The following is a 57,671-nucleotide window of genomic DNA, read 5'->3' on the forward strand; positions in this document are numbered from 1 at the left end:
CATGCAAACATTAATGCAGAAACGATAACACCAACCGCTACGGCAACAGCAAGGTCAGTAAGAACAGTAACAACGGTCACAAGAACAATAACGAAGAAGTCTTGCTTCGGTACGCGGCGTGCTAGCTTAAATGTTGCCCATTCGAATGTACCAATGACAACCATGAACATCACACCAACCAGAGCAGCGAGTGGGATCATTTCAATTAGCGAAGAAGCGAATAAGATAAACATCAATAGAGCGATAGCCGCAACGATACCAGATAGACGGCCGCGACCACCTGAGTTTACGTTGATCATCGACTGACCAATCATCGCACAACCACCCATTGCGCCAAACACAGAACACGTCATGTTTGCCATACCTTGACCGATACATTCGCGGTTAGATTGACCACGAGTATTCGTCATCTCATCTAAAACTGTCAGTGTTAGTAGAGATTCAATTAGACCAATGGCCGCGAGAATGATCGCGTATGGAAGAATGATTTGTAGTGTCTCTAGTGTAAATGGTACCGCAGGAATAGAGAAGGTTGGTAGTGAACCTGCGAGTGTTGCAGCTTCATCACCAGACATTGTACGCAGGAAGTCAACAACAGTGCGAGTTTCCAGATCCAAGCCAACCACTAAAGCCGTCACCGTTACGATCGCAACAAGTGAAGAGGGTACAGCTGTTGTGATTTTTGGTAGAAAGTGAATGATTGCCATAGTCAGCGCAACCAAACCAAGCATTAGCAGCATCTGGTCTTGTGGTAGCCAAGTAAGCATGCCGTTGATGTCTGGCGCTTTAAACTGACCCAACTGAGCTAGGAAGATAACAATAGCCAGACCGTTCACAAAACCGATCATCACAGGGTGAGGTACGATACGGATGAACTTACCCAATTTAAACATACCAGCGGCAATTTGAAGAATACCAGCGAGCATGATGGCTGCGAATAGGTACTGGACACCGTGAGTCGCGACAAGCGAAACCATTACGACTGCCATGGCACCTGTTGCACCAGAGATCATGCCAGGACGACCACCGAAAATGGAAGTAATAAGACCAACGATGAATGCAGCGTAAAGACCGACCATCGGATCTACGCCTGCGACGAACGCAAATGCGACAGCTTCAGGAACCAATGCTAGCGCAACGGTTAAGCCTGATAGCACATCATTTTTTACGGAGTGCTTAGAAAATTGGGGAAATTCGAACATGTTTGTTTTTAAGTTCTCTTTGCAATGAGTTAAACCCGACACATATTCGTATTTGCACAAGCCACTGGAAGGTTGAATTTTAATCAAACATTGCAGTGTAAACCGTAGTATTAAAAGAGCAGCATCAGAATGGTGTCGAAAACTTGAGTCGGCGCATGCTACCGAAAAGTGTGATTAAGTTCAAGAATGATACGAATAATGGCGTACAAATGTGATCACGAATTGGTATTTATATGAACAATTTTTTGGGCAAATATGAAGATAAAAAAGGCTACCAGATGGTAGCCTTTAATTTATTTATGCCGTTAAGCAGTTGAACGTAATGATTTAGCCTAGTTAAAGTTAGGCTTTGTCATCTCTGCCGATGCACGGTTTTTAGCCACTTGGCTACCAGCACCTTTAGCTTGGTAACGTTCGGTTTTGAACGGTGCTGCTGCAACCGTGATTTCGCGTAGCTCTTGAGGGCCAGGTGCTTTCGTCATCGGTGCGCTAGCGTTTAGCTTAGCCGCAACTTTAATGGCTTCGACTTTAGGCTCTGGTTTATCTACTGGCGCTTCGGCCGCAATCTCTTTTTCTGCTTCAACGATAGGCTCTTCAGTAGGTGCCGTTTCTACAATGGCATCAACCGGTTCAGCATGTTCAGTTACAGGAGTTTCAACGATAGGCTCTACCGAGGCTGTTTCTATTACTGCTGATTCAGCTTTTTCTGTGATTACTGTTTCCACAGCAGGTGCTTCCACAACGGGTGCTTCTACTACTGGAGCTTCCACTTTCGCTTCAACGGTTTCTTGAACCTTGTGTTCAACAACTGGCGCATCTGTTACGACAGGCTGCTCGCGACGAATAATCACTTTACCCATTGCCATTTCTGGACAAGCAAAGCCACCTTGGATTGCAGGTACTGCTGCTACAGCTTCTTCCTTAACTCGCTCTTCCTTCTTAGGTGCTGGTTTCGGAATGTAACGTGGCATTACTTTACCCATAGCCATTTCAGGAGAAGCGACACCTCCCTTACGTAGGCGGAATGGGTTAGGGCGGCGATCACGGCCACGGCGACGACGCTGGCCGCTTGCACGCAGGTGACGTGGTGAACGACGATTACGACGTTGCTTAGACTCTGCTTGCTTGTTGTCTTGCTGTGCCTCTACCGCTGCTTCTGTTGGCTTTTCAACTTTAGCTTCAACCGTTTCTTGAGTCTTAACCGCTGTTTCTTCGGCTTTCTTCTCAATAGCTTCTTGGTCCTTAACGCGTACAGACTTGTTCAATTTGCGACGTTGGCGGCGCTCTTTCACTTTTTCTGCTTTCGCATTTTGCTGCTTCGGTTTGCTCTCTTCTGGTTTTGTTTCAGTACGAGCTTCCGCTGCTAGCTGCAGACCTTTTTCCGCTACTTTTGCGTTTGCTTTCTGCTCTTGGGCTTTATCTGCCTGTTGAGCTTTAGGTTTACGCTTTTGGTTACGGTTTTGCGGTTTATTTGTTTGTTGTTGAGCTTCGTTTTGCTCATTAGCCTGCTCATCACGAGGCTTACGACGACGTCGGTTATCGCGATTGTCGCGGTTATCACGATTATCACGCTGGTTGTTATTGCGACGACGATCGTTGCGATCACGTTTGTTACGTCGATTATCGCGATTTGGTTTTTTCTCTTCCTGAGGTTTCTGTTCTTCTTTTGTTTCTTCAGAACCACCGAATAGGAAGCTACCAAGTGCTTTAAACAGACGGCTGAACAATCCAGGTTTCTCTTCTTGTTCAACGTTTTGTTCTTTCTTCTTCGCCTCAGGAGCTGGTTTAGCTGCTGGTGCAGGTGCGGTTTGAGACGGAGCAGCAAAGCCTTTAAGAACTGGCTCTTCAATTCGTTTTGGTTTTACGTCAACTTCCGCTGGCTCTTTACCTTCTGCTTCTTTCATTGCTTCCAGTTTCTTAGGAAGTAAGTAAGAAATCAGATCGAACTCTTCGCCTTCACGAACACGGATAACTTCAAAGTGCGGTGTTTCCATATCAGAGTTAGGAACAACCGTAATTTTCACTTCTTGAATGCGTTCGATATGGTTTACTGAACGACGTTTTTCGTTCAATAAGTAAGAGGCGATTGGCACAGGTACGACTGCAAGTACTTGTGCTGTGTTGTCTTTTAGCGCTTCCTCTTCAATTAAACGAAGTACAGAAAGTGCTAGAGATTCGTTGTCGCGAACGACACCAGTTCCGCTACAGCGAGGACAGATGTGATGGCTTGCTTCTGCAAGAGAAGGGCTCAAGCGCTGGCGTGACATCTCCAACAAACCAAAGCGAGAAATACGACCGATTTGTACACGAGCGCGATCAAGACGAACGGCTTCACGTAGACGGTTTTCTACTTCTCGTTGGTGACGAACTGGGGTCATATCGATAAAGTCGATAACCACTAAGCCACCCAAGTCACGTAGACGTAATTGGCGAGCAATTTCGTCGGCTGCTTCTAGGTTCGTGTTTAGAGCTGTTTCTTCAATATCGCCGCCCTTGGTTGCACGAGCAGAGTTGATATCGATAGACGTTAGTGCTTCAGTCGGGTCAATAACAATAGAACCACCAGATGGCAGACGCACTTCACGTTGGAAAGCCGATTCAATTTGGCTTTCGATTTGGTAGTGGCTGAATAGTGGAACTTCGCCTTCATATTTCTTAACGCGGTTAAGGAAATCAGGGCGCACCAATTGAATGTGCTCTTTTGCACGTTCGTAGATGGTGTTGCTATCAATTAAGATTTCGCCAATATCACGACGCAAATAGTCACGGATTGCACGAACGATAACGTTACTTTCTTGGTGGATTAAGAATGGAGCAGGGTTAGAGTCCGCTGCACCTTTGATTGCACCCCAGTGGTTAAGTAGTACATTCAAATCCCACTCAAGCTCTTCAGCACTCTTGCCAACGCCAGCAGTACGTACGATTAGGCCCATGCCCTGAGGCAGTTCCAAAGTACTTAATGCGGCTTTTAGTTGAGTACGCTCGTCACCTTCGATTCGACGAGAAATACCGCCAGCACGAGGGTTGTTAGGCATCAGAACAAGGTAACTACCAGCAAGAGAAATGAAAGTAGTAAGAGCTGCGCCCTTGCTTCCACGTTCTTCTTTTTCCACTTGAACGATAACTTCTTGGCCTTCCGTTAGCACTTCTTTGATGCTTGGACGACCTTGGTAGGTGTAACCTTCAGGGAAATATTCGCGGGCAATTTCTTTGAGAGGGAGGAAACCGTGACGCTCGGCGCCGTAATCAACAAATGCGGCTTCTAAGCTTGGTTCGATACGTGTGATACGTCCTTTGTAGATATTCGCTTTTTTAGATTCATGACCTGGACTCTCGATATCAAGATCGAAAAGTCGCTGGCCATCAACCAGAGCGACACGCAACTCTTCTTTTTGAGTTGCGTTAATTAACATTCTTTTCATTGAAAATTCTCGTTGTCTTTTCTTTTATATCTTTCTTGTCGACTTGCCACTGTTTTTTCGCTCTTTCACGGTGCCTGATCCCATGGCTTGTATTTTGCAGCCTCCCGGCTGGAAGGGGATGCTCTCGGGCACTTCAGTCATCACAAGCCTCTTGTGGTTTCTGTTGGAAACGTAGACTTGTGACCCGCTATTTGGGCGGTAGGTACTCAACGTGAATATGCGAGGAGTAGGGTGGCAAGAGTGTTGAATTCGATGTGTCTCACGCCAATGCTGCACTCGACCTTCAACGATCTACTCACATTGCTTGAGGATAAATGATTGGTAATGAATAAAATGTAACCAAACCTTCCTTAGCAGCTGTGAACTATAGCAGTGCGCGTGGCTATCAGCAATCTGCTTTCACGCAAACGATAGAAAATTTGCCGCTAAACTCAAAATTTCTAATTTATAACAGGTTGTTTCATAAGCAATTGAGATGTGCAAACTGTTCAGGACAGAAAACAAATTGAGAACTTGATTGAGAGTTTTAATAATTTAAACAAAAGCTTGGCGAAATTTAGACCAGTATGTGCCACCGAGTGTTTCTTTTACGACAAGAATAATGTGAAGTCGCACGAAATTGAGTTTACAATACCGCCCATGAACGAAATAAGAACAAAAGTCCAGTTCGTCGACATTGACGAAGATATGGCGGGTCAGCGCATTGATAATTTTTTGCGCAACCAATTAAAAGACATTCCTAAAAGCATGATTTACCGAATTGTGCGTAAGGGCGAAGTGCGCGTAAATAAAAAGCGTATAAAAGCAGAGTACAAGTTAAAAGCAGGCGATCTCGTTCGTATTCCACCGGTGACCGTCGAGAAAAAAGATGATGATGTCGCACCAAGTACGAAACTTAACAAAGTCGCTGAGTTGGAAAATATGATTATCTTCGAAGATGATCATATGTTGATTCTAAACAAACCATCTGGCACCGCGGTGCATGGTGGCAGTGGTTTAAAGTTTGGTGCGATTGAAGCGCTTAGGGCTCTGCGTCCTCAAGCTCGCTTTCTTGAACTTGTGCATCGTATTGACCGTGATACTTCAGGGATTTTGCTGGTTGCGAAGAAGCGTTCTGCACTTCGTCACTTGCAAGCCCAGTTTCGTGAAAAGACAGTAAAGAAGTTTTACTTAGCTCTTGTCATGGGGCAATGGAAAAGCAGTTGTAAGGTTGTGAACGCGCCACTGCTCAAAAACGAAGTGAATAGTATTGTTCGTGTTAACCCTAATGGTAAGCCGTCAGAAACGCGTTTTAAGATTTTGGAAAAGTTCGAACAAGCTACATTGATTCAGGCGAGTCCGATTACTGGTCGAACTCACCAAATACGAGTTCATACGCAATACACTGGTCACCCAATCGCTTGGGATGATCGCTACGGTGATCGTCGCTTTGATGCTTACACAGGTCAAGTTGGTTTAGATCGTTTGTTCCTACACGCGGCAAACATCAAGTTCCAACACCCATCAAATGATGAGTGGATGGAAATCAACGCACCGATGGAACCGAAACTAGAAAAAGTGTTGGCGGGTTTAAGAAACGCGTAACCATGTTTTCCTCGCGGATGCAAAAGGGAGCCTGTGGCTCCCTTTTATCGTATTTGGGTTAAAGGACATCGAGTCCTTGAGCATGCAACATATCAATCAAATCAATCAATGGTAGTCCGACAAGTGTGTTCGGGTCTTTACCGACTAATTTCGTAAACAAGCAAATTCCCATGCCTTCGCTTTTAAAGCTGCCTGCGCAGTAAAAAGGTTCTTCCCTGTCGACGTAGCGTTCGATTTGTTCAAGCGTTAAATCTCTAAAGTGCACCTCGAAAGAATCAAAGCCGACTTCTGTATGGTTTGTCACGGTGTTATGTACCGCAAGACCAGTATAGAAAGTGATGACTTTTCCACTTTGAGCCAAAAGTTGATTTATCGCGTTATCTCTATTTAAAGGCTTGCCAACGATTTCACCATTAATGACACAAACTTGGTCACTGCCGATAACTAAACTTGCTTTATCCGTCTGGCAAGATATTGCTTTCTCTTGGGCCAGTCTCTGCACAAGTTCAGTTGGCGTTTCTTGGTCAAAAGGTGTTTCATCGCAATCAGGTGGTAAACAAACGAATGGTAGTGAGAGCTTTTCAAGCAGTTGTTTACGAAAAGGGGAAGTTGAGGCTAAAACCAGTTGGTAATTTTTCATTTTGAATTACAATTCGTGGGAGCATTTCCAATAGGATAATCGATCAAAAATGATTCTGGCTAATGCTCTGTATGTTAAGCGTAAAAAAGTACAACTTTTTTGCCTTTTTCTTTGACTAATTTTGATTTGGAAGATAATATTCGCGCCCTATGCAAAAGGTAAAAATACCGCGAACGGTTGACCCAGCTAAAGCTGCACAGAAACGATTGGATTACGATGGCATCATCCAAGCTAGTCTTTTCAAGCGCTTAGTGGAAACAACTGAAGGCGTAAAACGCGACGCAGAAGTCTCATTGTCATTTGGGATGGATGAACAGCGACTCGTTGTTATCTCTGGTAAAGCTAACATCGAAGTCGATTTAGAGTGTCAGCGTTGTAATGAGGTATTCGCACATGAGTGCGAAGTTGAATTCCTTTCTACTCCTTACTACGGTGAGAAAACAGAACAGGAAGCACCAGAAATTTATGATTTGGTAGATCTAAATGAATATGGTGAATTAGACCTCATACAACTTGTTGAAGACGAGTTCATCTTAGCATTACCTCAAATTGCGATGCACGATGAAGCGGATTGTAGCGTTGATTCAAATAACATGGTTTTTGGTGAGATTCCTGAAGAAATTGAGGAAGAAAAACCGAATCCATTCGACGTTTTGAAAAGTCTGAAAAAGTAATAGGTGTGGTAGCCGATTCTTCTTCAGGTTTTTAACCCAATAGTATAGGAGTAGGGTCAATGGCCGTACAGAAAAACCGTAAAACTCGTTCTAAGCGCGGTATGCGTCGTTCACACGATGCGCTAACTACAGCTGCTCTATCTGTAGACGCGACTTCTGGTGAAACTCACCTACGCCACAACGTAACTGCTGAAGGTTACTACCGTGGTCAAAAGGTTATCAACAAGTAAGGTTGAACCTTTGCAAAGTATTACCGTTGCACTTGATGCAATGGGCGGGGATTTCGGTCCACGCGTAACAGTGCCTGCCGCCGTGCAGGCACTGTCTCATTTCCCAGAGCTAAAAGTGATTCTTATTGGTGATCAATCTCTGATCACGTCTCAATTATCTCAACTCGGTACCTCGACCAGTTCCCGCTTGACTATTCTTCACAGCGAGAAAGTTATCTCGAACTCAGAAAAACCTTCATTGGCGTTACGTAATAGCCAAAATAGTTCTATGCGTATAGCTATCGATTTGGTTTCTGAGCAGAAAGCGGATGCTTGTGTTAGTGGTGGCAACACCGGTGCATTAATGGCACTATCGCGTTTCATTCTTAAGTTACTTCCTGGCATTGAACGTCCTGCTTTAGTTTCCGCTTTACCGACGATTACCGGAAAGCGTACTTGGATGCTAGATCTGGGGGCGAATGTATCGTGCGATGCTGATAGCTTGTTCCAATTTGCTGTAATGGGCAGTGCATTAGCTGAAGAACACTTGGGTCGTCCTCCTCGCGTTGCTGTACTCAATATTGGCGCAGAAGAGATTAAAGGTAACGATTTAGTCAAACGTTGCGCAGAAATGCTTTCTCAGACCGATGCGATTAACTTTGTCGGTTATATCGAAGGTAATCAAATTTTGCATGATGTTGCGGACGTCATTGTTTGTGATGGATTTGTCGGCAACGTATGCTTAAAAGCCAGTGAGGGAACAGCTCAACTTTTTATCGAAAAAATTAAAACCAGCATAATGGCATCAACGATAAAGGGTTGGATAGCTAGAAAGTTGTTTTCTAGGCTGTTTAATGAACTAAAAACACTGAACCCCGACCAGTATAACGGCGCAAGTTTGCTAGGATTGCGCGGCATTGTCATAAAAAGCCATGGAAGTGCGGATGTATCTGCGATTGTCAATGCACTTGGCGAGGCAGTACACGAGGTCAAACGACAAGTACCAAGCCGTATTAGCGATCGTTTGGAAGCGGTTTTACTCGAGAGGCATTATTAGTCTTCATGTATAGCAAAATTTTAGGTACTGGCAGCTACCTGCCATCTCAGGTGCGTACAAACGCAGATCTAGAGAAAATGGTAGATACAAGTGATGAGTGGATCGTTGCTCGCACGGGTATTAAAGAGCGTCGAATTGCTGCAGAAAACGAAACTGTAGCAGACATGGCATTCTACGCAGCTGAAAACGCTATCGATATGGCGGGTATTGATAAAAACGATATCGACCTGATTATCGTAGCCACAACGAGCAGTAGCCATACTTTCCCTTCATCTGCGTGTCAGGTGCAGGCAAAGCTTGGCATTAAAGGTTGTCCAGCTTTTGACTTAGCCGCTGCTTGTTCTGGTTTTGTGTACGCATTATCTGTTGCAGACCAACATATCAAATCTGGTATGTGCAAAAACGTACTTGTGATTGGTTCAGATGCTTTGTCTAAAACGTGTGATCCGACAGACCGTTCAACCATCATCCTATTTGGTGATGGTGCCGGAGCCGTTGTCGTAGGCGCTAGCCAAGAGCCTGGCATTATCTCTACCCACATATACTCGGATGGTCAATTCGGAGAGCTTCTAAGCCTACCTGTACCTGTGCGGGGGCAAGATGCGGATAAATGGCTTCATATGGCTGGGAACGAAGTATTCAAAGTCGCTGTCACTCAGCTATCGAAACTAGTAAAAGATACGCTTGAAGCCAACAACATGCATAAGTCTGAACTAGACTGGCTAGTGCCGCACCAAGCGAACTACCGCATTATTTCAGCGACAGCGAAGAAACTTTCGATGTCACTAGACCAAGTCGTGATTACACTTGATAAACACGGCAACACATCAGCTGCTACTGTGCCAACAGCACTAGATGAAGCGGTACGTGATGGTCGTATTAAACGCGGTCAAACTCTGCTTCTTGAAGCGTTTGGCGGCGGATTCACTTGGGGCTCGGCCCTTGTGAAGTTCTAAGTTTCACAAGAATTCAAAATTTAAGGTGCACTTGGTGCATCTTATTTCTTTTTACTTTGCTTAAAGGAAAACAACATGAGCAAGTTTGCTATCGTATTTCCAGGTCAAGGTTCTCAAGCTGTAGGTATGCTTGCAGAACTAGGCGAACAATATGACGTAGTAAAACAAACATTTGCAGAAGCATCTGACGCACTAGGTTACGATCTATGGGCGCTTGTTCAAAATGGACCTGCAGAAGATTTAAACGAGACTTTCCGTACTCAACCAGCTTTGCTAGCTTCATCTGTTGCAATCTGGCGTGTATGGCAGGAACTTGGCTTAGAGCAACCAGCCAACCTAGCTGGTCACAGCCTAGGTGAGTACTCAGCACTTGTATGTGCGGGTGTTATTGACTTTAAAGAAGCCATCAAGCTGGTTGAATTACGTGGTCAACTTATGCAAGAAGCAGTACCAGCTGGTACTGGCGCAATGTTCGCGATTATCGGTTTGGCTGATGATGCGATTGCAAAAGCGTGTGAAGACGCAGCGCAAGGCGAAGTGGTCTCTCCAGTAAACTTTAACTCGCCTGGCCAAGTCGTTATCGCTGGTAGCAAAGACGCAGTAGAGCGAGCTGGTGCGCTATGTAAAGAAGCTGGTGCGAAGCGTGCGCTTCCTCTTCCTGTTTCAGTACCTTCACACTGTGCACTTATGAAGCCAGCAGCGGAAAAACTTGCTGTAGCTCTTGAGTCTATCGAATTTAACTCACCACAGCTGCCAGTTATCAACAACGTTGATGTGGTTGCTGAGACAGATCCTGCAAAAATCAAAGATGCGCTTGTTCGTCAGCTACATAGCCCAGTTCGTTGGACTGAAACAGTTGAACTGATGCACGAACAAGGCGTAGAAAATCTTCTTGAGCTTGGCCCTGGTAAAGTTTTAACAGGTCTAACAAAACGTATCGTGAAAACGCTAACTGCAGCAGCAGTGAATGATATCGCATCGCTAGACGCTGCGAAGTAATCCATCAAGCGATAAATTTGCGATAAGAAAAGGAAACACAACATGATGAATCTAGAAGGTAAGATCGCGCTAGTTACCGGCGCAAGCCGTGGTATTGGCCGCGCGATCGCGGAACTTCTTGTCGAGCGAGGTGCTACGGTTATCGGTACTGCTACTTCTGAAAGTGGTGCGGCTGCTATCAGCGAGTATCTTGGTGATAACGGTAAAGGCTTAGCGCTTAACGTGACTGATGTCGAGTCTATCGAAGCGACATTAAAAACGATCAACGAAGAATTTGGTGTGATCGATATTCTGGTGAATAACGCTGGTATTACTCGTGACAACCTATTGATGCGCATGAAAGATGATGAGTGGAACGACATCATCGATACCAACCTAACGCCTATCTACCGCATGTCTAAAGCGGTTTTACGCGGTATGATGAAAAAACGTGCGGGTCGTATCATCAACGTAGGCTCTGTTGTTGGTACCATGGGTAATGCTGGTCAAACTAACTACGCAGCAGCGAAAGCGGGCGTGATTGGTTTTACTAAATCAATGGCTCGTGAAGTTGCGTCTCGTGGTGTAACAGTGAACACTGTTGCTCCTGGTTTCATCGAAACTGACATGACTAAGGCGCTAAATGATGACCAACGTGCGGCAACTTTGTCGAACGTGCCAGCAGGTCGTTTAGGTGACCCACGTGAAATTGCATCAGCAGTAGTTTTCCTTGCTTCTCCTGAAGCAGCGTACATTACTGGTGAAACTTTGCATGTAAATGGTGGCATGTACATGGTTTAATGCGACAGTTTATGCAAAATAAGCTATTTTACATTGTGAAAAATAGCCTATAGTTGCAGTTAACTGTCATGAACTTGTCATGCTTATGCGCAAGATTTGTGCATGATTTAAGTCAAAAATGTATTGAAATTCGGTTAAATTCGCTAATTTTGTGGTTTGACCAGCAAGGACCCCCTTGCAACTTTCAATAGTTCGAATAAACTACGGAATCATCGCATTAGGCGAAATCTGTAAAGGAAAAGAAAAATGAGCAACATCGAAGAACGCGTAAAGAAAATCATTGTTGAACAGCTAGGTGTAGACGAAGCAGAAGTTAAAAACGAAGCTTCTTTCGTTGACGATCTAGGTGCTGATTCTCTAGACACTGTAGAACTAGTTATGGCTCTAGAAGAGGAATTCGACACTGAGATTCCTGACGAAGAAGCTGAGAAGATCACTACTGTTCAAGCTGCAATCGACTACGTAAACAGCGCTCAGTAATTAGCTCTCCCAGGCGGTCTCCTAGACCGCCTGTGTTCTTTCTAACTTCTTCTATCCTCTCATAGAAATATTCAATTCCCGGAGAATTATATCGTGTCCAAGCGTCGTGTAGTTGTCACTGGCATGGGTATGTTGTCACCGGTAGGCAACACAGTAGAATCATCTTGGAAAGCCCTGCTAGAAGGTCAAAGTGGTATCGTAAATATCGAGCACTTTGATACTACGAACTTCTCAACTCGTTTTGCAGGTCTTGTTAAAGATTTCGATTGCACAGAGTACATGTCTAAAAAAGATGCTCGTAAGATGGACCTTTTCATCCAGTACGGCATTGCAGCGGGTATTCAAGCTCTTGATAACTCTGGCTTACAAATTACCGAAGAAAATGCGGCTCGAGTTGGTGTTGCTATCGGCTCAGGCATTGGCGGTCTTGACCTTATCGAAACTGGCCATACTGCATTAGTAGACAAAGGCCCTCGCAAAGTTAGCCCATTTTTTGTTCCTTCGACCATTGTAAACATGGTTGCAGGTAACCTATCTATCATGCGTGGTCTTCGTGGTCCAAATATCGCGATTTCTACCGCATGTACTACTGGCCTGCATAATATCGGCCATGCAGCACGTATGATTGCCTACGGCGATGCAGATGCGATGGTTGCTGGTGGTGCAGAAAAAGCTTCTACGCCTCTTGGCATGGCTGGCTTTGGTGCAGCTAAAGCGCTATCTACTCGTAATGAAGAGCCTCAAAAAGCGTCTCGCCCATGGGATAAAGGCCGTGATGGTTTTGTTCTAGGTGATGGTGCTGGCATGATGGTGCTTGAAGAGTACGAACACGCAAAAGCACGTGGCGCGAAGATTTACGCAGAACTGGTTGGTTTTGGTATGTCTGGTGATGCTTACCACATGACATCTCCAAGCGAAGACGGCTCTGGTGGTGCACTTGCGATGGAAGCGGCGATGCGTGACGCTAACATCACAGGTACTCAAGTAGGTTATGTGAATGCTCACGGTACTTCTACTCCAGCTGGTGATGTTGCAGAAATCAAAGGCGTGAAACGTGCTCTTGGTGAAGAAGGTGCGAAGCAAGTTCTTGTGTCTTCAACTAAGTCGATGACGGGTCACCTATTAGGTGCTGCTGGCTCTGTTGAAGCAATTATCACGGTTATGTCTTTGGTTGACCAAATTGTTCCGCCAACCATTAACCTTGATGATCCAGAAGAAGGCCTAGACATCGACCTTGTGCCGCATACAGCGCGCAAAGTTGAAGGTATGGAGTACGCTATCTGTAACTCGTTTGGCTTTGGTGGTACAAACGGTTCTTTGATCTTCAAGAAGTTCGCTGAGTAACACTATCTAACCTAATTTAGATAAGCGAAACTTGTATTCTAACGGCTCGATGCTTAGCATTGAGCCGTTTTGTTTTATTTGTTGTCTGCTAATTTGAAGGTACGTGAATGTTTTGGGTAAATGGAGTTCCGCAAACGCATATAGAGCTAGGTGATCGCTCATTCCAATACGGTGATGGAGGCTTTACCACCATCCTGACCCAAAATGGAGAGTTGGTTTACTGGCAAGAACATACTGAGCGCATGAGTGCTTGCCTTGACGCTTTGAAGATCTCTTCACCTGACTGGAAAGTTGTGCATGATTGGGCAAGCAAAGCGGTTTTATCTGACGCACGAGCGGGGGTGAAAATTCACGTTAGCCGCGGTATTGGTGGGCGAGGGTATAGCCCTAATGGGATTGAAGGCCCTATCGTGACGATTTCCAATTTTGCGTTTCCTTCTCATTATTCATCTTGGCAAGAACAAGGTGTGGACTTGGGCGTTTGTAATACTCGTCTAGGGATTCAACCTTTACTTGCTGGACATAAGCATAACAACCGTTTAGAGCAGATTCTCGCCAAGGCTGAAATCGACAATACAGAGTTTGCAGATGCAATAACGTTAAATGTGCAAAACCATGTCATTGAAACTACAATGGCCAACCTTTTTTGGGTTAAAGGTAATAAAGTATTTACGCCGGAGCTGACCTTATCAGGCGTTACGGGCGTAATGCGTCGTAAGGTGCTTGAGTTACTTAAAGTAAGTCATATTGAAGTCATCGAGGGGCGTTTTATACTTCCAGATTTGCTGAGTGCTGACGAGGCTTTCATGTGTAACTCAATATTAGGTGTCGCACCTATTAGCAGCATAGTGACATCGAACTCTAAGACTATATTTCCGATAGGAAAATTGACTCAACGACTGCAAGGGAATTTAACTACGTGATTAAAAAACTGTTGGCTTTTGTTGTGCTGATCGCAGTGATAGGCGCAGCAGCTGTTTTTTATATAATTTCACAGGCTAAACAATACGTTGAAAAGCCTATTCTATTGGAACAACCTCAGCTGTTTACTGTAGAAAGTGGTACAAGCTTTCATCATGTCATGCGCGCCTTAGTTGAAGATGAGGTGATTGAAACATCGGAGTACATCCGTTTAATTCCTCACTTATATCCAGAATTGTTGCAGGTGCGAGCGGGTACTTACCAACTTGAGCCTGGTATGTCGCTTTCGCAAACATTGGAGCATCTGAATACTGGAAAAGAATACCAGTTTGCGATCACTTTTGTTGAAGGCAGCCGCTTTTCTGAATGGGTAGATCAACTAAAAAGTGCTCCTTATTTAAAGCATGATTTAACCGATCTTTCAGAAAAAGAAATGGCTGCGAAGCTCGGAATTGAGAGAGAAAAGCTAGAAGGGTTGTTTTTAGCAGAAACCTACCATTACACAGCGGGTGCGAGTGAAAGCCAGTTATTAAAACGAGCGCATCGAAAACTCAATAAAATACTGGATGCTAGCTGGGAAGCTCGTCAAGAAAAGCTGCCATTACAGGACAAATATGAAGCCTTGATTCTCGCGTCTATCATCGAGAAAGAGACGGCTATTGATTCTGAGCGTGAGCGCGTCGCTTCTGTGTTTATCAACCGATTGAACAAACGCATGCGGTTACAAACTGATCCGACAGTTATTTATGGTATGGGTGACGCCTACGATGGCAACATTCGTAAGAAAGATTTGCGTACGCCGACACCATATAACACCTATACCATCAATGGTTTGCCACCAACACCGATTGCGATGGCTGGTAAAGCTTCCATTGAAGCGGCTTTGAATCCAGAAAGCAGCAACTATTTATATTTTGTAGCAAGTGGAAAGGGCGGACATGTATTTTCGAAATCCCTTGCTGAGCACAACCGTGCTGTTCGTGCCTATTTAAGAGAACTAAGAAAGAACAAATGATGAAAGCAAACTTTATTGTCGTTGAAGGCCTAGAAGGCGCGGGTAAAAGCACTGCGATTAAAACCGTTTTAGATACGCTAAAAGCGGCCGGTATTGAGGATATCGTAAATACCCGTGAGCCAGGAGGCACACCGCTAGCAGAAAAAATGCGCGCTCTGGTGAAAGAAGAGCACGAAGGCGAAGAACTTAAGGACATGACGGAGTTGCTTCTTCTGTACGCTGCACGTGTTCAGTTGGTTGAGAACGTGATCAAACCAGCTTTGGAAAACGGTCAGTGGGTGGTTGGTGACCGACACGATATGTCGTCGCAAGCTTATCAAGGTGGTGGCCGTCAGATTGACGCATCGTTAATGAAAAATCTCCGGGATACAACGCTTGGTGATTTTAAACCTGCTCTCACTCTCTATATGGATATTGACCCTCGTGTTGGGCTTGAGCGTGCACGTGGGCGTGGTGAGTTAGATCGTATAGAGAAGATGGATATTAGTTTCTTCGAGCGTACACGTGAGCGTTATTTGGAGATTGCTCATGCCGATCCTTCCATCGTTATCATTAACGCAGAACAGACGATTGAAGGCGTGTCGCGTGATATTCGGGACGCTCTAAACGAGTGGCTAGCTCGTCAATAAGTGAAACGTAAATTTAGGTGACTCATGTTAAATGATTATCCATGGCTACAGCCAATATGGGATAACCTCAAAGTAGGGTTAGAGTCTGACAGAATACCAGGTGCGCTTTTATTACAAAGCGAGCAGGGCTTGGGCATCGAAAAACTTATCGAGTTTTTTAGCCAAGCACTTCTTTGCCAAAATTACGCGAGTGAAGCATGCGGTTTTTGTCATAGCTGCCAGCTAAATCAATCTCAAAACCACCCTGATTTACACTGGATCAAGCCAGAGAAAGAAGGAAAGGCGATAACGGTGGACCAAATTCGCGCTTGTAACCGTCTTGCTAAGGAATCATCTCAGCTTAATGGTTACCGCCTATTTATAATAGAACCGGCGGACTCTATGAACGAGTCGGCATCGAATGCGCTGTTAAAGACGCTAGAAGAGCCTGGGGCAAAGTGCTTGTTTTTGCTCGTTACCCTCAATCAGGAGCGTCTGCTCCCAACGATTCGTAGCCGTTGCCAACACTGGGTTGTTGCGCCTCCGTCAGCGGAACAAGCAATGCAATGGATGCACGAACAAGGGGCGAAGCAAGTTCCTGCTTATGCCTTAAAACTGAATATGGGCTCTCCAATAAAAACATTGGATGCGTTAAATAATGGCGATCTCGAAGCTTACTTGGCTTTTGAACTCAGTTTTATTAAGGCAATGTCTTCGCCTGTTTCAGACGTTTCTGAGTGTGCTTCTTTAATCGCTAAACACCCAGAGCAATCACTAGACTGGGCATGGTATTTACTGACAGATGCTCAGAAAGCGCAGTTTGGTGTATCAGAAGCTCAAATGCTTCCGGGCGCGACAAAGTTTCAACCGGACAACTATAACGGTTTGTACTCTTCAGCGAAGGCGCTGATGAACCTGAAAGCTCAGGTGCAAGCCTTTCCTGGCCTGAATCTTGAGCTACTATCAATGAATTGGTTAATTGAATCACGAGAGGCATTATGTTCGTAGATTCTCATTGTCATTTAGACAAATTGAATTACGACGATCTCCACATCAATGTGGAAGACGTTATTAACAAAGCTAAACAAGCAAACGTAACTGAGCTACTTTCTGTTGGAGTAACGCTGGATTCTTTCCCGAAAATGATGGAAATGATCGAGCCTTATGACAATGTTTATGCTTCGTGCGGTGTGCACCCACTTGATGTTGAAAGCGACTTTTCGATGGACGTATTGCGCCACCATGCGTCGAATGCAAAAGTCGTCGCTATTGGCGAAACGGGTTTAGATTATCATTACAAGCCCGAAACGGCCGCGTTACAGAAAGAGCGCTTTGAGCAACACGTTGATCTTGCAGTGGAGCTCAACAAACCTTTAATTATCCATACCAGAAACGCACGTGCGGATACTCTAGATATTTTGCGTAAGGATGGGGCAGAGAAATGTGGTGGTGTTATCCATTGTTTTACAGAAGATCTTCCATTTGCTGAAGCTGCACTGGAGCTGGGGTTTTATATTTCTATCTCGGGGATTGTTACTTTCCGTCAAGCTACAGAGTTAAAAGAAGTGGTGAAGACTCTACCTTTAGAGAAGCTTCTTATTGAGACAGATTCTCCTTACTTGGCTCCTGTCCCTCATCGTGGCAAAGAGAATCAACCCGCTTACGTTGTCGAAGTCGCTTCTTATATTGCGCAACTCAAATCGTGCTCTCTTTCTGAAGTGGCACAAAAAACTACCGAAAACTTCCGAAATCTTTTTTTGCGATGAAAAAATAATAAGAGCATAAAAAAGGAGCTTAGGCTCCTTTTTTGTTGATAAAAACAACAGATACGCTCACGAGTTTAATGTTTACTAAAAATGTTGATTTAATAACATTCAAAAATCACAAATGTAATTTTGTTACTAAAAATAACATTGAGGCGTATTTTATTTACGCCTTAAAATTAATTATATAAATAATTAATTCTTTATAAAACAGTAATATAAGTGCAATGCAAACCTTTTCATCGGCTGTTTTTGGGTGTGATCCAAGACTTGTTTTGAAACTAAATTTCGTAACTGTGTGGAAAGTTTGAGGGTCATCAATATATATTTAGAGCCGGAAAATATAATGCAGTTGTGGTTACATTTTCATTGGGTGCTAACCTTTAGGCTACGGGGGTGTGCCGTTAGTGCCCAAATAATACTTATAAATTTATCAGGAGCATAAACATGTTTAAGAACCTTTTTGCTAACCTGCAAAAAGTTGGTAAGGCTCTGATGCTTCCAGTATCAGTTTTACCAGTTGCAGGTATTTTATTAGGTGTGGGTGCTGCCCATCTAAGCTTTATTCCAGAGATCGTTTCTAATCTTATGGAACAAGCTGGTGGTTCAGTATTCGGCCAAATGGCACTTCTATTTGCAGTAGGTGTAGCGCTAGGCTTCACTAACAACGACGGTGTTGCAGGTCTTGCAGCTATCGTTGGTTACGGCATCATGACGGCAACGCTAGGTGTAATGGCGGGCGTTATGGGTGTTGAGAAAATCGATACAGGTGTACTAGGTGGTATCCTTGTCGGTGGTGTGGCTGCTTGGGCATTCAACCGTTTCTTCAAAATCCAACTTCCAGAGTACCTTGGCTTCTTCGCTGGTAAGCGCGCAGTGCCAATCATCACTGGTTTTGCTGCGATCATCCTAGGTGTTATCCTTTCTGTTATCTGGCCACCAATTGGCGGTGCAATTTCTGCATTCTCTGATTGGGCTGCACACCAAAACCCACAGCTAGCATTCGGTATCTACGGTGTTGTTGAGCGTTCTCTAATCCCATTCGGTCTACACCACGTATGGAACGTACCGTTCTTCTTCGAAGCAGGTTCTTGTGTTAACGCTGCCGGTGAAGCTCAAAATGGTGTACTAACTTGTTACCTAGTTGCTGATGAAGCATCTCGTGCTGCTGGTAATGGCTTCGGTCAGCTAGCGGGTGGTTACATGTTCAAGATGTTCGGTCTACCAGCTGCAGCAATCGCAATTGCTCATTGTGCTAAACCAGAAAACCGTGCAAAAGTAATGGGTATCATGGCGTCAGCTGCACTGACTTCATTCCTAACTGGTATTACTGAGCCAATCGAATTCTCATTCTTATTCGTTGCTCCACTACTATACGGTATCCACGCTCTACTAGCTGGTTCTGCATACATCGTTTCGAACACTCTAGGCTTTGTACACGGTACTTCTTTCTCTCACGGTCTGATCGACTTCCTAGTTCTATCTGGTAACGCTCAGAAGATGGTGCTAATGATTGCCGTTGGTCTAGTTTACGCAGTAATTTACTACGTAGTGTTCCGTGGTGTAATCACAGCGCTTGACCTAAAAACACCTGGCCGTGAAGATGAAACGGAAAGTGCAGCTGTAACTTCTGGCTCTGATATGGGCGGTGAACTGGTTGCAGCGTTTGGCGGTAAAGCTAACATTACTGGTCTAGATGCATGTATCACACGTCTACGTGTAGCAGTTGCAGATACAGCAGCTGTTGACCAAGACAAGCTAAAACAACTAGGCGCTGCTGGTGTTGTAGTTGTAGCTGGTGGTGTACAGGCTATCTTCGGTACTAAGTCTGATAACCTAAAAACTGAAATGGATGAGTGGATTCGTAACCACGGTTAATCGCAATCATTCATAGTAATGCATAAAAGGAGGCTTCGGCCTCCTTTTTTAGTTCCTATTTTATTAACTGACAGTTCCTTTTTAGTGTGATCCTAAACTCATCTTTACTTTTGTCAGCTTTTTCATACATCGAGCTTACCCATCGTTGACATATTGATACGCCATTATGTTTGAATAGCGAATAATGTTTTTTTGAATAATTGATAACGTGTATGAAGAACAAATTCATTTTAGTTTTGGGACTAGTTTCTAGTACGGCAATGGCGGCAAGCGAACCAACGGATCTATCAGTTGGTATGGCTGTCGATCAACAATTAAGTGTTGTTGTAGAGTTAGATAACAAATATCGTGGCATTATCGGAAACGATGGTATGGCGTTTGATTACATCGCTAAGCGTGGAACATTCGATCAAAACATGCCTGTGACTTGGTATGTCGGCGTTGGTGGCTGGTATGAATGGGATGACGAGTTTGGTGTGAGAGTACCACTTGGTGTGAACTGGGATTTATCACGCGGCTGGGACCTTTATGGTCAAATACACCCAGAGCTAGATCTTTACAAAGGTGCTGACTTGCAACTTGGCGGCGCCGTTGGCATCAAGTACAGTTTCTAGAATTGAACTAATGTATGTATAAAAAAACGCCGGTAACTACCGGCGTTTTTTATGTGGAACTTAACGTTCTATTGTTTATCCATGGCTCGCTTGATGCAAACGGCAGCGCCGCCCCAAGTGATACCTAAACCAATAACCATCATAATAATTGCGCTGATTGTCATTTTGCTGTCTCCTTGCGGTTCACTGCGTTGATCACTAGACCAAAGATAAAGAGTGCGGCGATAAGTGCCCAGCCTAAAGTTAGATCATAGCCACCGTAGCCTTCAGTAATTAGGGCGTATAGCTTGGTCGCTAAGATAATGGCGAGCATGATTGGTGTAACGAAGCGTAAGCAGATCTCGAACCATTGACCAACAGAGAAATCAGAGCGCTCGTTAACGTAATTACGTACTTCTGGCACGCGCTTCAATAGCCACGCCATCAAGACAATCTCAACCAGACCACCAACCATGATGCCAACGTTGTTTGCAAAGTGGTCTACTAGATCGAGTAGCAGCAGACCGCCATTGGTAGCAAACGCCATAGAGACAACGAAGCCAATACCAATCACAACATTTGCAGCTTTTTTACGGCTCCACTTCAGCTTGTCGATAATGGCTGAAGTTACGGCTTCCATAATTGAAATATGCGAACTTAGACCAGCAACCACCAGTGCAAAGAAGAACAGTGGACCAAGAATATATGGGGCAGGTAGTAGGTTAATTGCCGCAGGTAAAGTAACAAAAGCCAAGCCAACGCCTGCAGATACCACCTCTGTTAACGGCTTACCTTGCTCTTGAGCCATGTAACCCAATACTGAGAAGATCATGATGCCAGCTAGGATCGAGAAGCCACAGTTGATCAACACGGTCATAAACGCGTTATTCGTTATGTCCGACTTTTCTGGTAGGTAGCTAGAGTAAGCTAGCATGATGGCGAAGCCGATACTTAGCGTAAAGAAGATCTGACCATATGCCGCTGCCCATACTTTCACATCCCAAATTTTGCTGAAATCGGGTTCGAACATGTAGTTCACGCCATCTAGAGCTCCTGGCAAGAAAATCATACGTCCGATTAAGAAAATCACCATCAAGAATAGGATTGGCATCATAATTTTAGATGCTCGTTCAATTCCTGATTTCACGCCTTTGGCAATAGCGGTGTAAGTAATTGCCCAAGCAATTACCATGGATAAAGCAATCTTCCATTGAATACTGCCTAAGTCTGTTGGTGAGTTGTCACCTAGCTTTAGGTATTCACTAAAGAAAAATGCGTTGGTATCGGTTCCCCAACCTTGAGTGAACGACAACCCAAAGTAAGAAATCGACCAACCGATAACAGCCACATAGTAAACGGCAATAACTGCAGCCACACCAACTTGGAACCAGCCAAGCCATTCAAATTTAGAATGAATTTTCGCAAGTGTTTTTGGTGCCGAGCCTCGGTATTTTTGTCCCATACTGAACTCAAGGATCATAAATGGAATACCGGCAGTGATCATGGCAAAAATGTAAGGAATAAAAAATGCGCCGCCACCGTTTTCATAGGCCATGTATGGGAAACGCCAAATGTTTCCCAAACCGATAGCAGACCCAACTGCTGCTAAGATGAATCCCGCCCGGGATCCCCATTGTTCTCGCTTCATATTTGACTCCTATAAGACTCCCTGAGGAATGAAGCTCTCTACGTAACACAGTAATAATTGCGCCAACAGTTGGAAGAAAGGACCGCTGTTATCCATCAGCTTTTCTATCCTTAATTCTAACTTCTTATAATTTTATAGAGCTATATTCTGGCTACTGTAAGAGAAAGTAGATTATTAATCTTAAAATTTTGATGTGTGTTTGATAAAACTGAAATATTTATCTGTTTTCACTGATCAGACTAACTTCTAATAATACTTAGCGCAATAGAATCTAAATGTTAATTCAGATGCGTTGTCTGGTTTTAATCTTGTTAAATTTGAGTTTGATTGTGGTTTTGTGTGGGTGGGTGGTTGTTTGTCTGGAATAAATGACTGGGATCTAATAATTGCTTTGGTATTTAAGACTATTTTGATTAATTAGGGCGTACGGCTATCTTTTGTGCACCTATCTAGATGATGCTTCGTTACTTTGCCAAACAATGGTGTTTAGACGATATCCTTTATCGGCTCTGTGCAGGACTCGTTCAGCGTTCTTTGTGACGAGCCCTACAGAGGAACATGCATAAAAATTAGAAGCGGAAACTAAAACCAACATTTGATTGGAATTGGTTCATCCAATCAGTATCGAACTTAATGATACAGTTTGAGCCGTCATTAGGTAGATTACAGGCGCCAGATGTATCGTTATCAACGACCGTTCCTAACCATCTCAGTTGGGCTGTTAATGCAAAGTTCTTTGAAAATTCATATTCCAGCCCTGCAAAAGCGCTAGCCGAAAATCCGTATTTTTTGTCTACCCAATCCACATCGGCATAAGAAGCGCCCAAACCTACACCGATATAGGTTTGCCAATTTTCTGCGACAGGATAGTACATGCTGCTTTGGAAGTGCAGATAATGGATATCTGCTGAGTTGGACAGCTTTTCAAGTTCCGTCGATTGATTGGAGTAAAACAATCCGATCCTTCCTTTTTCTAAGGGAGTCTCGACTGAAAGAGCGTAGTTCACTGCGGGGTCGAGATCGTATGTATTACCACTTTCATCCTCTACTTGGCCGCCTCCTGTATAGCCTATGTATGGTGTAACGATGATATTCGCTTGTGCATTGATAGCAGTACTCATCATCATGATTCCTACTAGCCAGCTGAGTTTTTGGTTCATGCCCTATCTCCTTATTATGACTAAGCTAATTGTGATGGGTTAGTCAAAATTGCGCGACTAAATTAAGCAAATCTTGAACATATTTCACACCGGTGTTATTAATTTGTTACATATTAAGGAGGTGTTTATGGAACACGATCTAAAATCCGCATTAATCATTGTGGTGACTGTTTTTGCAGTGCTTTTGTCATTTGGCATCATTGCTATTACAACAGCTTAAGATAACCACTTTTACCAAACGTTTTAACAAAATGGCGTGAGCCTATGATACGTAACAGCGGTATAATCACAGAAAGCCATGCAGAGCTTGATGTAAAAGTTTATGAGCACTTTAGGCATGGTAAAACTGCTTTAGTCACGCAAGGTGGAGGGCAGAGAGGGATTTTTACCGCTGGCGTTTTAGACGCCTTTTTACTTTCCAACTTCGATCCTTTCGATGAATTCTATGGCACCTCTGCCGGAGCACTTAACTTATGTTCTTACTTGTGTCGTCAACATGGCATGGGCAAAGCTTTTATTACCGAGCTAACAACGTCTCCTGAATTTTTTAATCTGTTTCGCTATATCCGAAAGCAGCAGTACTTAGGTTTAGAGTGGGCATTAGAACGGATTCAAGATTTCCCATACAAGCTTGACCTTGATTTAGGTCGCACTGCATTGGGAAAACGAGGGGCGTTTGCTGCGGTAACGAATATAGAGACGCTATCAGATCAATATCTACCAATCTTGGATGACTCGTGGTTTAACACTATGCTAGCGACATGTGCGATTCCCAAGTTGTACCACGGACCTGTCGACGTAAATGGCAATAAGTTTGTTGATGGCGGCGTGTCTGCCTCTATCCCTGTTCAAGAAGCGTGGCGTCAGAATGCTCGCAACATTATTGTCATTCGCACAGAGCCGTTTTCAGAGATTGAAGCGAGAGCCCAAAGTGAAGTGGGGGATGTGCCTGTCGAATGGTATCGAGAGTCTATCAACTCAGTACAGCAATCATGGCAGCAAAAAGTGAATCAGTGGAAGCTGGATTGGGCGTCGTTCTTCCAACAAAAAATTAATGCAGCACATCAATCGAAGCTTGCAGGGAAAATGCTGTTAAATGGAGGTCGTTGGTTGTTCGGTGCCGATAACTTGTATCGTTTAAGTCATCTGATTGGTGAGAATTTTGATTCAGGTTTAGCCGACATGCTGATGATTCATTATCAAACATTTGAGCTCACTCAGGCCTTTATATCTGCTCCACCTGACGACACTTTTATTTTACAAGTTGCGCCTAAAGAGGGACTTCGTTCTTCTTCTTTGTTAAGTGACCAAGAGTCACTAGAGCATGACTATCAACTTGGGCTTCAAGCTGGGTTTAACCTAGTTCAACTCTATGACCAGCTGGATGTTGAAATTGATGGTAGAGAGAGTGCATAAACCTTCTTACGTTCACGATGTGCGCAATATACAAAGCATATAAGTAAGGCTCCATTTTCGGAGCCTTATTTGCGGTTCTTGTGGTTAATTCCAGTTAGGTATAACGACTACGCTTGTAGAATGCGCATGCAGTTGGTTGAGCCAACAACATCCATTACATCGCCTTGAGTAATAATGACTAAATCACCTTTGTGCAAGAACCCTTGCTCTTTAAGGCTAGTAATCGCTGCTTGAGCCGTTGGTAAACCCGCATCACTTTTTGACTCGAAATATACAGGTGTCACGCCTCGGTATAATGCTGCTCGATTTAGTGTCGATTCATTCCGTGATAAGGCAAATATTGGCAAGCCAGAGCTTAAGCGAGACATCATCAACGCAGTCCTGCCGGACTCAGTTAACGAGATCATCGCTTTAATTCCTTCCATGTGATTCGCAGAGTACATGGTTGCCATTGCGATGGTTTCTTCAGCGGTTTCGAAGGTTCTATCTAAGCGATAGGTTGATAGACTTGCCTCCGACATTTTTTCTGCCCCCACACATACTTCGGCCATGGATTTGACCGTTTCTACAGGATATTTACCTGCAGCAGTCTCTCCAGACAGCATCACCGCGTCAGTGCCGTCTAGAACCGCATTGGCTACATCCATCACTTCAGCACGCGTTGGCATTGGGCTAGTAATCATGGATTCCATCATTTGTGTCGCAGTAATCACGATACGGTTTAAACTGCGTGCGCGGCGAATCAGTTTTTTCTGGACACCAATGAGCTCAGGGTCACCGATTTCTACACCAAGGTCACCACGTGCAACCATCACCACATCGGATGCGAGAATAATGTCGTCAATAGACTCATTGGTCGCGACGGTTTCTGCTCGTTCGACTTTAGCCACTAACATGGCTTCAAGGCCTGCATCTCTGGCTAAGCGTCGAGCGTAATGCATGTCTTCGCCGTTACGCGGGAATGAAATAGCAAGGTAGTCTACTTGAATTGCTGCGGCGGTAAGAATGTCGGCTTTATCTTTTTCTGTGAGCGCATCGGCTGACAATCCGCCGCCTTTTTTGTTGATCCCTTTATTGTTGGACAGTGGACCACCGACAATCACACGGGTATGAACTTTATTACCCTCTACTTTGGTAACTTGCAGCTGAACGCGTCCATCATCGAGTAATAAAATGTCATTTGGTGAAACATCTTGCGGTAGTTCTTTATAATCTAACCCTACAGATTCTTGATTGCCTTCACCTTTTGGTAAATCACTATCTAATGTGAATTTATCGCCCACATTCAAAATGACTTGGCCGTCTTTAAACGTTGATACACGGATTTTAGGGCCTTGTAAATCACCAAGAATTGCAACCTGACGCCCAAGTCTTGCTGCAATGGTACGGACTTTTTTCGCACGTTGAATGTGGTCTTCACTGGTTCCATGTGAAAAATTCATACGAACAACGTTTGCACCGGCTTTGATGATCTCCTCAAGTATATTGTCCTTATCCGTTGAAGGACCCAGCGTAGTGACAATTTTTGTTCGTCTTAGTTTGGAAGTCATAGATTCTCCGATGAATGTGTGTGTACAGGTAACTTGAACTCTATCCTTACTTTACGCAATCGCTCTCAAGGTTAGCCTCGTTGCTGAGCCCACACCTTAAAGCTACTTGAATATAAGTATATGCACAGAATGTTTACATTAAGAGTAACCCCGGTAAAACAGACAGATATTCGACAGGCAATGGCCTTATTGATAAAAATGCGCTGCTTTAAAGGCACTACTTCATAATTTAGTGAATAAAAATAAGTTATTTTTCAAACAATTTAACAGGAGTAGATTCTTCGTTATTTGATTGAATACACAAACAAACAGGTTTATACGTGATGCTTGTCACGGGGATTTATTAATTCACTTCACAATTAGTTCGCAAAGTAAAAAAATTGTCCCGTTATAGAATTTCGGAGTGCAAGATGTACATGGCTCAACCGGGCCATATTGATCATATCAAACAGGTCAATGCTGGTCGTGTATATAAACTAATTGACCTAAAAGGTCCTATTTCTCGAATTGATTTGTCCAAGCAGAGTGAGCTTGCTCCTGCTAGTATCACCAAAATCACTCGGGAATTAATTGAAGCGCACTTGATTCATGAAACGACAGTACAAGAAGCGACGAGCCGTGGTCGACCTGCTGTCGGTTTGCAGGTCAATAATGAAGGCTGGCAATTTTTGTCAATGCGTTTGGGGCGAGGTTATTTAACCATTGCTTTGCATGAGTTAGGCGGTGATGTACTGATCGATACTAAAATAGAGATACACGAGCTTGATCAAGACGATGTGCTTGAGCGCCTGCTTTACGAAATTGATGAATTTTTTCAGACTTACGCGGATCAACTTGATCGGGTTACCAGTATTGCCCTTACGCTGCCTGGTCTCGTGAACTCAGAGCAAGGTGTCGTTTTGCAGATGCCTCATTACAATGTCGAAAATCTTGCTCTTGGACCAGAGATATACAAAGCAACAGGCTTGCCAGTTTTCATTGCCAATGACACGCGAGCTTGGGCATTAGCAGAAAAGCTTTTTGGTCATTCTCAAGATAATGACAACTCCGTTCTAATCTCTATCCACCACGGTTTAGGTGCGGGCATCATTCTGGATGGGCGCGTTTTGCAAGGCCGTCACGGTAACATTGGTGAACTTGGGCATATTCAAATTGACCCAAATGGAAAACGTTGTCATTGCGGCAATATTGGCTGTTTGGAAACCGTTGCCAGTTCTCAAGCAATTCGTGAAGAAGTCGTAAGACGAATCGCTGATGGCGAAGACTCTATTCTTGCTAAACAAGAAGAAATGAGTATTGAGAGCATTTGTGAAGCCGCTGCAAACGGTGATCCTTTGGCCGTCGATGTGATTGAAAAACTTGGACGCTACTTAGGCTCTGCAATTGCTATTGTGATCAACTTATTTAACCCTGAGAAAATCTTGATCGGTGGTGTGATTAACCAAGCAAAAGATGTGCTTTATCCTGCGGTTCGTCGCTGTATCGAAGAGCAGAGTTTACCGGTTTATCACCAAGATCTTGAGCTGGTGGAGTCTCGTTTCTATAAGCAAGCCACAATGCCTGGTGCCGCGTTGATCAAGCAAGCGTTGTACGATGGTCAGTTATTGATGAAGGTTGTGGAAGGCTAATTGCTTCAAATATGATTAAGTGTTTAGGTGTCGAGCCTATACATTTTTTAGATGATTTAGGGTGAGGCTTAACAGCTCACCCTTTTTGATCGCCTATTACTAGAAGGTGAATTTGAGTTGTGCTGCATTGCTATATCTGCGCCATTCATGTAATTTCCTAAAAAGCTCAAGTAAATAAACAAAATGGCTTTCAATGTGCTGCGTGACTTTGCGTCTGATGCAAAGAGAAGTAATACGCTAAAACTGTTGTACTTTAAAGCTGTGCTCGAAAAGCCAAATATTTTAAGGTTATTTGGTTATATAACCTTGCTGTGTCTGTACTGATTTCGAGTAAAATAAGAATTATCCATAATTTAGGTAGTAGTATGTCCGGAGTGTTAAATACGGTTGACCAGCGTACAAACTTGGTTGGTGAAAATCGACTAGAGCTTCTGCTGTTCACTTTAAATAGTCGCCAATTATTTGCGATTAATGTGTTCAAAGTGAAAGAGGTCATCAAGCTTCCACCGTTAACCAAGCTCCCTGGATCGCACTACAATATTCGTGGGGTTGCTTCTCTACGAGGTGAAGCGGTACCAGTGATTGATTTACGAGGCGCAATTGGTTTTCCTGCTTTACGTGGTGAAGCGGAAGAAGAAAATTTGATCGTGACAGAGTACAACCGCACGGTGCAGGGCTTCTTAGTCGGTCCGGTTAAAAACATTATTAATACGGCATGGACTGAAATTCAGCCGCCTCCTTCCACGTCTGGTCGCTCGAATTACCTCACGGCTATCACGCAAATCAAAGAGGGGGATGCCTCTCAAATTGTCGAAATTATTGACGTTGAAAAAGTTTTAGCAGAGATCGTGCATTACGACGTGACTATTTCGGAGGACATTCTCGATCAAGAACTGGCCCAAGCAATGGTCGGGCGTAATGTTCTGATTGTGGATGATTCCTCTACAGCTCGTAATCAAGTTCGCGATACGCTTTCTCAATTGGGTATGAATATCATCGAGTGTCGTGACGGGCTAGAAGCGTTAACGGTTTTAAAACGTTGGTGTGATGAAGGTAAAGATGTAGAAAAAGAGCTGTTGATGATGATTACGGATGCTGAAATGCCTGAAATGGACGGTTATAAACTGACCCATGAAGTGCGCCAAGATCCACGTATGTCTAAGTTGTTTATCACATTGAACACTTCTCTGAGCGGTAGTTTTAATGAAGCCATGGTACAAAAAGTAGGCTGTGATCGCTTTATATCTAAATTCCAACCGGATCTGCTGGTTGAAGTTGCTCAAGACCGATTACGCCAGATGCTTTCTAAAAGTGCATGATTAGATCTAGTGAAATCAGAGGGAGCGCACCTCTCTCTCTGATTTTTAACACCTCTCTCCTTAATTCCTCTGTACTAGTGGAAATCCCGAGATTTACTTTGTAGATTGTTCAAGTAGTGCGTGCAATCAATCAACTTACCAGCAATGACGTGCGTGACTTCTCCCTCTCTTTCAAGAATGCCTTTCACCATTAATACTTTAGCGCCTAAATACGCTTGCTTTTGGGCTCGTGCTGTAGCTTGCCAAACGACCACATTAATGTTGCCCGTGTCATCTTCTAACGTAAAAAATGTCACGCCAGCGGCGGTGCCTGGAGATTGTCTTCCTGTTACCACACCTACCACTGTGACCAGTGACTTATGCGGTTTCTCTGTCAGTTGCCTCATGCGGGTAAAGTGAGGGAGTTTGCCCGTTTCTTCTAATAATTTAATTGGATGGCGGCTAAGAGATAGTCCCGTGCTTGCGTAATCCTCAATTAAATTTTCATATTCAGAGGGTTGAGTCTGGTAGCTAACATTGGGTTCTTCGACCTTGTGAAACAATGGTAGGTCAGATAAGGAATCCATTGCTGCCCAGCGAGCGTTATAACGATTTCCCGACAAGGCCTGAAATGCATTGGCTGAAGCCAATAATTCAATGTCACTTCGGCTTCTTAATATCTGCTTTACTTCTTGAATCGTTCGGTAACCATTAAGTGGTTTGCGCTCAATAAGCCTTTGTGCGCTTTCTGCGTTAAAGCCTTTCACCAAGCGAAAACCAAGTTGCACGCCGAGCCTGCCATTCGGACGTGAGACGAGATGATGCTGATATTTTGAATGATTGACGCACACCGGCAATACTTCAACGCCATGCCGGCGAGCATCTTGTACTAATTGCGATGGGCTATAAAATCCCATTGGTTGGCTGTTCAATAATGCAGTGTAAAATTCGGCTGGGTAATAATATTTTAACCATGCAGAACAATATGCCAGCACTGCGAAAGACGCTGAATGACTTTCAGGGAAGCCGTACTCACCAAAGCCGCAAATCTGATCGAAAATTCGCTCAGCAAACGCTAAGTCATAGCCTCTCTCTTGCATACCATTGATCAGTTTTGGTCTGAATTTAGCGAGATCGCCATTCTTTTTCCATGATGCCATCGCTCGACGGAGTTGATCGGCCTCGCCGCCGCTAAACCCTGCGGCTACCATGGCTAGCTTGATGACTTGCTCTTGGAAAATAGGGACGCCCATAGTCCGCTCAAGAACGCTTTTTACTTCTTCCGATGGATAACTGACAGGCTCTTTGTGATCACGCCGTTTTAAAAAAGGATGCACCATATCACCCTGAATAGGGCCTGGACGAACAATTGCAATTTGAATCACTAAGTCGTAATAACAAGCAGGCTTTAGGCGAGGAAGCATGCTCATTTGTGCACGAGATTCAATTTGGAATACGCCTATCGTGTCGGCTTTTTGGATCATGCGGTACACGTGTGGATCATCTTGTCGGCGAGTGATCTCGGAAATCGAGAGGGATCGCTGGTGATGTTTCTCGACCAGTTGAAAGCACTTTTTGATGGCGTTTAACATGCCGAGTGCGAGTACATCGACTTTTAGTAGCTTCAAGCTTTCTAAATCGTCTTTATCCCATTGAATGATAGTGCGATCTTCCATCGAGGCATTTTCAACAGGTACTAACTCATATAAAGGGCCAGATGAAATTACAAATCCACCTACGTGCTGAGATAAATGGCGTGGGAAGCCAATGATCTCGTTGACCAATTGGATGAACTGCTGCCCTTTGAGAGATTCTGGTTGTAAGCCCAGTTCAATAATTTGAGCTTGCCAGCCTTGGCTGCGATCTCGGCGATTAACGTTCTTAATGAAAAAATCCAATTGGGTCTCTTCAATCCCTAGTGCTTTACCGACTTCACGCACGGCACTTTTAAAGCGATAGCTGATCACTGTTGCAGCAAGTGCTGCACGCTCACGGCCATATTTTTTGTAAATATACTGGATAACTTCTTCACGGCGCTCGTGTTCAAAGTCCACATCAATATCCGGCGGTTCCTTACGTTCTTTACTGATAAATCGTTCGAATAAGACAGCGATTTGTAGAGGATCGACGGCGGTAATTTCCAGGCAATAACACACCACAGAGTTTGCAGCGGAACCTCGCCCTTGGTAAAGAATGCCTTGCTGTTTCGCGAACATTACAATGTCGTGAATAGTAAGGAAGTAGTAGTGGTATTTCAGCTCTTGAATAAGCGCCAGTTCATTCTCGATGGTTTGATTGACTTCTGCTGGCACACCTTTAGGAAAACGCAGCTTTTTACCACGTTCGACCAACATACGTAAGTAAGAGTCGGGTGTGTAACCATCTGGGATCAGCTCGGTAGGATATTCGTATTTTAAATCGGAGAGCTTAAACTCGCATAAATCGGCGATGTAAGTACTTTCTTCCAGCCATTCTGGTTTGTAAATCCGAATCAACTTTTTAAAAGGACGAAGCGCTCGCTCTGTATTCGAAATACGATCAAAACCGAGTTTATCGACGCTACACCCATGCTTTATAGCAGTAAGTACATGCTGTAATGGCAAGCGTTCAACATCATGCATGAGAACGCCTCCGCAGGCAGTTATAGGTAATTGAAATTCATGTGCTAACTGCTCGCAGTGCGCAATGTATTCAGTATCGTTGTTACTCAAATGGCGCTGAATCGCTACCCACAAACGATTAGCGTGGTGTTGATTGAGCCAGCGCCCCCAATAGTGATCACTCTCTTGATGTGTGGGCAGCCACAATACCAAACAATGTCGAACCGACATCAAATCCCATTCGAACAGTTGATAGTTGCCTTTTTCACTGCGTCTCCTTGCGTTTGTGATGATACGACACAACTCGGCATAAGCCTTGCGACAAGGGCAAAGCAGTACGATTTGGCATTCATCATTTAACCAAAACATACTTCCAACGATTTGTTTGATATCGAGTTTATGTTGTTCGATGGTCGCATGGGCTTTGACAACGCCCGCGACTGAACATTCATCCGTTATAGCTAGAGCTTGATAGCGATAGAAAGCAGCTTGGAGTACCAGCTCTTCTGCATGAGAAGCCCCAGTCAAAAAAGAGAAGTTAGACTGACAAAATAGTTCCGCGTAACTCATAATGACCCAACAAAAATAACTGTCGATTTAACAAAAATAGCCATGAAGAAACCAGTGCTTGTGCTGATCGCGAAATATCCATAACCAGCGGCCTTGCTTGGTGTGTGCAATGTAGTAATCACGCATGATCTCATCACCATCCCACCACCCAGAAACTATTCGCTCAGGTCCGTGGACCAAAGAAACTTGCTCTTGCAATACAATGGGAGTCGGTAATTGCATTGCTGGGCGTAGTATGGATGGTATGGCGTGCCCCTTTTCATCCGTAGCATCAGCAGGGCGATACTGACTGGCCTTTTCTGGTCTAGGATCGCAAGCAATATTGGGTTTTAAAACGGCACTTTTCCCTAATTTAGCTTGCAGTAAAGAAAGCAACTCTAAAGCATTCATGTTTCCTTTCTGCCCAGCAAAGAGATCGCGTGATGCACTAAGAGGCTCACCTTGACGGATGACTTTTAACGTTAGCCCTGTGACTGGGCCATTAAGCGAGAGTGACTCTAAGCTCAAACTCGCTAACTGTTGCCAACGCTGACATAGGTAATCACCTTGCGCAGAAGTGAGTTGAAGGTGTTGCTCTTGTTTCTCACGCTGGTGGAGTGTTAAACACAGTTCAAAAGCGACCTTATCTCTTAATTTAAGAAAGATTTCGAGTTGACGAAGTAATTTGGCCAACGGCTTTTCAATCCACTGAACGTTTTCGATCTCAAACAACAGCTCTAAATAAACTTGGAAGGATTCGGTAGGGTGATAAAAGTCGACAGGGTGTTTAAACTGCCCAGTCAGTCGACCAACGTAGTTCACCAAATCGATATCAAAGCGTCGTGCGATGTCTTGCAATGGCAGTTCAAGCAGGTTTTGCAATGTGGTGACACCTACACGTTGTAACTTCTCTACGGTAGCGTTTGATAAATCTGTCAGTTTTAACGGTAGTGGTGATAAAGCTTTTTGTATGGCAGATTTGTCTTCACTGATGACGTTCGCTCCTGATATTGCCATCAATTTGGCAGCAAAAGGAGAAAAACCACATCCGAATTGAAAACTCAGTTTCAGCTCCGATAAGTGAGCTCTGACTTTATTCCAATAGTTTTCAAGCCCTTCATACAGAGCGAGCATTGGAGTAGCACGCAGTAAAATACCTTGGTTTGGCATCAACACAACGTCAGATGTGATCAAATACAACCACTGAGCTACCTCTTGTAATTTATTTAATTCGGTTTGTGGATGATAAGGATGCACTTGTAAATCTCGACACAAGGACGCAGCACTGCCTAGGCCCATACCTGGCTTAATGCCTTGTTGTTCGGCAATCTCGTTATATTGAATAATCTGGCAACGTTGGCTTTCGACAATCACCACGGGTTGTTCTTGGTTATCACCAAAGAGTGCGTCTAGCTGCAGGCGAGGGAAGTGCAAGTAAATCCACAGAGACATATCACTAACCTTGGTTCGCCAGTGGGAAGTTGACCACAGTCGAGTGCACAGTTTCAGATGATGGTTTCACCAGTTGCGGGTAATGGTGTTGGAATCCGATACTAACGCTACCTCTATTCCAGCCTCCTTTCCTTTTCAGCACTTCAACATGAATCCCTTGCTCGTCGCCTTTCAGTTTTAAACTGAGTGACACAGGCAAAGACAAGCGGTTGATAGTATCTGTTTTAAGCATAAAGAGAGGGCAACTCCCTTGTTCACTTGCTACCTGTAAGCGTTTCACTTGATGTATTTCAAGCTCTTCTTGCCATAACAAAACATTACTGCATACCCCACTTTTCAGACATTGCTCTGCAGCCCAAAGAGCGTCTTTGGGATGAGCTGGATTAACGACCCACACTTGGTTTATATCCAAACCGATGTAGTGTAAGAACAGAGAATTCACTAACGCGGGAGGTTGAATAAATGCAGTCACACCATTGGTCTGGGTGGCTTTTAAATAAGGAGCGAGCAAACGCAATTCACCAATACTACCAATAGATTCCATCTCCACTACGCCATGAGGTGGAAAGCCTCCGCCGAGCAAATCATCTAATTCAGAAAAACCGGAACTAGTCTGCAACTGCTGAGGATCTGCTTTCGTTAAATTTGCTTGCCAAACAAGGTGTTGGCTTTTTAAGTTCTGAATAATATCTTGCATAATAAATACCTGTATATATGTACAGTATATTTCTGTGGGAGAAAGTCGCAAGATTTTTATGAAGAGAGAAATGAAAAAAGGCAGCGTTTGCTGCCTTTTCAATCGATTATGTGAGGTAACCTGAATGAGTTATTTACGCTTCGGTTGAGCGTCGATGCACTGACCGTTCACATCGGTAACCGCAGGATCCATTAAGTGCAAATATAGCGGCATGATATCCAGTGGCGTTTTGAGAGTATTCGCATCTTCACCCGGATATGCTTTTTCACGCATGCGAGTACGAGTGGCACCAGGGTTAATTGCGTTAACGCGAATCGGTGTATCACTCAGCTCGTCAGCTAAAACTTGCATCATGCCTTCTACGGCAAATTTAGAGATAGCGTATGGCCCCCAGAATGCGCGGCCAGAGTGGCCGACGGTTGAAGAGGTAAAGATAATACGCCCAGCTTCTGATTTACGCATCACAGGCAGTAGTGCTTGAGTCATTAGCACTTCGGCTTTCACGTTGATCTGCATGATATCGTCGAAGTCTTCCTCTTTGATTTGATCAAATGGACACAGCGAACTCAAGACACCTGCGTTGTGTAATAGACCATCCAAGCGACCAAACTGTCCTTCGATTGTCTCTGCCATATCAATGTAATTCTGCTGAGTTGCACCCTTGAGATCCAATGGAATGATAGCAGCTTGTGGATAGCCAGCAGCTTCAATCTCATCATAGATAGATTCAAGGTTTTGCACATTTCTACCCAAGAGAATAACAGTTGCACCGTGCTCGGCATAAGAAAGCGCGGCTTGACGGCCGATGCCATTACCAGCGCCAGTAACAAGAATGACTTTACCTTTTAGAGCATCAGCTGAAACGGAGTAGTTCACGGCGATAAATCCTTATTATTGTAAGAGGGTCCATGATAGTTAATTGACGCTAAAAAACGCCTGTTTCTCAATGGAAAATCTTGGTAATCGTGACAAGATGGTTACAATACACCAATTCATGTGTTATACCAATTCCAGAACTTTCGTTAGGTATGCTATCAATCAGAACAAGTGGTTACAAACCGCGCTGCCTTCTCGCTGATGTTTCTGCGTAACATACTAACGTCATCTGAAATGAGATAAAGGAGCTCTCGTTGGAATTTTTATTAGATTATGGTCTGTTTCTGGCCAAAATTATCACGGTGGTTGCTGCGATAATTGTTCTGCTCATTATTGCAAAATCGGCTGGTGGCAAATCGGGTGCGGCGAAAGGGGAGTTAGAGATTACCAACCTTTCAGAGCAACACAAACAATCTGTTGAGCAGTTAGAGCATCATTTGCATGACGATGCTTTCATCAAGGCTCGAGATAAAGCCGTCAAGAAAGAAGAAAAAGAGAAGAACAAATCTCGCGAGAAAGAAATCAAACAAGCGAGCAAAGACGGTTCATTAGATAGCAAGCGTGAACCACACCTATTTGTTCTTGATTTCAACGGTAGCATAGACGCAAAAGAAGTCGCGTCTCTACGTGAAGAAATCACCGCTATTTTGGCTGTCGCACGTGAAGGTGATGAAGTGTTACTTCGCTTAGAGTCTGGCGGTGGTATGGTTCATGGTTACGGCCTTGCCTCTTCTCAACTGGACCGAATCAAAGCTGCTGGTCTTCCTCTGACCATCTCTGTTGACAAAGTTGCGGCAAGTGGCGGTTACATGATGGCATGTGTAGCAGATAAAATTGTTTCTGCACCATTTGCAATTGTGGGTTCTATTGGCGTTATCGCACAAATTCCTAACTTCAACAAACTGTTGAAGAAACATGACATTGAGTACGAACAACTAACAGCGGGTGAATATAAACGCACGCTAACGATGTTCGGTGAGAATACCGATAAAGCGCGCGATAAGTTTAAGCAAGAACTTGAAGAAACACATGTCTTGTTTAAAGACTTCATCCGTGAGCGTCGTCCTAGTTTGGACCTAGACAAAGTAGCCACTGGTGAGCACTGGTTCGGTACACAAGCGAAAGAGCTTGGTTTGGTGGATGACATTAGTACATCTGATGATATCGTTGTTGCAGCATGCAAAGATAAAACTGTACTTTCTGTGCATTATGTACAAAAGAAAAAACTGGCCGACAAGCTAGTAGGTGTGGCGGGTAAAGTCGCTGATAGTGTGATTTTAAAGTTAGCTGAGCGTGGTCAAAAGCCGATTGTTTAATCGAGCTTAAGTTCATGACATTTAAAACGGCGAGGGCGGAAGCTCTCGCCGTTTTTGTTGAACTTTATGTTTATTGATGAATCCAATTACGCATTAGGTGTAATGCTTTACACGACATTTTTCCTCGCTCCAAAGACTGATTACCCGTATAATGTGCGCCTCGAAAACCGAGCAAATTGCTGAAAAGAAACTATTGGTGGAGAAGAACATGTCCTCTCAAACTCCGGTTGTAACCGTAGATGGACCTAGTGGTGCAGGTAAAGGCACTTTATGTATGTTGCTGGCGAAAAAGTTGGGTTTCCAACTCTTAGATTCTGGCGCAATTTATCGTGTACTTGCACTCGCTGCGATTCACCACGGTGTCGACACCGAGTCAGAAGATGCTCTTGTCCCACTAGCAACCCACCTAGACGTTCAATTTATCGCGGAAGGTGACTTAGTTAAGGTCATTCTAGAAGGCGAAGACGTGTCAGGGGAGCTTCGTAAAGAAGAAACGGGTATGGCAGCATCTAAAGTTGCGGCTTTGCCACGTGTTCGTGAAGCATTACTACGTCGTCAGCGTGCATTTGAGACCGCTCCGGGTCTGGTTGCTGATGGTCGTGATATGGGCACAATTGTATTCCCGAGTGCGCAAGCAAAAATCTTCCTTGATGCGAGTGCTGAAGAGCGTGCAAATCGACGCCTTAAACAGTTGCAAGAGAAAGGGTTAGATGTTAGATTTGCTGACCTTTTAAGCGAGATCCAAGAGCGTGACGACCGAGATCGTAACCGCCCAGTGGCGCCATTACGCCCTGCTGAGGATGCGCTTGTGCTAGATTCTACGTCGATGACTATCGACGAAGTAGTAGAAAAGGCACTACAATATATCGAATCGAAGCTAGCTGAGTAATAATACTCGACTAGGCTAAGAGCGTTGGTCGCAAGGATGATGACTGGCGAATTTAATAACCCCATGCGGTAGGATACCCGTGGAAGTTTAATTTATTGAAGATTAATTAAATGACTGAATCTTTTGCTCAACTCTTTGAAGAGTTTCTAAACGAAACAGAATTCCAACAAGGCAGCATCGTTAAAGGTACTGTAGTAGCTATCGAGAACGGTTTCGTTCTTGTTGACGCTGGTCTTAAGTCTGAATCTGCTATCCCTGCTGAACAGTTCAAGAACGCTGCTGGCGAACTTGAAGTTGAAGTTGGCGCTGAAGTAGACGTAGCTCTAGACGCTGTTGAAGATGGTTTCGGTGAAACTCAACTTTCTCGTGAGAAAGCTAAGCGTCACGAAGCTTGGATCGTACTTGAGAAAGCTTACGAAGAAGCTGAAACTGTTGTTGGTATCATCAACGGTAAAGTTAAAGGCGGTTTCACTGTTGAACTAAACGGTATCCGTGCTTTCCTTCCTGGCTCTCTAGTAGACGTACGTCCAATCCGCGACACTGCTCACCTAGAAAACAAAGAGCTAGAGTTCAAAGTTATCAAACTTGACCAAAAACGTAACAACGTAGTTGTTTCACGTCGTGCAGTTATCGAATCAGAGAACAGCGTTGAGCGTGACGAGCTTCTAGAAACTCTACAAGAAGGTTCTGAAGTTAAAGGTATCGTTAAGAACCTTACTGACTACGGTGCGTTCGTTGACCTAGGTGGCGTTGACGGTCTTCTACATATCACTGATATGGCTTGGAAGCGCGTTAAGCACCCATCTGAAATCGTTAACGTTGGTGACGAGATCCAAGTTAAAGTTCTTAAGTTCGACCGTGAGCGTACTCGCGTATCACTAGGTCTTAAGCAACTAGGCGAAGATCCATGGGTAGCAATCGCTAAGCGTTACCCAGAAGGTCACAAACTAACTGGTCGCGTAACTAACCTAACTGACTACGGCTGCTTCGTTGAAATCGAAGAAGGCGTTGAAGGTCTAGTTCACGTTTCAGAAATGGATTGGACTAACAAGAACATCCACCCTTCTAAAGTTGTTAATGTTGGCGACGAAGTTGAGGTTATGGTTCTTGAAATCGACGAAGAACGTCGTCGTATCTCTCTAGGTCTGAAACAGTGTAAAGCTAACCCATGGCAGTCATTCGCTGAAGCACAAGCTAAAGGCGACAAAGTTACTGGTAAGATCAAGTCTATCACTGACTTCGGTATCTTCATCGGTCTAGAAGGCGGCATCGACGGTCTAGTTCACCTATCTGACATTTCTTGGAATGTTGCTGGCGAAGAAGCTGTACGTGAGTACAAGAAAGGCGACGAGATCTCTGCAGTTGTTCTAGCAGTAGACGCTGAGCGTGAGCGCATCTCTCTAGGCATCAAGCAAATGGAAAACGACCCATTCAATGCTTACGTTGCTGACAACAAGAAAGGTGTTCTAGTTAACGCTACTGTAACTGCTGTTGACGCTAAAGGCGCTACTGTTGAAATCGCAGAAGGCGTTGAAGGTTACATCCGTGCTTCTGAAGTATCACGCGATCGCGTAGAAGATGCTTCTCTAATCCTAAGCGCTGGTGATGTTGTTGAAGCGAAGTTCACAGGTGTAGACCGTAAGAACCGCGTAATCAACCTATCTATCAAAGCTAAAGACGAAGCTGACGAGCAAGAAGCAATGGCATCTATCAACAAGCAAGATGACAATGCATTCGGTAACGCAATGGCTGACGCTTTCAAAGCTGCTAAAGGCGAATAATATACTCGCTTAAGCAAAAAAGGAGCCGCAAGGCTCCTTTTTTATATTTGGTCATATTTAAGTAGTAATACTAATGACAGTAAACTATCTTAATAAAAGGCATTTCTTCATTGCGCATTTTGCATAAAATTTGTCTAGAATTGTCAGCAAGTGTTTGTTGGAATTAGTATTACTTACTATAATAAGTGATAAAGATACTCAAAGAGGGCAACTATGACTAAGTCTGAACTGATTGAAAGACTCTGCGCTGAGCAAACACACTTATCAGCGAAAGAGGTAGAGGATGCTGTAAAAGATATTTTAGAGCACATGGCCTCTACACTAGAGAGCGGTGACCGTATCGAGATCCGTGGCTTTGGTAGTTTTTCTCTTCATTACCGCGAGCCTCGCGTAGGTCGTAACCCTAAAACGGGCGATAAAGTGGAATTGGAAGGTAAATACGTTCCACATTTCAAACCTGGTAAAGAACTTCGTGAGCGTGTAAATATTGGTTAATGCACTCTTATTAGTTTGAAAAAAGCGGCATACGTTTGTGTATGCCGCTTTTTTGTAATGTATCCAAGTTAGTCATACATCCAAGATCGTTTACTAATCTAATTGTGGATTCAGCTGTTTTCTATACCCAAATAACTTTAACTTCTAAGCATGTCTACAAACTAAGCATCTTGAGGTTACTTGGGTATAGATTATTGCTAATATACGTAGTCTGAAGAAGCATTTTCCTGCATAATCTTACCGACTTACTCCTAGAAGGGTGATGTAACATGAAAATTATAAAAATCGTTGCTGTTTTAGCTCTCTTTTTAATTGCATTGGCGTTAGGTTCCCAAAACCAAGAGCTCGTGACTTTTAACTATCTTCTAGCAAAAGGAGAGTTCCACTTATCTACGCTATTAGGTGTAGTATTTGTGGTTGGCTTTGCTTTAGCGTGGGTTATCTTTGGTAGCATCCAACTGAAAACTCAGCTACAGGTCCGTCGTTTAAAGAAAAAACTGAAAAAGTACGAACCAACTGAATCAAACAACGCTGCTGATAAGCCAGCCATTGAAAAACAGGCATAAGGATAAGGCTTAACTTTAATGCTTGAACTACTCTTCTTGTTGTTGCCTATAGCTGCTGCGTATGGCTGGTATATGGGGCATCGCAGCGCTCAGCAAGACAAGCAGAAGCAATCTCATCAAATCTCTCGTCAGTATATGACGGGTCTTAATCTGCTGCTCTCTGACCAATCAGATAAGGCTGTCGATCACTTTATTGAATTGCTCCAAGTTGATAACGAGACCATCGATACTCACCTTGCGTTGGGTAACCTGTTCCGGTCTCGTGGTGAAGTCGACCGCGCAATCAGAATTCACCAAAATCTTATTTCTCGTTCAGGCTTAACACTGGACCAAAAGAACCTCGCCCTTCAACAGTTAGCGAAAGACTACATGGTCTCAGGTTTTCTTGATCGTGCAGAGAAAATCTTCGAACAGTTAGTCGAAGAGCCAGATTACAAAGAGGCGGCTCTTCAACAATTAGTGACCATTTATCAGCAAACACGAGAATGGGAAAAGGCGATTTATTACGCGAACCAATTGGCTAAGTTAGGTAATAAACGCTCAAGGATGCGTGCAAATATTGCCCATTTTTGGTGTGAAATAGCCATGCTCGACCAAGCTGATGGGAATACTAATAAGGCAATACAGCATTTTAAAAAAGCGTTAGCGGAAGACCCGAAGTGTGTTCGAGCAAGTATTGCTTTGGGACGAATTTACCTAGAGTCTGAAGACTATAAGCACACCATCAAATATCTGACGGGGGTACTTGAGCAAGATAAAGACTTTATCAGTGATGTCTTGCCAACTATTGCAGAATGCTATCATCATCTGGGTCAGGAAGATGAACTTGTCGAGTTTCTGAGAGCTTGTATTGATAAGAAAGCAGGCGTATCAGCCGAGTTGATGTTGGCTCAATTAGTTGCTCATCACGAGAACGTTGGGGCTGCTCAAGAGTTACTGACGAAACAATTGCTGAAAAACCCAACCATGAAGGGCTTCTACCGTTTAATTGACTACCACATTGCAGAAGCAGAAGATGGTCGAGCGAAAGACAGCCTATCAACACTACAAGCGATGGTGGGTGAACAGTTAAAAGTGAAACCGCATTACCGATGCCGGAAGTGTGGATTTTCTACCCATTCCCTTTATTGGCATTGTCCGTCCTGTAAAGGATGGGGGACGATCAAGCCAATCCGCGGATTGGATGGTGAATAATTCTTAATGCAGCTGGCAGAGTTTCTGTCCGCTGCATTTTTTTAACTTTTTATTGAATAAGAACCAAAACAGTTAGGAGATGAAATGATCGACCAAAAAGTTATTGTCGCACTGGATTATGATAACCAAGCAGATGCACTTGCGTTTGTAGATAGAATTGATCCTGCGTCATGCCGACTAAAAGTTGGCAAGGAGATGTTTACGCTATTTGGTCCTGATTTTGTACGTGAACTCCATAAACGTGGTTTCTCTGTATTCCTAGATTTAAAATTTCACGATATTCCAAACACCTGCTCGAAAGCAGTTCGCGCTGCGGCTGAAATGGGTGTATGGATGGTGAACGTACACGCGAGCGGTGGTGAGCGTATGATGACGGCATCACGTGAAATTCTTGAACCATATGGTAAAGATCGTCCACTTCTTATCGGTGTAACGGTACTAACCAGTATGGAACAAAGTGATTTAGCTGGTATTGGTTTGAATGTTGCGCCTCAGGAGCAAGTTATTCGTCTAGCAACCTTGACCAAAAACGCAGGTTTAGATGGCGTGGTATGTTCAGCGCAAGAGTCCTCACTACTGAAGAGCGAACTAGGCCAAGAATTTAAATTAGTGACCCCTGGTATTCGACCTGCTGGTTCAGAACAAGGTGACCAACGCCGTATCATGACGCCAGTAGACGCTATCCAATCAGGTTCAGATTATCTTGTGATTGGTCGCCCTATCACTCAAGCGTCAAATCCTGCAGAAGTGCTGAAGTCGATCAATGAGAGCTTATCTAACATGTAAGCACTGTCTCGATTGTATGGAGAAAAGTGAGGCTAAGATGCCTCACTTTTTATATCGAATGAAAATACTAATCGCGGTAAACAACCATTCCTTTTAACCAGCTATGTCTGATCATTTACTTGCTTTAACTGGTATATCGGGGCCAATTGAGATAAAGGTTCTGCGGTTTATTCTGAGTAAAGTAGGGCTTGGTACTATGCCGATCACACTTTTGTAACATAACTCACTGTGATGCCTCGAAAATGCAATCATGTGTTATTGATGGCTTGCGTTACAAATGTCTAAAGAATACTATGGCGAAGATGCATTCACTGCGTTGTAAGGTCTAGGATGACCTAGTGAAACTCTTTGAAATTAATATAGAAGCTGGCAGGACGTCACTTCATATTACGTTCCTATTATTTCCTATCTGCGTATTTTAAATCGCAGCTTTCTGTGAGCTTTCACACGCTGTCTTCCTTGTTACGACCTTAGTGCGCAAACACAACAAGGAAGAAACATGACTAAAAAACTGCCATTTTCAGTACTAGCAACACTGACCGCTGCCAGTTTTCAACTGAGTGCGGCAGAATTGCCAGCTGATATCGAATGGATTTCAAACAACAACGAACCTCTATTTGCCTCTGAAGAGGCGGTACGAGGGGGCACCTATCGCACTTACATTCAGAGCTTTCCGCAAACATTACGAAGTGTTGGTCCAGATGCGAACTCAGGTTTGCGCCAATACTTAATGGATGGTTCACCAAAACTGGCTCAGCGTCATCCAAATACTGGCAAATGGATCCCTCAACTTGCTAAGTCATGGGCATTTGGAGAAGACAACAAAACCGTATTCTTTAAACTCGACGAAACGGCCGAGTGGTCAGATGGTGAAAAAATTACAGCAGATGATTACGTCTTTATGATGAAGTACTACACGTCAAAAGACATTATCGACCCGTGGTATAACGACTTCTTCACAAACAGTATTGTGAGTGTTGAAAAAATTGATGACTACACGATCAAAGTCAATCTTGCTGTAGCTCAAAGTCATGACTCACTTATGGTTATGATTAACATGCCAAGTAATGGTTTTCAGCCTCGTCCTGAACACTTCTTTGAAGGAGAAAAGGACGCAAATAACGATGGCATGCCTGATAACTTCGTCAGAAAGTTTAACTTTAAATCTGAGCCAACCGCAGCGCCTTACTACATTGATCAAGTGAAGAAAGGTAAGAGCGTGACATTCAAACATGTCGGTGAAGATTGGTGGGGATACAACAACCGCTACTATAAAAACCGTTATAACGTTGAAAAGGTTCGCATTAAGGTAATTCGCGATCCTGATATTGCCATGAAGCACTTTGAGAAAGGCAACTTAGACTACTTTGAGATGGTGCTACCAAGCTTTTGGCATGACAAAACCAATAGTGATGTGTACAAAAAAGGCTATATCCAAAAGTACTGGGGCTTTAACGAAGCACCGCAAGGAGCTGGTGGTCTTTGGATGAACACAGCGATGCCGATGTTGGATAACCTAGAAGTGCGTAAAGGTGTTATGGCAGCCACTGACTATGACGGCATGATTGAAAACATCATGCGTGGAGATTATTCACGTAAACCGCATGGACTCGGCTTTGGTCATGGCGAATACGATGATCCTAACAATACACCGCCAAAGTTTGATGCTGATGCGGCGGTTAAACACTTCGAAAAAGCGGGCTTTGACAAAGTGGGCGCAGATGGTATTCGTGTTAACGACAAGGGTCAACGCTTGAGCTTTGCCATCACCTACGGATACAACTCTTGGACACCGCGTATTGCATACCTGAAAGAGCAAGCGAAACTTGCTGGTCTTGAGTTCACGTTAAACTTGGTGGATGGCTCATCTGCGTTTAAATACATTCTTGAGAAAAAGCATCAGCTAGCGTTTTTGAATATGGGCTCTGGTGAGATCCCTGCGTATTGGGAATACCTACACTCGGATAATGCAAATCGACCACAAACGAATGCTCACACCAACTACAGCAGCCCTGAGCTAGACAAGTTAATTGAAGCGTATGACTCTGAATTTGATCAGGAGAAACGTTACGACTTGTCGCATCAAATCCAAAACTATGTCAGCAAAGCGAATATCATCGTTCCTGGCTACATGGTGCCTTATTCTCGAGTTGCTCATTGGCGCTGGGTTAAAATTCCTAAAAATGGCATGACAAAAGCGACAGAATGGGTGCTTCATCCAATGGATATCGGTAATTTCTGGATTGATAACCAAGTAAAAGAAGAGACAGAAGAAGCGATGGACGAGGGTAAAACCTTCCCAGAATTAACGGTAATTGATGATCGTTACAAATTGTAAATCAGTAGTTTAGATAGAAAATGATAGCCCCGGTAATGAATTTTATCGGGGCTTTCTTTTTTACTTAATAAGGTAAGACGCTTCTAAAAGGTAGGTTTTTGCATCACCAAGCAAAGAGAACGCTTTATCGATGGTTTTAAATCGATCATCAAGCGAGTCGCTTGATATCAGCTGGCTGAATGTTTGCAACGAGAAAGCTTCGTTTGCTTTGAAGAACTGATGTACGTTTTCAAGCTGCACTTTATGAATATGCTCCACCTTATTTAGGGCGGTGGTTAAATCGGAAATGTTAATCGACATTGCTATTCGGGAACCTTATCAACAAGACCTATATGAGGTCATAGAGTGGGGTTTTATATTTTGTGACAGAGAGTAGCACCGAAGAGCAATTTATAGTCTGATGAAGATCAATTTGCCTTATTTAAGCATCTGTAACGTGGCACTAGACGTGTACCTAGAGTTGGTACAAGTTACAACGCTTGAATATAGGCTAGGGTTCAACCTAATCAAAAGTAAAAGCCAAGTCCGACTAAAAGCCCTTGAGAAGCCGTATCATATTCAAATACCTCTTCATTTTTGTAATCGACCCAGGTCGACTTGTAAGCTAAGTTGAGATCAGACCATTCGTTAAAGCTATAACGAACACCAGTTTGAATGGCATAAGTGAAGTGAGTATCGTTGCCAAGTCCGGCGTCGATGCTGGCATGAAATCGCCAGTTTTCGCTCAATTCATCAATGAGTCGCAAGCCAACTAAAAAATCGACCCAATCTTCTTGTAATGACAGTCTATCTTCTAGTACCCGGTTGTCATTACGATACAGCTTGCCGGTGATGTCATTGTCCCACCAACGTAATCCAAACATATAATCCAGTTTACCAAATGAATATTGTTCGCGTTGGAATGCCTTTGCTTCTAGAACACCTTGCCGTATTTCGATGTCCGCACGATAACGAGCGTTAGGCAGAGCGCCCTTGATATTATTAACATCACCACTTAAGTTCATGAAACTATAATCTATGTAGTAGCCCCACTTACTTTGGTAAATACTCTCGAATCGCAACATCGCCCCAATATCGAGGTGGTCTACGATGAACTTAGGATCGACATCCACCTCTGATGAAAAGCGACCAATACTGGTATCCCCGTGGATATTCAGTCCTAGCATGTACACTTCTATGCTATTTCGCCAACGAGATTCTTGTGTCTCGGCTGAGAGCGCTACTGATGTAGGTAATACAAGAATGAGTGAGGAGAGTGATAGCAGGTTACATGGTTTCATCCAATTTCCTTTTCGGCTTTTCGTCAGCTTTCAGCTTAGTAGAAGTCGCTACACTCTGCATAAAAAAGGGAAGCAACTTGCTTCCCTGTAATTAACATTGACTTAGAGTTGTTTGGCAATGTCTGAGGTTAGGCTTTCTAAGCCTATGGATAAAGCGTTGACGAGCGCTTCATAGCCCTCATCTTGAAGCGGCTGAGAGATTTGTATTGGCGCGCTGTTTTCTACCTTACCTTCGGCATTAATGAGTAACCATTCCCCCTCAATTTCGATATTACCTTTGTAGCTGCCATTAAATTTATTTAACGTAAGCTGGAGTTTGGCTTCACCGCTTTGATCCAACAGATTATTCATTTCAGCCGGCCAGTAATGACTTTGCTTGTGACGCAGCTCCGCGACGACTCTCTGAGTGATTTGCTCAGAAATACTGTGCGCCCATTGATTGTGTTTCGCCTGAATAACTTGGGTCTCAGAGGTTCGATAAACAATGCCACTATCATTCAAATAACTCGCCAATGTCACTGGACGAACAACTAAAGTTGGGCGCTGAGCGATATCAGAAGAGCTCAGCGTCACTGGTTCCACCTTAGGTAGAAGGTACATAGCTCCTTTAGTTTGCGGAGCGCTACTGCAACCCGTTAGACCGACAAATAGCGCGATAGACAGAAAGAATACTCGTTTCATTAGTTTTGGCCTTTAACTGGTATTGGGTCACTGATTTCATCTTCTCCAAACACAAGAGAGTTTGGCTTTTCGTTTAGCTGTTTAAGTACGGGTTTAAACTCTGTCATCACGCTTTCTAATTCTTTTAGCGTGGCTTCCATTTCGCTGTACATGGTTGAGTTGGGCCCATAACCATCGAGTGTTTTTTGTAATTGCTGTAAGCTTTGGCGAATATCTGTTGGGATCTCTTGCGTCTCTTTTTGATTCAAAAGTTTATCAATACTGTCCGCCACGCGTTCTGCTGAAGCTAACGTTTTTTCAGACGTTTTTAACGTTGAATTGAGAGAATCTAGCGTTTCTTCCATCGGTAAGTTATTAATCTTATTTAGGAAGTCGTTCACTTGGCGCTGAACCTGCGCAAAACCACCACGCATGGTTGGGAAAACATCTAAATCAGCAAACTTACTCGGTACGTAAGGCTCGTCATTTGGATAGAAGTCGGCGTCAACATATAGTGCGCCTGTTAATAAGTTACCTGTTTTTAAAGTACCACGTAGGCCTTTAGCAAACTCACTCTTCAATTTATCTTTTAACATTGGTAAAGATTGGGATTGGAAATCGCCATAAACACGGCCGAGCTCGATACGTACCAATACAGGAATTTTTTTCGCAGAAAAGTTCTCTTCTGGGGTTGGAAGTCGCATTGGTACACGCATCACAGTACCAATTCTCAAGCCTCGATATTCGACAGGTGCCTTACGTTTAAGTCCTCGTACCGATTCATCAAAAAGCATAACGAATTCAATATAATCATCGTACATGCCTTCTCGAAGTTGTTTAATATCATCGTACAAGCGGAAGTTGACCATATTTTCAGTGAGCTGTTCACCGGATTCAAGACCTGGAACGGTATCGAAGGTAACACCACCCGTTAGCATGCTCTCTAATGAGCCAAACTTGACTTCGAACCCTTCAGCATTGAGCTGTAAATCTACGCCAGAATTCAGCCAGAACTTGGTACGAGTGCGCACTAAGCTGTCATAAGGCTTGAAAATAAAGAGTTGGTATAACGCTTTGCGAGTGTCAACATCAAAGCTGGTTTTCTCTACACGACCAACCGTAAAGCCTTTATAAATGACGGGGTCACCAACGCCTAGTTTACCGGCCTCGCGGTGTGTTAACACAAGGCGTAACCCCTCTGCATCAGGAGAGGCCACTGGGGGAACATCTAAGACCGTAAAGCGCTCTTTCTCTATCTTAGATTTACCCGGTTGAAGTTGGATATAAGCGCCAGAGAGCAAGGTCTCTAAACCTGAAACGCCATCACGGCCAATACGAGGCTTCACCACCCAAAACATGGTGTCATCTCGCAGCATGCGTTCTGCATCCTTGTTCATTTGTGCCTTAGCGATGATGTGATCGTAATTTTCACTGAGAGTGACTTCAGTAATCAGTCCGACTTTTACATTCAATGCTCGGATTTCGGTTTTGCCAACCTCAATCCCATCTGCGGTTGGCAGTTGGAGAGTAATTTGTGGGCCTGTACTGTTGATATATTGGAACAGCATCCACGCTCCCATGGCTAGCGCAAGGATCGGGACAATCCATATCGCAGAAATCTGCTTTTGCGGTTTTATTTGAGCGGTTACGTTGTTCTCATCACTCATATTTGGCTTTCTCGTTTAAGTTGTCAGAAATCGGCTCCTGCACTTCGTTTTGTGGCAATTGCCACAACAAACGTGAGTCAAATATCATTGCAGAAAGCATAGTAAAAATGACCACTGCCGCGAAAGAGAGCGCAGCAGGACCTGGATAAATCGCCATTAAGTTTTGCAGCTGAACCAGTGCAACTAAGATCGCGACGACGAAGATATCGATCATGGACCAACGGCCAATAAACTCAGTTATGCGGTAGATCTTTAAGCGTGAAATACTCTCTTCGTGCGGAAGATATCGCGCTTTTTGCGCATTGTAATACAGCCACGCGAGTGCCAGCATTTTCGCCATTGGAATAAATACGCTAGCAAAGAAAATTACCATCGCAATAGGGTAAGAACCTAAATGCCAAAGCAATATTACCCCCTCCATGATAGTCGAACCTTCTGCATGTCCAAGGCTTACGGTGTACATCATAGGGTAGAGGTTCGCAGGGATATAGAAAATGATTGAAGCAAACAAAAGCGCCCAAGCTTTTTGTAAATTGTCTGCGGGGTTGTATTTGTGAATAGGGCTTTTACAACGAATGCAGTGTTGGTGTTTTTTAGCTTCAATAGGGTTGAGCTGGTGGCACGTATGACAACCAATATGGTTGTGGTTATGGTGCGTATCACCCTCTTTTACATCAGGTAGCTCGATAGCTGGAATAAAGTGCCCCCAGAGCCAGCTTTTGTCGACCATTGATATGCATTTGACTACCAGAACGGTATATACACAAAACGCCCAGAATGAAGTGCCCATTCCTATGTCTGCGAGGGAAGCGATTTTAATTAAGCTGACCAACACGCCAATCAAAAATACATCCACCATTAACCAAGGTTCGACTCGAAACAGAAGACGGCATAAAACTTTTGCCATTCGTTGCTGCTTTTTAGAGGGGGTATGTTTACGTGCTTTTAATGCTTCAAGGTGAAGAAAGAGAATGAGACCAACATAGATTGCAGGCAAAACGATAACTGTTGCGAGTAGCAGCACACCCAAAAGCACATTTTGAAACTCAGCCAGCATTTTGGCAGCGTGCAACAAGGTGATTTCTTGCGACAACCCTTGCACGCTGAACGACATAAAAGGGAAAGAAATGCTTAGCACTAACATGATCAAACATGCCGATGATATGGCGATCACGCTTTGGTAAGGCTTGGCATTCACTTTAGTCAGCGAATGCGAACATCGAGGACATTGTGCTTTTTGCCCCTGTTCGATATCGGGAATGCGAACAACAAGGCCGCACTCTTCGCATGAAATTAACTGACGGGAATTAGGTTGAATACTCATCGGGTAGGTTTTAGATTCATTTGCTTTAAGAATACTCTTTTTTCACTAGGCACGCTTGTTTTGATTCAGGAGTTTACGAGTTTCTTACTTTTGGCATTAGAGGATATGGGAGATCTAAGACATAAACGAAGTCGCGTTTGGTACAAGATTTTACGGCGAAGATGAGTATGTTGGAAGTCGAAAATAATGTGATATTGCTTGTCTGTGGAGGGGGGTAATTACTTGTTTTTAAGGGTAAGTAACCCTGCCCAGATAATCAGAGCAGGGAAAAAGAGCATTTTATTTAAGGTACTTAGTTGTACTTTACTTGACCGTTCCGCTCTTAAAGGCATTGGAGCCGACTTGCGTACCGTTGAGCGTTTTGCCGTAATAGCCTTGGTGCTGGTGATATTTCTCCGCGTTTGCGGTGACATTGCCTTTGAATCGAGGATCTTGTGGACGCTCATGGCTGTTGACGTATGCTGCGACATCCCAAGCTTCTTGCTCTGTCAGCTGCACACTTTTCCCAAGCGGCATGTTTTCGTAAATAAAATAGGCCGCTGTGTTAATCCGGTGCATACCTGCGCCCCAGTTATACGCATATTCGCCCCAAAGTGGTGGAATGTATGAATGGTCGTTGGTGTCTTTGATGCCTGAACCGTCGGCGCGATGGCAAGTTTCACAGTTCTTTTCGTAGACCAATGCGCCTCGCTCTATTGATGGTTCTTGCTCAGGGGCGGCGATTTTTGGGTAGCCACGCCCAGAGAGATTACCCCGCTTTTCAATTGGTAATGCTTGTGCGATGGCTTCGGGCAACGGGAAGTCTTTTGCTTTTCCACCAATTTGCAACGTTTTTGCGTCTAGTTCTGGAATGGGTTCATCCGCCATACCATGTTTGTCAAGCAAGCCGCCCATCGCTAACCAGTAGGCGTAAGCACTAAGGGCAACAATTTCTGTCGAATCGTAAGCGGGCGCTTTACCGTTCATGGAATACTCGAAACAACCTTGGATACGGTCAGCATAGCTGTTTACGCGATCGTTTTTCTTACGATATGCCGGGTATGCCATGTAAGCTGCCCACAGTGGCGCAGCGTTTGCTTTTCGTCCTGCCTCCATATGGCAGTTCACACAGTTTTGTTCGTTGCCAACGTATTTTCCGCGCATTTGTTGTGAGTTAACAAAGAGCGAGTAACCGCGTTTTACTTGCTCACCAAATGCGGTGTTTGGGATTGTGCTGAGATCACGCGGTTTTAAGTATTCACCGTGCTTTTCTTTTTCTATCGCAGGTAGCTCTTTCTGGCGGTCCGGTAATGGAGCGTTAGCTAGTACGAGCGTAGAAATGAAAGGCAGTGCGAACAAAGAATAGAAACGTTTCATGACTGCTCCTAGTAACGTAATGAGGCAAAGTAGTAAGCAAGATTTTCGATCTCTTTGTCAGTGAGATTTTTTGCGATGGTCCCCATCATATTGAGCGGGTCGCCACTGCGAGTGCCGTTTTTCCATGCCATCAATTGCGTTTTTAAGTAATCAGCATGTTGGCTTGCGAGGCGAGGGAACTTGTCGACGCCCATACCGCTGGCTCCATGACAAGTTGCGCAAGCTGGAATATTTCTATCCCAATCGCCTTGGAAAATTAACTTACGATACGGGTTACGAATATCAGCTTGGTCGCCGCGTTGTTCTGGATTCGTGAACTCATAGCTCGGGAGGTTAGCAAAGTACTCCATAACTTCCTTACGGCCTGCGGGATCGCTGAGTTCCTTCGCCATGCCTTGCATGACCACATTTTGGCGTTCGCCACTAAGGAATAGTTCGATTTGAGTGTTGAGATAATTCGCGTTTAAACCAGCGATCATCGGCGCGATATTTGGCTGTCCCATGCCATCTTGGCCGTGACAACCGCTACATACGCTGGCTTTTTCCGGAATAGACGAGGCGCTTGCGCCCATAGTGGTTGCTAACAAACAGGCCACCACCACTGGAAGAATTTTTGACATGCTGACTCACTTTAATTTTTATTAATATGTCTAAGTGCTACTTGGTAGTCACTCGGACGATATTGTCGGCCTTGTCAATAATGAAAGGTATTGTGGATTTCCACATATTTAATAAGTGTAAATGGCCGTATTTGTTTTTATTGGTTGTTCTATAAGCTATAAAAACAAAGTGGTGAAGAGCTGCACAAATCGGCAGCTCTAAGTGGTAGAGACGTCTTAACGTGCGGCGTTACGCTTTGCGGATTTTGGCCGGCAAGGACTGACGTGCCGCCGCGCCCACTACCCAATCCAACAATACACCTTTACCTTCTCGGGTAGGATCAATTAAGCCAATGTCGTTAATGTTGACGCCATCTTGGCTGCGCGTTTTTACGGGTTGTTGTTTATCGCCGATCCAGTGCGAGCGTTGTCCTAGCTCGGTATGACCAAACCCATGTTCAAATCCGAGTGTGCCAGGGCGAATCCCGTTGACTATCATCGCAAGTGCTTTGGTGCTTGCAGATGGTGTCTCGATAACAAACTCATCACCCGTTTTAATGCCTGCGCGCTCGGCATCGATTGGATGGATGTACACTGGGTTTACGCCTTTAATCGAGTTCAACCTTGGCGATAGGTTGGATACCGCACTGTGAATGTTGGATTTAAAGTTCGTTAGGCTGAAAGGCCATTCTGAGCTTGGGAACTGGTCTTCCATTGGTGTGCCATCGGCCAGTTTTTGTGGATGCCATGTTGGGCAACCCGTGTAGAAATCACCGGTCATGGTGTTTCTTGCGCTGCCGACACGTTCATTCCATATCGCGACAGGTCGTGTCCATTTGTGCTTCATTTGCTCACCTTGATACGCTTCGGTTGCATTTTCAAAACGTCCACCGCGAGCAAAAATAAACGCCACACGTTTCATCTCATCCGCTGTCAGCGTCTTCTGCATGGCTGGCATTAAACGCTCTAGGCCGGACCACGCAATGTCTTCTGCCGAAACTTCAGGCACCCCGCCTTTCACATAAGCCAAGTTTGCCGCGGAACGTAAGTAGAAATCTTCAGCGCTGTGGAGAGCGTGCCAATTCCCTTGCGCATCTTGAATCGCGTTGTCACCAAAGCCGCCTAGTTGCATTTTCTTGGCGACATCAATCAAAAAGTTTTCTAAGCAAATTGAACGACCATCGGCGGTTTTCTCTGTTCGCGCTTCCACAATCGGCCAGCGAGCGGTGACGGTTTTCACCGGAACGTCGTGCCAAGGCGTTGCCATACCCCAGCTTTCGTAGGTGACCGTGTCCGGCACAATATAATCCGACAATGCGGTGGTTTCGTTAATGAACGCATCAACAGACACAATCAAACCGAGTTGTTTTGGATCTTTAAGCTTGTCTTCCAGCAGCGTTTTCAAACCGGGCACACCATACATCGGGTTCGCCATGTGGTTGATCCACGCTTTAACGCGATATGGATAACCATCAATAGCCGCAGATAGGTGTTCTGTCAGCAGTGGCGCTGCAAACGGATACCAAGGTGCGCGAGTTGGATAAGGGGATTCACCAGCCTCAACGCGACGTTTGTATTCGCTGGTTTTGTGGTATGGGAATTTACTGCGCGATAAAAAGACGCCTTTCGGGCCGACTTTGCCAGCAAATTTGGTGAAGTCGTAACGAGGACCCGCAGCGGAAGTTGGGTAGCCACCCGCTTTCGCCATCGCGCCGCCTTTCATGTTGATGTTACCAATCAACGCATTGAGCATCATGATGGTAAACGAGTTATAGAACCCATTGGTGTGCATGTTGCCACCGTGGGTATCGACCACCGCTTTTGTGCCATAGCTTGTGAAGCGTTTCGCTAGTTCTGCGATTTGCTCTACAGGGATCTCACATTGTTGACTGTAGAACGCAAGGCTGTATTTAAACGCCTCTTCTTTGAGCCTTTGTAGAGACGATTTTACTCGCACTTCGCCCGATGCAAGCGAAACCGTTTTATCGACAAACAGTGCCGCTTCTTCTGTCTGGGTATGCACACCAAATTCGCCGCTTTGATCATCCACGATGACGTACGGGTCGGAGTCAGACAACGCTTCGCCCTCGAATGGCAGATTCAAGTCCGACGCGCGTAAAAACGTGCCGTTTCTCGGGTGCTGATTATCGCTTATCACAAGATGCGTAGCATTACACCAGTGCGCGGTGCCGGCTCGTTTCATCGCGTTTGCCCCCGGCTGCGCCAAGAAGGTTTTGTTGTAGCGTTGGTTTTCGATGATCCACTGGATCATGCCAAGCACGAGGGCAGAGTCGGTGCCCGGTTTGATTGGTATCCAGCGGTTGTTGTCACCGGCGGCCAAGCTCGATGAACCCGCCGGCAAACTTGGCGTGATGATGGTGTATTCCAAGCTGCCTTCTGTTCGCGCATTGGCGAGTTGGCGCGCCTGACGCTTAAAAGGGTTACCCGCTTGAGCTGGCGACATACCGATGAAGATGATGTATTCCGCATTATCAAAATCTGGCTTTAAGTGTGCGTTCTTATCTAAGTCGTTCATAAATGCGCCGCTGCCAGCACGAAATGCATAGCCGCAGTAAGAGCCATGATGCCCAAAGTTACGTGTACCATAGCTGTTGAACGCGAAGCGTTTGAATATGTCGTCTCGGCCTTCGTTACCGGCGTTGGTCATTAACAATTGGTTGGCTTTCGGTCCATATTCTGGGTTTTCAGGATCTACGGGCGTTGTTAAATCGTGAATGTCGCGTAAGCCATCAACATGGCCTTCACCAAATAAATCACCACCTTCTACGATTTCTTCTATCAATTGCTCGTAGCTGATCGGAATCCATTTTCCTTCGCCGCGTTTGCCAACTCGTTTCAGTGGCTGAGTAATGCGGTACGGGCTGTTGCGAATTTCTAGCATCCCATTGCCACGTGCGCATGCTGTTGAACGACCGTCAAGGCCCGCTTCTCCTGTCAAACTTAAATAAGCATCTTTGACTGGCGTTTCGAACGGAATGTGTTGCTGATGAGAGAGTGGGTGATATGGGTTGCCAGTAATACGCAAAATCTCGTCGTTGCGGTTATCAATGCGTACACGCAATCCGCACAGTGACCAACAACCAAAGCACATCGATGGCGCAACGCGCTGATTTGGATTCGGGATTAGGTTGCCTTTGCTGTTGACCGTGTACTCTGGTTCAAGCGAGTTACCGTGGTGAATATCACGCGTTTTTTCTCCCGCAGTGCCTTCGAGCGCACCCTCGACCATGTGTTTGGTGGTGGTGGCGTAACCCGCAGCGAATGCGCCAAGCCCACCCACTGCAATGCCTGATTTCAAAAACTGACGGCGTTTGTTATCCATGATGAAATCCTCTTTGATTAGCGTTCAGTTAAGGTGAGTGATGAGGCTTTTACTTCGATCTTTTGTTTTGGCTGAACCAGCTCCGAACCGAGCAGTGCCAGTGCAAGCCATAATCCGAGCATGCCGATAATGCCTATCCAGCCATTTCCATCCATAGTGAGTTGGTATGGATACAGCCCTGCATCGAACTTGGCGATGGTTTGCACTTCCATGATGGTAAACCAGCGAATCAGCCATGCACTTGCCAGTGCGGCAGCAGACACAAAACTGAACCCTATGACGTGACGAAATCTGGCTGATGCGGACTTTTTGGTATCGCGCAAGAAGATGAAAGCGAGCAAAACACAACCTAAAACGACAAAAGTGAGCAGGGCAATGTTGTGCATCCATTGTTCGCTAGAATAGAGCGAAAATGCGGAATTGTTGGATGCCCAAATCGGTAGCAGTATCAGCGTTAATACACCGCTGGTAACCACTGATTTTTTAAGTAAATTAGTATCGCCAGATGTCAGCGTCTTTGACTGACTAGGCAGCAAGAGCCAAATCAACAGAGAAAATCCGACCGCGCTCATAAATGCAGTGACAAACCAAAGAACCGGCGACGTGGGTTGGTGCCATAAAGAGCGCGATTTAACGACCGCAATTTCAGCGCCTGTGTAGACTGCAATGGTGAGGCCTGATAGCACCGTGATGGCGGACACCATAAGCATGGCTCTACGAGAGAGCGCCCAGTTACCCAGTGACAGCTTTGAAATTAGAGGCAGTACTTTCCCTGGCTGATTACGTAAGTTGATCAGATCCTCGCGGAGATACAGCCATGCGGTTACTACCGCTAAACCTGAGAAAACAGGCAAGAAAAGCGACCCTAAAGACATCCATGACCACGGAGTGATGTGGGCGTAAAAATGCCATGCGCGTCCCGGTTGGTGAAGGTCGCCAGTTAACGCCAACGGGCCTACGATAGCGCCGATGGCCAGCGTCAGAACAAGCGCAGCGCGCAGTCTGTGACTGGTGTGTTTTTCAAATAACAGTGCGATTAGGAATAAAACAGCAGCCGCATAAGCCGAACCGATGTAGAAGAAATACTGCACCGCCCACGGGAGCCAAGCCATCGCTTGAGGTTGGACTAACACTTCGGTGATGTTCATGCGCGCTCTCCTTGTGGGTCGTAAATAGCAGGTTGTCCGTCGATGTGGCTGGTGAAGCGTTCATCCATGCCGATGTAAAACACGTGAGGCTTGGTGCCTTCATTGGGTTTTAGCACTGTGATATCGTCTTGGTGCTTCGCAATTAAGCGGCGGACTTCACTTGATGGATCATTCAAATCACCAATTACACGTGCTCCGCCAACACAGGTTTCCACGCAGGCAGGCAATAGACCTTTTTCTAGACGGTGAGCACAGAAGGTACATTTATCTGCGGTGAGGGTGTCTTCATTGATAAAGCGAGCATCGTAAGGGCAAGCTTGTACACAATACGCACACGCTACGCAGCGACTGTTATCCACCATGACAATGCCATCTTCGCGCTGAAAGGTTGCTTGAACCGGACACACTGCCACGCAAGGTGGGTTGTCGCAGTGGTTACAAAGGCGCGGTAGCATAAAGGCTTTTGCTTCTCGCGTGGTAGAGCCATCATCTAACGTAACTTCGTATTGCTTTACGGTGGTTCGGAATTGACCGATAGGCGCTTGGTTCTCGATGCTGCAACCCACAGTGCAAGCCTGGCATCCGACACATTTACGCAAATCTATCACCATGGCATAACGCTTCCCGACTTGTCCTTTTCGGTCAGCGGACTGGTTATTTCGAATAATGTTTCCCGCAGTTGCCGTGCCAATGCCTGCGACTGGAATTAACGCGGCTCCGGCTGTGACCGCGCTGAGAAAGCGACGTTTGGTGGAATCCATAACTCACCTGCTTTTTTGTGGTATTTGAATTGACTGATTCCATTGTGAGAAATGCACTGCGAGGCTTATATTGTGGATTTCCACATACCCAGATCAAACTTGATCTAAAACAAATGTGGTTTAGGGAAGGTAGCTGTTATTCTTGTCGTACTCTCTTGACGGAACGATTCGACTCATCATGAAAAAAGCACTGTGGCTTCAGCTTTGGATTCTTTGCTTAGTTGCCTTTGCATCTTTGGCTCACGGCGCAGTTTCTGAACAAGCAGATCTGCAAGAGCAAAAAGCAGAGCAGCCACAGGTCAAGAAAAAAGTCGAAGTGGGCGTGTTAGCGATACGTGGTCATCTTTATGCCGAGCAGAGATGGCAACCGACCATTGATTGGCTCAATCAGCAAATTTCCGATGTGCATTTTGTTCTTCATCCCCTTAACTTGGATGAAATGGGCGAAGCGGTGAAGTTTCAGACCATGGATTTCATCTTAACCAACCCAGGTCAAGCAGTGCGGTTGGGCAGGCAATACGCGCTGTCGTGGATGGCAACGCTAACCAGCAGAGCACCACAAAACTCGAATTACGGAATTGGTTCGGCGCTTGTGGTTCGAGCCAATTCAAGTTATCAAACGGTGCAAGATGTCTCAGGACGTCCCGTTGCGGCGGTATCAGAAAAAGCCTTTGGTGGTTATCTAACGATGCGCTATCAAATAGTCAAAATGGGTCTTAATCCTAACGATTTCTTTGCTGATGTCCGTTACCTCGGCTTTCCTATTGATGCCAACCTGTATCAATTGCGTGATGGCAATGTGGAAGCCGCTGTCGTCCCTGCTTGTTTATTGGAACAGATGCAAAATGAAGGTCTGTTACAGCAAGGGGATTTTCGAGTCCTAAATCAACAGCCAAATGAACATTCTTCGTGCGCTGTTTCTACGCCGTTATATCCAAACTGGTCATTTGCCAAAACAGAGCGCGGCTCTGCTCAGATCGCCAAACAGATTGCGCAAGTATTGTTAGCGATGCCACCTGAACACCCTGCGGTTATTGCGGCAGGCGCGTCAGGTTGGACGTCACCCGTCAGCTTGCTGAGCATCGACAAACTTTATCAGGCGCTAGACCTCCATCCGTTGCAGCAGCCTTGGTGGCAAGAAGCATTGCGCTGGCTGCGTAGTCATCAGG

At 44.6% G+C, this 57,671-nt stretch carries 50 protein-coding genes (2 of these 50 running past the window's edge); 29 read left to right on the top strand and 21 right to left on the bottom strand.

Annotated elements, in window-relative coordinates; genetic code table 11:
* Both R7D93_RS05165 and rne read right to left on the bottom strand, forming a co-directional pair.
* On the bottom strand, nucleotides 1–1,202 hold the 5' portion of the coding sequence (locus tag R7D93_RS05165) for a SulP family inorganic anion transporter (RefSeq protein WP_005380840.1). It extends 358 nt beyond the left edge of the window; 1,202 of the gene's 1,560 nt are visible here — the first part of the coding sequence; the start codon lies at nucleotides 1,200–1,202; the stop codon falls past the left edge of the window.
* Nucleotides 1,203–1,534: 332 nt separating this feature from the next.
* On the bottom strand, nucleotides 1,535–4,624 hold the full coding sequence (rne, locus tag R7D93_RS05170; RefSeq protein WP_213876351.1) for a ribonuclease E: 3,090 nt from the start codon (nucleotides 4,622–4,624) through the stop codon (nucleotides 1,535–1,537).
* Between the two features lie 639 nt (nucleotides 4,625–5,263).
* On the opposite strand from rne, the gene rluC reads away from it, so the two are divergent.
* On the top strand, nucleotides 5,264–6,208 hold the full coding sequence (gene rluC / locus R7D93_RS05175) for a 23S rRNA pseudouridine(955/2504/2580) synthase RluC (protein ID WP_021033985.1): 945 nt from the start codon (nucleotides 5,264–5,266) through the stop codon (nucleotides 6,206–6,208).
* Between the two features lie 58 nt (nucleotides 6,209–6,266).
* Here rluC and R7D93_RS05180 read toward each other — a convergent pair whose 3' ends face one another.
* The gene (locus tag R7D93_RS05180) at nucleotides 6,267–6,848 is read right to left on the bottom strand and encodes a Maf family protein (RefSeq protein ID WP_225495416.1); all 582 of its coding nucleotides are present in this window, start codon (nucleotides 6,846–6,848) and stop codon (nucleotides 6,267–6,269) included.
* Nucleotides 6,849–6,997: 149 nt separating this feature from the next.
* Here R7D93_RS05180 and yceD point away from each other — a divergent pair, with 149 nt between their 5' ends.
* From yceD to R7D93_RS05255, 15 genes are all read left to right on the top strand, one after another.
* Nucleotides 6,998–7,522, top strand: coding sequence for a 23S rRNA accumulation protein YceD (gene yceD, locus R7D93_RS05185; RefSeq protein WP_005387307.1), 525 nt, complete (start codon nucleotides 6,998–7,000; stop codon nucleotides 7,520–7,522).
* A 59-nt stretch (nucleotides 7,523–7,581) separates the two neighbouring features.
* Nucleotides 7,582–7,752 (top strand): 50S ribosomal protein L32, encoded by a 171-nt coding sequence (gene rpmF, locus R7D93_RS05190; protein ID WP_005396978.1) that lies wholly within the window; start codon nucleotides 7,582–7,584, stop codon nucleotides 7,750–7,752.
* A gap of 10 nt (nucleotides 7,753–7,762) precedes the next feature.
* On the top strand, nucleotides 7,763–8,788 hold the full coding sequence (gene plsX / locus R7D93_RS05195) for a phosphate acyltransferase PlsX (protein ID WP_053304235.1): 1,026 nt from the start codon (nucleotides 7,763–7,765) through the stop codon (nucleotides 8,786–8,788).
* A 5-nt stretch (nucleotides 8,789–8,793) separates the two neighbouring features.
* The gene (locus R7D93_RS05200) at nucleotides 8,794–9,744 is read left to right on the top strand and encodes a beta-ketoacyl-ACP synthase III (protein WP_017821385.1); all 951 of its coding nucleotides are present in this window, start codon (nucleotides 8,794–8,796) and stop codon (nucleotides 9,742–9,744) included.
* A gap of 75 nt (nucleotides 9,745–9,819) precedes the next feature.
* The gene (fabD, locus tag R7D93_RS05205) at nucleotides 9,820–10,743 is read left to right on the top strand and encodes an ACP S-malonyltransferase (RefSeq protein ID WP_213868090.1); all 924 of its coding nucleotides are present in this window, start codon (nucleotides 9,820–9,822) and stop codon (nucleotides 10,741–10,743) included.
* Nucleotides 10,744–10,788: 45 nt separating this feature from the next.
* The gene (fabG, locus tag R7D93_RS05210) at nucleotides 10,789–11,523 is read left to right on the top strand and encodes a 3-oxoacyl-ACP reductase FabG (RefSeq protein ID WP_031781117.1); all 735 of its coding nucleotides are present in this window, start codon (nucleotides 10,789–10,791) and stop codon (nucleotides 11,521–11,523) included.
* Between the two features lie 246 nt (nucleotides 11,524–11,769).
* Nucleotides 11,770–12,003 (top strand): acyl carrier protein, encoded by a 234-nt coding sequence (gene acpP / locus R7D93_RS05215; protein ID WP_004406112.1) that lies wholly within the window; start codon nucleotides 11,770–11,772, stop codon nucleotides 12,001–12,003.
* Between the two features lie 93 nt (nucleotides 12,004–12,096).
* On the top strand, nucleotides 12,097–13,347 hold the full coding sequence (gene fabF, locus R7D93_RS05220) for a beta-ketoacyl-ACP synthase II (protein WP_005372948.1): 1,251 nt from the start codon (nucleotides 12,097–12,099) through the stop codon (nucleotides 13,345–13,347).
* 107 nt (nucleotides 13,348–13,454) lie between these two features.
* Nucleotides 13,455–14,270: an aminodeoxychorismate lyase gene (gene pabC, locus R7D93_RS05225; RefSeq protein WP_213868091.1), complete on the top strand. Its 816-nt coding sequence runs from the start codon at nucleotides 13,455–13,457 to the stop codon at nucleotides 14,268–14,270.
* Nucleotides 14,267–15,283, top strand: coding sequence for an endolytic transglycosylase MltG (gene mltG / locus R7D93_RS05230; RefSeq protein WP_005387347.1), 1,017 nt, complete (start codon nucleotides 14,267–14,269; stop codon nucleotides 15,281–15,283). The genes pabC and mltG overlap by 4 nt, the downstream gene beginning before the upstream one ends.
* Nucleotides 15,280–15,912, top strand: coding sequence for a dTMP kinase (gene tmk / locus R7D93_RS05235; RefSeq protein ID WP_005387350.1), 633 nt, complete (start codon nucleotides 15,280–15,282; stop codon nucleotides 15,910–15,912). Before mltG ends, tmk begins: the two co-directional genes overlap by 4 nt.
* Nucleotides 15,913–15,936: 24 nt before the next feature.
* A complete protein-coding gene (locus R7D93_RS05240) occupies nucleotides 15,937–16,899 on the top strand; it encodes a DNA polymerase III subunit delta' (protein WP_213868092.1) in 963 nt (320 codons plus the stop codon).
* The gene (locus R7D93_RS05245) at nucleotides 16,890–17,657 is read left to right on the top strand and encodes a TatD family hydrolase (protein WP_213868093.1); all 768 of its coding nucleotides are present in this window, start codon (nucleotides 16,890–16,892) and stop codon (nucleotides 17,655–17,657) included. The genes R7D93_RS05240 and R7D93_RS05245 overlap by 10 nt, the downstream gene beginning before the upstream one ends.
* A 444-nt stretch (nucleotides 17,658–18,101) precedes the next feature.
* Nucleotides 18,102–19,532, top strand: a complete 1,431-nt coding sequence (gene ptsG / locus R7D93_RS05250; protein WP_005372959.1) for a PTS glucose transporter subunit IIBC — start codon at nucleotides 18,102–18,104, stop codon at nucleotides 19,530–19,532.
* Between the two features lie 212 nt (nucleotides 19,533–19,744).
* Nucleotides 19,745–20,146, top strand: a complete 402-nt coding sequence (locus R7D93_RS05255; protein ID WP_005372960.1) for a hypothetical protein — start codon at nucleotides 19,745–19,747, stop codon at nucleotides 20,144–20,146.
* Between the two features lie 68 nt (nucleotides 20,147–20,214).
* On the opposite strand, the gene R7D93_RS05260 is transcribed toward R7D93_RS05255, so the two are convergent.
* The 3 genes from R7D93_RS05260 to R7D93_RS05270 form a co-directional block, all read right to left on the bottom strand.
* Nucleotides 20,215–20,310, bottom strand: coding sequence for a MetS family NSS transporter small subunit (locus tag R7D93_RS05260; RefSeq protein ID WP_005372963.1), 96 nt, complete (start codon nucleotides 20,308–20,310; stop codon nucleotides 20,215–20,217).
* The gene (locus tag R7D93_RS05265; RefSeq protein ID WP_005372966.1) at nucleotides 20,307–21,773 is read right to left on the bottom strand and encodes a sodium-dependent transporter; all 1,467 of its coding nucleotides are present in this window, start codon (nucleotides 21,771–21,773) and stop codon (nucleotides 20,307–20,309) included. The genes R7D93_RS05260 and R7D93_RS05265 overlap by 4 nt, the downstream gene beginning before the upstream one ends.
* 569 nt (nucleotides 21,774–22,342) lie before the next feature.
* Nucleotides 22,343–22,933: an outer membrane protein gene (locus R7D93_RS05270; RefSeq protein WP_047103413.1), complete on the bottom strand. Its 591-nt coding sequence runs from the start codon at nucleotides 22,931–22,933 to the stop codon at nucleotides 22,343–22,345.
* A gap of 127 nt (nucleotides 22,934–23,060) precedes the next feature.
* Here R7D93_RS05270 and R7D93_RS05275 point away from each other — a divergent pair, with 127 nt between their 5' ends.
* Complete coding sequence (locus R7D93_RS05275; protein ID WP_005372970.1) at nucleotides 23,061–23,153, top strand: YnhF family membrane protein; 93 nt, start codon at nucleotides 23,061–23,063, stop codon at nucleotides 23,151–23,153.
* A gap of 44 nt (nucleotides 23,154–23,197) precedes the next feature.
* The gene (locus R7D93_RS05280; protein ID WP_005385837.1) at nucleotides 23,198–24,349 is read left to right on the top strand and encodes a patatin family protein; all 1,152 of its coding nucleotides are present in this window, start codon (nucleotides 23,198–23,200) and stop codon (nucleotides 24,347–24,349) included.
* Between the two features lie 107 nt (nucleotides 24,350–24,456).
* Here R7D93_RS05280 and pyk read toward each other — a convergent pair whose 3' ends face one another.
* Nucleotides 24,457–25,899 carry a pyruvate kinase gene (gene pyk, locus R7D93_RS05285; RefSeq protein ID WP_225495414.1) on the bottom strand — a complete coding sequence of 481 codons (1,443 nt, stop codon included), beginning with the start codon at nucleotides 25,897–25,899 and terminating at the stop codon, nucleotides 24,457–24,459.
* Between the two features lie 410 nt (nucleotides 25,900–26,309).
* On the opposite strand from pyk, the gene R7D93_RS05290 reads away from it, so the two are divergent.
* Nucleotides 26,310–27,527: an ROK family protein gene (locus R7D93_RS05290; protein WP_005385828.1), complete on the top strand. Its 1,218-nt coding sequence runs from the start codon at nucleotides 26,310–26,312 to the stop codon at nucleotides 27,525–27,527.
* Between the two features lie 365 nt (nucleotides 27,528–27,892).
* Nucleotides 27,893–28,846, top strand: coding sequence for a chemotaxis protein CheV (locus tag R7D93_RS05295; protein ID WP_005372976.1), 954 nt, complete (start codon nucleotides 27,893–27,895; stop codon nucleotides 28,844–28,846).
* Between the two features lie 74 nt (nucleotides 28,847–28,920).
* Here R7D93_RS05295 and R7D93_RS05300 read toward each other — a convergent pair whose 3' ends face one another.
* The 4 genes from R7D93_RS05300 to R7D93_RS05315 all read right to left on the bottom strand — a co-directional run bounded on the left by R7D93_RS05300 (nucleotide 28,921) and on the right by R7D93_RS05315 (nucleotide 34,999).
* Nucleotides 28,921–31,995 (bottom strand): error-prone DNA polymerase, encoded by a 3,075-nt coding sequence (locus R7D93_RS05300; protein ID WP_225495413.1) that lies wholly within the window; start codon nucleotides 31,993–31,995, stop codon nucleotides 28,921–28,923.
* Between the two features lie 27 nt (nucleotides 31,996–32,022).
* Nucleotides 32,023–33,426 carry a Y-family DNA polymerase gene (locus R7D93_RS05305; RefSeq protein ID WP_225495412.1) on the bottom strand — a complete coding sequence of 468 codons (1,404 nt, stop codon included), beginning with the start codon at nucleotides 33,424–33,426 and terminating at the stop codon, nucleotides 32,023–32,025.
* 4 nt (nucleotides 33,427–33,430) lie between these two features.
* Nucleotides 33,431–34,123 carry a translesion DNA synthesis-associated protein ImuA gene (gene imuA, locus R7D93_RS05310; protein WP_225495411.1) on the bottom strand — a complete coding sequence of 231 codons (693 nt, stop codon included), beginning with the start codon at nucleotides 34,121–34,123 and terminating at the stop codon, nucleotides 33,431–33,433.
* 129 nt (nucleotides 34,124–34,252) lie between these two features.
* Nucleotides 34,253–34,999, bottom strand: a complete 747-nt coding sequence (locus R7D93_RS05315) for a YciK family oxidoreductase (protein WP_005372980.1) — start codon at nucleotides 34,997–34,999, stop codon at nucleotides 34,253–34,255.
* Nucleotides 35,000–35,253: 254 nt separating this feature from the next.
* Between R7D93_RS05315 and sohB the strand changes: the two genes are divergently transcribed.
* The 8 genes from sohB (at nucleotide 35,254) to R7D93_RS05355 (ending at nucleotide 44,364) form a co-directional block, all read left to right on the top strand.
* On the top strand, nucleotides 35,254–36,315 hold the full coding sequence (sohB, locus tag R7D93_RS05320) for a protease SohB (protein ID WP_225495410.1): 1,062 nt from the start codon (nucleotides 35,254–35,256) through the stop codon (nucleotides 36,313–36,315).
* Nucleotides 36,316–36,523: 208 nt separating this feature from the next.
* Nucleotides 36,524–37,204 carry a (d)CMP kinase gene (gene cmk, locus R7D93_RS05325; RefSeq protein ID WP_021033981.1) on the top strand — a complete coding sequence of 227 codons (681 nt, stop codon included), beginning with the start codon at nucleotides 36,524–36,526 and terminating at the stop codon, nucleotides 37,202–37,204.
* 110 nt (nucleotides 37,205–37,314) lie between these two features.
* Nucleotides 37,315–38,985, top strand: a complete 1,671-nt coding sequence (gene rpsA, locus R7D93_RS05330; RefSeq protein ID WP_005385817.1) for a 30S ribosomal protein S1 — start codon at nucleotides 37,315–37,317, stop codon at nucleotides 38,983–38,985.
* A 213-nt stretch (nucleotides 38,986–39,198) separates the two neighbouring features.
* A complete protein-coding gene (gene ihfB, locus R7D93_RS05335; protein ID WP_005385816.1) occupies nucleotides 39,199–39,480 on the top strand; it encodes an integration host factor subunit beta in 282 nt (93 codons plus the stop codon).
* 269 nt (nucleotides 39,481–39,749) lie between these two features.
* Nucleotides 39,750–40,046 carry a LapA family protein gene (locus R7D93_RS05340; protein WP_005376663.1) on the top strand — a complete coding sequence of 99 codons (297 nt, stop codon included), beginning with the start codon at nucleotides 39,750–39,752 and terminating at the stop codon, nucleotides 40,044–40,046.
* Nucleotides 40,047–40,064: 18 nt separating this feature from the next.
* Nucleotides 40,065–41,240 carry a lipopolysaccharide assembly protein LapB gene (gene lapB / locus R7D93_RS05345; protein ID WP_005376665.1) on the top strand — a complete coding sequence of 392 codons (1,176 nt, stop codon included), beginning with the start codon at nucleotides 40,065–40,067 and terminating at the stop codon, nucleotides 41,238–41,240.
* Between the two features lie 84 nt (nucleotides 41,241–41,324).
* Nucleotides 41,325–42,026: an orotidine-5'-phosphate decarboxylase gene (gene pyrF / locus R7D93_RS05350; protein WP_005376667.1), complete on the top strand. Its 702-nt coding sequence runs from the start codon at nucleotides 41,325–41,327 to the stop codon at nucleotides 42,024–42,026.
* A 499-nt stretch (nucleotides 42,027–42,525) separates the two neighbouring features.
* Nucleotides 42,526–44,364, top strand: a complete 1,839-nt coding sequence (locus tag R7D93_RS05355) for an extracellular solute-binding protein (protein ID WP_017633867.1) — start codon at nucleotides 42,526–42,528, stop codon at nucleotides 44,362–44,364.
* A gap of 60 nt (nucleotides 44,365–44,424) precedes the next feature.
* On the opposite strand, the gene R7D93_RS05360 is transcribed toward R7D93_RS05355, so the two are convergent.
* The 10 genes from R7D93_RS05360 to dsrO form a co-directional block, all read right to left on the bottom strand.
* On the bottom strand, nucleotides 44,425–44,664 hold the full coding sequence (locus tag R7D93_RS05360; protein ID WP_005376679.1) for a hypothetical protein: 240 nt from the start codon (nucleotides 44,662–44,664) through the stop codon (nucleotides 44,425–44,427).
* Between the two features lie 206 nt (nucleotides 44,665–44,870).
* Entirely contained in the window at nucleotides 44,871–45,644 is a 774-nt protein-coding gene (locus R7D93_RS05365; protein WP_031778929.1) for a hypothetical protein, read from the bottom strand.
* Nucleotides 45,645–45,746: 102 nt separating this feature from the next.
* Nucleotides 45,747–46,325 carry a membrane integrity-associated transporter subunit PqiC gene (locus R7D93_RS05370; protein WP_158156711.1) on the bottom strand — a complete coding sequence of 193 codons (579 nt, stop codon included), beginning with the start codon at nucleotides 46,323–46,325 and terminating at the stop codon, nucleotides 45,747–45,749.
* Nucleotides 46,325–47,971, bottom strand: coding sequence for an intermembrane transport protein PqiB (pqiB, locus tag R7D93_RS05375; protein ID WP_005376682.1), 1,647 nt, complete (start codon nucleotides 47,969–47,971; stop codon nucleotides 46,325–46,327). Before pqiB ends, R7D93_RS05370 begins: the two co-directional genes overlap by 1 nt.
* The gene (locus R7D93_RS05380; protein WP_005376683.1) at nucleotides 47,964–49,295 is read right to left on the bottom strand and encodes a paraquat-inducible protein A; all 1,332 of its coding nucleotides are present in this window, start codon (nucleotides 49,293–49,295) and stop codon (nucleotides 47,964–47,966) included. Before R7D93_RS05380 ends, pqiB begins: the two co-directional genes overlap by 8 nt.
* A gap of 303 nt (nucleotides 49,296–49,598) precedes the next feature.
* Nucleotides 49,599–50,651, bottom strand: coding sequence for a c-type cytochrome (locus R7D93_RS05385; protein WP_005376684.1), 1,053 nt, complete (start codon nucleotides 50,649–50,651; stop codon nucleotides 49,599–49,601).
* Nucleotides 50,652–50,659: 8 nt separating this feature from the next.
* Nucleotides 50,660–51,223 carry a c-type cytochrome gene (locus R7D93_RS05390; protein WP_372059261.1) on the bottom strand — a complete coding sequence of 188 codons (564 nt, stop codon included), beginning with the start codon at nucleotides 51,221–51,223 and terminating at the stop codon, nucleotides 50,660–50,662.
* Nucleotides 51,224–51,500: 277 nt separating this feature from the next.
* Nucleotides 51,501–54,593 carry a tetrathionate reductase subunit A gene (locus R7D93_RS05395; RefSeq protein ID WP_225495409.1) on the bottom strand — a complete coding sequence of 1,031 codons (3,093 nt, stop codon included), beginning with the start codon at nucleotides 54,591–54,593 and terminating at the stop codon, nucleotides 51,501–51,503.
* Between the two features lie 17 nt (nucleotides 54,594–54,610).
* Nucleotides 54,611–55,741 (bottom strand): NrfD/PsrC family molybdoenzyme membrane anchor subunit, encoded by a 1,131-nt coding sequence (gene nrfD / locus R7D93_RS05400; protein ID WP_225495408.1) that lies wholly within the window; start codon nucleotides 55,739–55,741, stop codon nucleotides 54,611–54,613.
* Nucleotides 55,738–56,502: a sulfate reduction electron transfer complex DsrMKJOP subunit DsrO gene (gene dsrO / locus R7D93_RS05405; RefSeq protein ID WP_054729243.1), complete on the bottom strand. Its 765-nt coding sequence runs from the start codon at nucleotides 56,500–56,502 to the stop codon at nucleotides 55,738–55,740. The genes nrfD and dsrO overlap by 4 nt, the downstream gene beginning before the upstream one ends.
* A gap of 178 nt (nucleotides 56,503–56,680) precedes the next feature.
* Between dsrO and R7D93_RS05410 the strand changes: the two genes are divergently transcribed.
* On the top strand, nucleotides 56,681–57,671 hold the 5' portion of the coding sequence (locus tag R7D93_RS05410) for a sensor histidine kinase (RefSeq protein WP_225495407.1). Its footprint extends 833 nt past the window's final position; only the first 991 of its 1,824 coding nucleotides appear in the window; the start codon lies at nucleotides 56,681–56,683; its stop codon lies off the right edge, out of view.

Source organism: Vibrio sp. YT-15 (assembly GCF_033337445.1).
Taxonomy (GTDB): Bacteria; Pseudomonadota; Gammaproteobacteria; order Enterobacterales; family Vibrionaceae; genus Vibrio; species Vibrio alginolyticus.

Bases quoted from the DNA above. Each gene is read 5' to 3' on its own strand.
- pyrF (WP_005376667.1), top strand. From the start codon at position 41,325: ATGATCGACCAAAAAGTTATTGTCGCACTGGATTATGATAACCAAGCA.
- R7D93_RS05180 (WP_225495416.1), bottom strand. From the start codon at position 6,848: ATGAAAAATTACCAACTGGTTTTAGCCTCAACTTCCCCTTTTCGTAAA.
- R7D93_RS05380 (WP_005376683.1), bottom strand. From the start codon at position 49,295: ATGAGTATTCAACCTAATTCCCGTCAGTTAATTTCATGCGAAGAGTGC.
- R7D93_RS05255 (WP_005372960.1), top strand. From the start codon at position 19,745: ATGAAGAACAAATTCATTTTAGTTTTGGGACTAGTTTCTAGTACGGCA.
- yceD (WP_005387307.1), top strand. From the start codon at position 6,998: ATGCAAAAGGTAAAAATACCGCGAACGGTTGACCCAGCTAAAGCTGCA.
- R7D93_RS05200 (WP_017821385.1), top strand. From the start codon at position 8,794: ATGTATAGCAAAATTTTAGGTACTGGCAGCTACCTGCCATCTCAGGTG.
- R7D93_RS05370 (WP_158156711.1), bottom strand. From the start codon at position 46,325: ATGAAACGAGTATTCTTTCTGTCTATCGCGCTATTTGTCGGTCTAACG.
- rpsA (WP_005385817.1), top strand. From the start codon at position 37,315: ATGACTGAATCTTTTGCTCAACTCTTTGAAGAGTTTCTAAACGAAACA.
- dsrO (WP_054729243.1), bottom strand. From the start codon at position 56,502: ATGGATTCCACCAAACGTCGCTTTCTCAGCGCGGTCACAGCCGGAGCC.
- R7D93_RS05360 (WP_005376679.1), bottom strand. From the start codon at position 44,664: ATGTCGATTAACATTTCCGATTTAACCACCGCCCTAAATAAGGTGGAG.
- R7D93_RS05265 (WP_005372966.1), bottom strand. From the start codon at position 21,773: ATGAAGCGAGAACAATGGGGATCCCGGGCGGGATTCATCTTAGCAGCA.
- pqiB (WP_005376682.1), bottom strand. From the start codon at position 47,971: ATGAGTGATGAGAACAACGTAACCGCTCAAATAAAACCGCAAAAGCAG.
- R7D93_RS05305 (WP_225495412.1), bottom strand. From the start codon at position 33,426: ATGTCTCTGTGGATTTACTTGCACTTCCCTCGCCTGCAGCTAGACGCA.
- R7D93_RS05260 (WP_005372963.1), bottom strand. From the start codon at position 20,310: ATGACAATCAGCGCAATTATTATGATGGTTATTGGTTTAGGTATCACT.
- nrfD (WP_225495408.1), bottom strand. From the start codon at position 55,741: ATGAACATCACCGAAGTGTTAGTCCAACCTCAAGCGATGGCTTGGCTC.
- R7D93_RS05395 (WP_225495409.1), bottom strand. From the start codon at position 54,593: ATGGATAACAAACGCCGTCAGTTTTTGAAATCAGGCATTGCAGTGGGT.
- fabG (WP_031781117.1), top strand. From the start codon at position 10,789: ATGAATCTAGAAGGTAAGATCGCGCTAGTTACCGGCGCAAGCCGTGGT.
- R7D93_RS05245 (WP_213868093.1), top strand. From the start codon at position 16,890: ATGTTCGTAGATTCTCATTGTCATTTAGACAAATTGAATTACGACGAT.
- ptsG (WP_005372959.1), top strand. From the start codon at position 18,102: ATGTTTAAGAACCTTTTTGCTAACCTGCAAAAAGTTGGTAAGGCTCTG.
- rpmF (WP_005396978.1), top strand. From the start codon at position 7,582: ATGGCCGTACAGAAAAACCGTAAAACTCGTTCTAAGCGCGGTATGCGT.
- lapB (WP_005376665.1), top strand. From the start codon at position 40,065: ATGCTTGAACTACTCTTCTTGTTGTTGCCTATAGCTGCTGCGTATGGC.
- pyk (WP_225495414.1), bottom strand. From the start codon at position 25,899: ATGACTTCCAAACTAAGACGAACAAAAATTGTCACTACGCTGGGTCCT.
- imuA (WP_225495411.1), bottom strand. From the start codon at position 34,123: ATGCAAGATATTATTCAGAACTTAAAAAGCCAACACCTTGTTTGGCAA.
- R7D93_RS05365 (WP_031778929.1), bottom strand. From the start codon at position 45,644: ATGAAACCATGTAACCTGCTATCACTCTCCTCACTCATTCTTGTATTA.
- R7D93_RS05290 (WP_005385828.1), top strand. From the start codon at position 26,310: ATGTACATGGCTCAACCGGGCCATATTGATCATATCAAACAGGTCAAT.
- ihfB (WP_005385816.1), top strand. From the start codon at position 39,199: ATGACTAAGTCTGAACTGATTGAAAGACTCTGCGCTGAGCAAACACAC.
- R7D93_RS05385 (WP_005376684.1), bottom strand. From the start codon at position 50,651: ATGAAACGTTTCTATTCTTTGTTCGCACTGCCTTTCATTTCTACGCTC.
- acpP (WP_004406112.1), top strand. From the start codon at position 11,770: ATGAGCAACATCGAAGAACGCGTAAAGAAAATCATTGTTGAACAGCTA.
- cmk (WP_021033981.1), top strand. From the start codon at position 36,524: ATGTCCTCTCAAACTCCGGTTGTAACCGTAGATGGACCTAGTGGTGCA.
- rluC (WP_021033985.1), top strand. From the start codon at position 5,264: ATGAACGAAATAAGAACAAAAGTCCAGTTCGTCGACATTGACGAAGAT.
- R7D93_RS05240 (WP_213868092.1), top strand. From the start codon at position 15,937: ATGTTAAATGATTATCCATGGCTACAGCCAATATGGGATAACCTCAAA.
- R7D93_RS05295 (WP_005372976.1), top strand. From the start codon at position 27,893: ATGTCCGGAGTGTTAAATACGGTTGACCAGCGTACAAACTTGGTTGGT.
- R7D93_RS05275 (WP_005372970.1), top strand. From the start codon at position 23,061: ATGGAACACGATCTAAAATCCGCATTAATCATTGTGGTGACTGTTTTT.
- R7D93_RS05340 (WP_005376663.1), top strand. From the start codon at position 39,750: ATGAAAATTATAAAAATCGTTGCTGTTTTAGCTCTCTTTTTAATTGCA.
- R7D93_RS05270 (WP_047103413.1), bottom strand. From the start codon at position 22,933: ATGAACCAAAAACTCAGCTGGCTAGTAGGAATCATGATGATGAGTACT.
- rne (WP_213876351.1), bottom strand. From the start codon at position 4,624: ATGAAAAGAATGTTAATTAACGCAACTCAAAAAGAAGAGTTGCGTGTC.
- R7D93_RS05355 (WP_017633867.1), top strand. From the start codon at position 42,526: ATGACTAAAAAACTGCCATTTTCAGTACTAGCAACACTGACCGCTGCC.
- R7D93_RS05300 (WP_225495413.1), bottom strand. From the start codon at position 31,995: ATGAGTTACGCGGAACTATTTTGTCAGTCTAACTTCTCTTTTTTGACT.
- pabC (WP_213868091.1), top strand. From the start codon at position 13,455: ATGTTTTGGGTAAATGGAGTTCCGCAAACGCATATAGAGCTAGGTGAT.
- R7D93_RS05280 (WP_005385837.1), top strand. From the start codon at position 23,198: ATGATACGTAACAGCGGTATAATCACAGAAAGCCATGCAGAGCTTGAT.
- fabD (WP_213868090.1), top strand. From the start codon at position 9,820: ATGAGCAAGTTTGCTATCGTATTTCCAGGTCAAGGTTCTCAAGCTGTA.
- tmk (WP_005387350.1), top strand. From the start codon at position 15,280: ATGATGAAAGCAAACTTTATTGTCGTTGAAGGCCTAGAAGGCGCGGGT.
- R7D93_RS05390 (WP_372059261.1), bottom strand. From the start codon at position 51,223: ATGGGCGCAAGCGCCTCGTCTATTCCGGAAAAAGCCAGCGTATGTAGC.